Below are 56,276 nucleotides of genomic sequence, written 5' to 3'. Positions count from 1 at the left end.
CTTCGGTAGCCCGGGAAGCGTCCACTATGATGCCACGCCGCCGTCGCCGGTTCCCGTCGGATCACGGCTCAGGAACTGGGGCATGCCCAAGGGGGGCCGGCCGCGAGGATGCGGGCGTGGACCGGGCAGTCGTCGCGGTGGGCGCCGGGCAGGTGGCCGGTGCTCATCAGGAACTCCCCGACGATTTCCGGCCCGGTGAAGCGGAAGGTGCGCCGGAACAGCTTGACCCAGTCGGCGTGCGTCAGCGGATGGTGATGCGCCAACCAGTCCCGGAAGCTGCCATGGCGCCGCTGCAGCTCGAGGACCACGCCGGCGTTGTGGATCACGGCATCGACCTTGAGGCGGTTGCGGATGATGCCGGCGTCGGTCAGCAGGCGCTCGCGATCGGCGTCGCCATAGCCGGCGATCCGCTCGATCGCGAAGCCCTCGAAGGCGTCTCGGAAGGCGTCGCGCTTCTTCAGCACGGTGAGCCAGGAGAGGCCCGCCTGGTTGATCTCCAGGACCAGGCGCTCGAAGAGCAGCCGGTCGTCGGCGACCGGGAAGCCGTATTCGTGGTCGTGGTAGGGGCCGTGAAACGGATGTCCCGGTGCCTGGTCACAGTAGTGGCTCATAGACTCTCTCGCGGGATTGGCAAGGGTTGTCAGGATGCCGACATCGGCGCTTGCGCTCATCACAGGAGACTACACCATGACGTCAAGGTCGTACCCGGTCCTGGCCGGCACCCTGCTCGCCCTGTCCACCTCCTTCGCCTGGGGCGAAGCCCCCCAGGTGGAGATGCACAAGGACCCCAACTGCGGCTGCTGCAGCGCCTGGGCCGAGCACCTGGAGGCGGAAGGCTTCGAGGTGCGCGTGCACGAGACCCGTGACATGCGTGCGGTGAAGCTCGAGCATGGCGTCACCCCGGAGCTGGCGTCCTGCCATACCGCCGTGGTGGACGGCTACGTGATCGAGGGGCATGTGCCCGCCGCCGATATCCGGCGGCTACTCGAGGAGCGTCCCGACGTGGCGGGGCTGGCGGTGCCGGGCATGCCCCACGGCTCGCCGGGCATGGAGACCGGCCGCTTCGACGACTACGCCGTGCTGGGCTGGCACCATGACGATCGCACGCCGACGGTCTTCAGCGACTACGCCCACGACTGAGCTCACGCATCATCATCGAAGAAGGAACCGCCATGCAGTACCTGCACACCATGGTCCGCGTCAGCGACCTCGACGCCTCGCTGCACTTCTACTGCGACCTGCTGGGGCTCAAGGAGGTGCGGCGCAAGGAGAACGAGAAGGGACGCTTCACCCTGGTCTTTCTCGCCGCCCCGGAGGACGAGGCACGCTCCACCGAGCTCCAGGCGCCGGAGCTGGAGCTGACCTGGAACTGGGACCCGGAGGCGTACACCGGAGGCCGCAATTTCGGCCACCTGGCCTATCGGGTCGACGACATCTATGCCCTCTGCGAGAAGCTGCAGGCAGGAGGGGTGACCATCAACCGCCCACCGCGGGATGGCCACATGGCCTTCGTCAGGAGCCCCGACGGCATCTCCGTCGAGTTGCTGCAGAAGGGCGACGCCCTGCCCCCGAAGGAGCCCTGGGTGTCGATGGACAATACCGGCACCTGGTGATCAATCCGGGCGCCAGGCCATGCGCCCGCTGCCGAGGAAGACGAGGGCCACGGCGCCGAACAGGTAGAGCCCCTGCAGCTCCAGGGCCCAGCCGCCGCTGCTGGTGAACTCGGTGAGCTGGTGCATATGGGCCAGGAAGATCGCCACCACCATGTTGGCGGCCATCAGCAGGCCGGCGATCCGGGTCTGCCAGCCGATCAGCGCCATCAGCGGGGCGACGACCTCGCCGAGCAACACGCCATAGGCGAGGAAGCTGGGCAGGCCCTGGCCGGCGAGGGTATCGCCGATCCAGGTCAGGCTGCCGGGATTGAGCAGCTTGGCGACGCCGTGGAGCAGCATCAGGCCGGCCACCGAGAGGCGCAGGATCAGCTTGCCGAGGGCGTCATTGTGAAGGGCATGAAGCATGACGAGGTCCTTGTCGGGCGGCAGGAGAGGGGGAATTGTCTACACGCGCCGGTTGATGCAAGCTTGGCGCCATGAGCCTCAAGGAAGATACCATGATGATCAATCGTTTAGCCAAGTCACTCGCCCTGATGTCGGGCGCCCTCATGCTGGCCGCCTGCAGCAGCCAGCCAGCCCCCGACGTCGGGGGCCGGTCGGCCGAGCTGGAAGGCCCGGTCGTGGGGCCGCGCTGGAACCTGTTGCTGGTGGGCACCGACGAGCGCCTCTCGATGCCCGAGACACCGCACTTCGTGGTCGCGCCGGACGGCAGGGTGAGCGGCAGTGACGGCTGTAACCAGCTGAATGGCCGGGTGCGACTGGACGCCAGCAATCGCATCGAGTTCACCGAGCTCGCCACCACGCGTCGTGCCTGCCCCCAGGCGGAGGACGCCCGGCGCGTCACGGCGATGATGGAGAACGCCTACCGTTACCTGATCGACCACGACCGGTTGGTGTTCTTCGGTCCGGATCAGCGGGTGTTGGGTGGCTTCCAACGCGCCAATTAGCCGCCGGTCACGCCGGCTTTCACCTTCACCAGTCCCGCGGCGATGGCACGGGACAGGTACGGGCCCAGCGGGGTGAGCAGGATCCAGGGGGCGATGACCAGGTTGATGGCCACGGCGGCGAAATAGACGTCGCTGAACCAGTGGGCACCGCTGAGGATGCGCGGGGCGCTGAGCAGCACGGCCGCCAGGAGGCCTGCCAGGGCTACCTTGCGGCCGGCGAAGCGCCACATGAAGGCGGTGAAGAGCAGCAGGTTCACGCCGTGGTCACCGGGGAAGCTCGAGCTGGAGCTGTCCTTGGTGGAGAACCCCACCATCTCGGTCACCAGGTTGGCTCCCTCGTACACCACCGTCGGGCTCGGGTGGGTGTAGGGCACCACCAGCCGGACCCCCTGGGCGATGAACACCGCGGCCAGCAGCATGGTGACGCCGGTGCCACCCCAGCGCAGCAGCCGGTGCCGTGGCTCCGGGTCGCGGCCGATCGCCCACAGGTAGATGCCCAGCAGCACCAGCAGGCTGAACACGTCGAACAGCCGGTGGTTGGTGGCGGCCACGATCGTCACCCAGAGGGTATTGACGTCCTCCAGCCAGGCATTGGTGAGGAAGAAGACGGCGTCGTCGAGCTCATCCCAGAAGGACAGCCCCGGATAGAGCCAGCTCGTGATCAGGGCCGCCCCCAGCAGATTGAAGAGCAGGATGCGGCCGAGCGAGAAGGTCGGCCTGGTCGGCGTCATCATGGAGTTCGTTTCCTCACAGGGCGGCGATCTTGTCGCGCTGTTCGACCAGCAGGTTGCGGGTGGCCTGGAAGTCGGCGAGCTTGCCGCGCTCCTTCTCGACCACCGCTTCCGGCGCCTTGGCGACGAAACTCTCGTTGCCGAGCTTCTTCTCGATGCCGCCGATCAGCTTGTCCTGCTTGTCGATTTCCTTGGCCAGGCGGGCAAGCTCCGCCTCCTTGTCGATCAGGTCGGCCATGGGCACCAACACCTCCATGTCGCCGACCAGTTGGGTGGCCGAGAGCGGGGCCTGGGCCGGGTCATCGAGCCAGTTGGCGCTCTCCAGCTTGGCCAGCTTGGCGAGGAACGGACGATTGGCCTCCAGCCGCTCGCGGTCGGCAGCGCTGCCCTTGGTCAGCAGCACCTCCAGCGGCTTGCCCGGGGCGATATTCATCTCGGCGCGAACGTTGCGCACGGCGACGATCACCCCCTTGAGCCACTCGATGTCGCGGGTCGCCTGCTCGTCGAGCTTGTCTTGCTCCGCCACGGGCCAGGGCTCGCTCATGATCGACTCGGAACCGTCGCCGCTCGCCTTGCCGGCCAGCGGGGCGACGCGCTGCCAGATCTCCTCGGAGATATAGGGCATCATCGGGTGGGCCAGGCGCAGGATCGCCTCGAGCACGCGCACCAGGGTGCGGCGGGTGCCGCGCTTGGCCGCCTCGCTCGCACCGTCGTCCCACAGCACCGGCTTGGAGAGCTCCAGGTACCAGTCGCAGTACTCGTTCCAGACGAACTCGTAGAGCGCCTGGGAGGCGTGGTCGAAGCGGAACTCCTCCATCGCTTTGGTCACCTGGGCCTCGGTCTGCTGCAGGCGCGAGACGATCCAGCGGTCGGCCAGCGATAGCTCGACCTCGCCGCCCTGACCTTCGAGAGAGGCGCCACAATCCTGGCCCTCGGCGTTCATCAGCACGTAGCGCGAGGCGTTCCACAGCTTGTTGCAGAAGTTGCGGTAGCCGTCCAGGCGGCCCATGTCGAACTTGATGTCGCGCCCGGTGGTGGCCTGGGAGAGGAAGGTGAAGCGCAGCGCGTCGGTGCCGTGGGGTTCGATGCCCTCGGGGAACTCGTCGCGGGTGGCCTTGGCGATCGCCTTGGCCTTCTGCGGCTGCATCAGGCTGCCGGTGCGCTTTTCCAGTAGCTCGTCGAGCCGGATGCCGTCGATCAGGTCGATGGGGTCGAGCACGTTGCCCTTGGACTTGGACATCTTCTGGCCCTGGCCGTCGCGCACCAGGCCGTGGACGTAGACCTGCTTGAAGGGCACCTCGCCGGTGAACTTCAGGGTCAGCATGATCATCCGCGCGACCCAGAAGAAGATGATGTCGAAGCCGGTGACCAGCACGCTGGAGGGGTGGAAGGTCGCGAGCTCCGGGGTCTTCTCCGGCCAGCCCAGGGTGCCGAAGGTCCACAGGCCCGAGCTGAACCAGGTGTCGAGCACGTCCTCGTCCTGGGTCAGGGCAACGTCGGCGGCCAGGCCGTGCTTGTCGCGGGCCTCGGCCTCGGTGCGCGCCACGTAGACGTTGCCCTCGCTGTCGTACCAGGCGGGGATGCGGTGGCCCCACCACAGCTGCCGCGAGATGCACCAGTCCTGGAGGTCGCGCATCCACGAGAAGTACATGTTCTCGTAGTTCTTGGGCACGAACTGGATGTCGCCGTTCTCCACCGCCTCGATGGCCGGCTTGGCGAGGCTCTCCACGGCGACGAACCATTGATCCGTGAGCAGCGGCTCGATGACGTCGCCCGAGCGGTCGCCGTAGGGCAGGGTGTTGTTGACGGTCTCGATCCGCTCGAGCAGCCCGGCGGCCTCCATGTCGGCGACGATCTGCTTGCGCGCCTCGAAGCGGTCGAGCCCGGCGTAGGCCTGGGGCAGGCTGGGGTCTATCTCGGGCAGCGGACGGCCCTGGATGTCGTAGGCCTCGGCCCGGGCCAGGATCGCCGCGTCCTGGGTGAAGACGTTGATCAGCGGCAGCCCCTGGCGACGGCCCACCTCGTAGTCGTTGAAGTCGTGGGCCGGGGTGACCTTCACGCAGCCCGAGCCCTTCTCCATATCGGCGTGCTCGTCGGCGACGATGGGAATCCGGCGACCCACCAGCGGCAGTTCGATGAACTTGCCGACCAGCGAGGCGTAGCGCGGGTCCTCGGGGTTGACCGCCACGCCGGTGTCGCCGAGCAGGGTCTCGGGGCGGGTGGTGGCAACGACCAGGTGGTCGAGGCCGGCGTCGGTCTTGACGCCGTCGGCCAGCGGATAGCGGAAGTGCCAGAACTGGCCCTGCTGGTCGCGGTTCTCCACCTCGAGGTCGGAGATCGCGGTGTGCAGCGTCGGGTCCCAGTTGACCAGGCGCTTGCCGCGGTAGATCAGGTCCTCTTCGTAGAGGCGCACGAAGACTTCCTGCACCGCCTGGTAGAAGCCGTCGTCCATGGTGAAGCGCTCGCGGCTCCAGTCGACGCTGGCGCCCATGCGGCGCAGCTGGCGGGTGATATGGCCGCCCGACTCCTGCTTCCACTCCCAGACCTTGTCGATGAACGCCTCGCGCCCCAGGTCGTGGCGGCTCTTGCCCTCCTCGGCGGCGACCTTGCGCTCCACCAGCATCTGCGTGGCGATGCCGGCGTGGTCGGTGCCCACCTGCCACAGGGTGTTGTGGCCCTGCATGCGCCGCCAGCGGATCAGCGTGTCCATGATGGTGTCCTGGAACGCGTGGCCCATGTGCAGGCTGCCGGTGACGTTGGGCGGCGGGATCATGATCGAGTAGGGCTCGCCCTCGCCCGAGGGGGCGAAGCGGCCGTCGGCCTCCCAGCGCTCGTACCAGCGGGATTCGATCTGCTCGGGTTGGTAGGTCTTGTCCATGGGGTCTGGATCCAGAAATGATCACCTCCGGCTAGCTAAGTGGCCGGACGGCAGGAGATGGCGACGAAAAATGGCGGTGATTATAACGCGAGGGGGCGCCTGGCGTCAGCCTCACTGCCCGCGCAGAGAGTGAGCCTCCAGCGTTGGCGGTCCCTTTGGGGTCAGACCCCGGCGGTGTCGAAGCCGCTCTTTATGTGCATGACAGAGGGCTTGCTGGTTCGGCTGGGGTCTGACCCCAAAGGGGCCATGCCGCCGACATATGCAGTGAAAATACCGCAAACGCCGGGCAATGCGGGCGGCCCGGAGGCGCTAACGTTGCTAGCCCTGGCCGCGCAGCTGATGCGCCTTGACCGGATAGCCGCGCTGCTTGTAGGTCTGCCAGCATTCGCGCTTGGCGGTCAGCACCTGCTGGTGCTGGTTGATGATCTCGGCCACCCGTTCGAAGCGCGAGAACCACTCGGGGATGCCGGGGTGCAGGTTGAGCATCGCCTGCACCCCGGCGTCCGGCGCCGGCGGGCCCTCCCAGCCGATGGTGACCGGCACGTCCTGCCCCTGCTCGCTGCCGAGCAGGGTACTGTCCACGAGGGCGTGGGGCAGGTAGGCGTCGGGACGGAAGGTCCACAGCCGGTCGTCGAGGTCCCGGGCCATGGCCTCGTCCTCGGCGTGCAGGTGCAGCCGATAGCCCTTGCCGGCGATGGTCTCGGCCAGCCGGCAGGCGAAGCCGAGACGCGCCTCCAGGGTGGTGTCGGGGAGGATGTAGAAGTCGATGCGGGTCATGCTACAGCTCGTTGCCGTTCTCCACGCTGCGGGCCTCTTCCTCGCGGTCGAGCAGGTACTGGGTGAGCAGGCCGACCGGACGACCGCTGGCCCCCTTCTGCTTGCCGGAGGTCCAGGCGGTGCCGGCGATGTCGAGGTGTGCCCAGGGGAACTTGTCGGCGAAGCGCGAGAGGAAACAGGCGGCGGTGATGGTCCCCGCCGGGCGGCCGCCGATGTTGGCCAGGTCGGCGAAATTGGACTCGAGCTGCTCCTGGTACTCGTCCCACAGCGGCAGGTGCCAGGCGCGGTCCCAGGCGGTCTCGCCGGCGTCGAGCAGGTCCAGTGCCAGGTCGTCGTCGTTGGAGAGCAGGCCGGTGGCGTGATGGCCCAGGGCGATGATCGCGGCGCCGGTGAGGGTGGCGATGTCGACCACGCTGGCCGGTTCGAAGCGCTCGGCGTAGGTCAGGGCGTCACACAGCACCAGCCGGCCCTCGGCGTCGGTGTTGAGCACCTCCACCGAGAGGCCCTTGAGGGTCTTGATGATGTCGCCGGGCTTGGTGGCGCGGCCGTCGGGCATGTTCTCGGCGGCGGCGACGATGGCCACCAGGTTGAGCTTCGGCTTGATGGCGAGTATCGACTTGACGGTGCCGAACACGCTGGCGGCACCGCACATGTCGAACTTCATCTCGTCCATGGCCTCGCCGGGCTTGAGCGAGATGCCGCCGGTGTCGAAGGTGATGCCCTTGCCCACCAGCACATGGGGGGCCTCGTCGGAGCTCTCGGCGCCCTGGTAGCGCATCACGATCAGCCGCGAGGGTTGCTCGCTGCCGCGACCCACGGAGAGCAGGCTGTGGGCCCCCAGGCGTTCGAGCGCCTCCTCGTCGAGGATCTCGACGGCGAGCGCGCCACCGGAGGCCCGGCCCAGGGCCTCGGCCTGCTCGGCCAGGTAGCGCGGGGTGCAGACGTTGCCCGGCAGGTTGCCCAGGGTGCGGGTGTAGGCGACGCCTTCGCCCACCGCCTTGCCGATGCGAGCGCCCTCGCGGGCCGCGTCGGCGTCGCCGTTCTCGCTGACCAGCAGGATGACGCGCTCGAGCCGGGGCGGCGGCGCCGGCTCCGACTTGAACTCGGCGAAGCGGTAGACCGCGCGCTGGGCGGCTTCGGCCACCATGCGGGCCTTCCAGTCGCAGACGCGGTCGGGCAGGGGCACATCGGTGAAGGCCACGGCGGCGTCATCGACCGGCAGGCCGGCGAGGGCGGTGAAGGCGGCATCCAGGGCCTTGCGGAAGGCGCCCTCCCGGCACTTGTCCCGGCTGCCCAGCCCGACCAGCAGCAGGCGTTCGGCGCTCACGCCGGGGGCGAAGGGGATCAACTGCACATTACCCAGCTTGGGGTCGAAATCGCCGCGCTCGATCACCTGGCCGATCAGCCGCTCGCTGGCGTCGTCGAGCTTGGCGGCGGTGGGCAGCAGGTCGCCATCCTTGAACACCGGTACCACGATGCAGGCCGTCTCGGTCTTGACGGGATTGCCCGTCTGAACTGGGAATTCCATGGTGTCTCCACAAGACAAGCGTAGGGGGATTCTGGATAATGCCGGCACTCGGCCGTGTCACGCCAGTGTACCCAAGGCATGGCCCGAATGCATGGAAGGCGGCTGCATGATCATCTTTCGTTACCTGACCCGTGAGATCCTGCTCACCATGGCCGCGGTGGCCGGGGTGCTGCTGCTCGTCATCATGGGGAGTCGCTTCATCCGCTACTTCACCGATGCCGCCGAGGGGGAGATCCCGGTGAGCATTCTCGGCACCCTGATGCTCTTCCATCTGCCGGGCTTTCTCGAGCTGATCCTGCCGCTGGCCTTCTTCCTCGGCATCCTGCTGGCCTATGGCCAGCTCTATCTCAACAGCGAGATCACGGTGCTCGTGGCTTGTGGCACCAGCCCCAACCGGCTGCTGCAGGTGAGCCTGGTGCCGGCCACCCTGGTGGCGGTACTGGTCGGGCTGTGCAGCCTCTGGCTGACGCCGGCGGGTGCCCTGCACAACGCGGTGATGCTCGAGGAGCAGCGCAGTCAACTGGACTTCTCGGCATTGGCACCGGGCCGCTTCCAGGACTTCGGTGGTGGCCGTACCGCCTACATGGAGTCCATGAGTAACGATCAGAGCCTCATGCAGGGCGTCTTCATCAGCGAGCGGCAGCGACGCCGCGACGGCACCCCCGAGAGCACGGTCACCCGCGCCACGAGCGGCTACCAGACGGTCGACCCGGATACCGGCAGCCGCTTCCTGGTGCTGGCCGACGGGGAGCGCTACAGCGTCGACCCGGGGCGTTTCGAGGCCGAGCGTCTGGCGTTCGACACCTATGCGGTACGACTCTCCCAGGCCGATGACATGCGCGAGCTCGACTCGCCGGAGTACGCCAGCACGGCGGCCCTGTTCACCGACGATTCGCTGCGGGCCAAGGCCCAACTACAGTGGCGTCTCGGCCTGCCGCTGATGGTCTTCATCCTCACCCTGCTGGCCATGCCGCTCTCCCGGGTCAATCCCCGCCAGGGGCGCTTCGCCAAGCTGCTGCCGGCGATCTTCCTGCATGTCGCCTACCTGAGCCTGCTGCTGGCGGCGCTGGACGCCATCGGGCGGGGGGCGCTGCCGGCGGCGGTGGGGATGTGGCCGATCCACGGGGCCTTCCTGGCTCTCGGCCTGGCGATGATGGCCCACGCCCAGCGCAAGGGGATCAGCGGATGATTGCCGATCGTTTCGACCGTTACCTGGCCCGCAACGTCCTGGCCGCCATCGTCGTGGTGCAGGTGGTGCTGCTCGGCCTCGACCTGGTGATCACCTACATCAACGACCTGGACGACGTGGAGGGTGGCTACGGTGCCTTCCAGGTGCTGCTCTATCTGCTGATGCGCCTGCCCTGGCGCTTCTACCAGTATGCCCCGGTGGGGGTATTGATCGGCGCCCTGATCGGCCTGGGCAGCATGGCCTCGAGCAACGAGCTCACGGTGATGCGCGCCGCCGGCCGTTCCCTGACCCGCATTCTCTGGGGGGTAATGAAGCCGATCATCCTGGTGGTGGTGGTGGTGCTGTTCATCGCCGAGTATGTCAGTCCGCGCACCGAGCAGTTCGCCAGCGCCTGGCGACTGGAGCAGATGCAGGGGGAGGGCGCGGTACTCACCGAGCGCGGCGGCTGGCAGCGCGAGGGCGACAGCTTCTATCGCTTCGGCGCCATCCGTGCCGACGACACCGTGCTCGACCTGACGCGTTACCGCTTCGAGGACCAGGTGCTACGCGAGGCCACCACCGCCGAACGAGCGGCCTGGCGGGAAGACCGATGGGTACTCGAGCGGGTCGAGGTGACCCGCTTCGAGAACGAACGCACCGAGGTGGAGCACCATGACACCCTGAGCTGGCAGACCAGCCTGACCCCCGAGCAGCTCAGCCGCCTGCTGCGGAGCATCAACAGTCAGGCGCCCAGCGAGCTGTGGGCCTATGCCCGCTACCTCCAGGCCCAGGGGCTTCAGGCCACCGAGCCGCTGCTGTACTTCTGGCAGAAGATATTGATGCCCCTGACCCTGGGGTCGCTGGTGCTGGTGGCGGCGTCCTTCGTGTTCGGCCCGCTGCGCAGCGTGGCCGCCGGCACGCGGGTCTTCTACGGGGTGATTACCGGCCTGACCTTCAAGTACCTGCAGGACCTGCTGGCGCCGGCCTCCACGGTGTTCGGCTTCTCCCCGGCCTGGGCGGTGCTGGCACCGACCCTGATCTGCGCCGGGGTGGGGGCCTATCTGCTGCGACGAACCGGGTGAGGGCATTCCATCCCATGCAACGACGCTTCGGCAATCTCGACGATGTCTGGCCGGCAGGGCTCGCCCGTCGGTTGGGGGCGATGCTCTACGACAGCTTCCTGGTGGCGGCGATCTGGTTGCTGATCACGGCGCTGCACCTGGTCGTCGTGAGGCAGGTGCTGGGCCTGTCGGCCGAGCAGGTCGGGGCCGGCCTGGTGCAGGTGATCAGCCTGCGGCTGCTGTTGCTGGCCGGCGCCTTCGCCTTCTTCGCCTTCTTCTGGGTACGTGGCGGCATGACGCTCGGCATGCAGGCCTGGCGGCTGCGGGTGCAGACCCTCGACGGTCGCTCCATCACCCTGGGCCAGAGCCTGGTGCGCTTCCTGGTGGGCGGCCTGTCACTGGCCGCCTTCGGGTTGGGCTACCTCTGGATCCTCTTCGACGCCGAGCGGCGCAGCTGGTCGGACATCGCCTCCGGGACCCGGGTCGTGGTGCTGCCCAGGCCCCAGCGGCGTCGCTGAGGCAACCTCGTTCTCATCCTTAGGTCGAATGAGAATGAATTTCTTCTTCCTATGCTTGCGATAGGCTATGCGAATCATTTACATTCGTCAGTGTAATCAGAGGCGAGGTGATGTCGATGTACGTGTGTCTTTGCAAGGGCGTGACTGACCACAGGATCCGCCAGGCGGTCGAGGAAGGGGCGCGCAGCTGGCGCGAGGTGCAGCGTGATACCGGCTGCGGCACCCAGTGTGGCAAGTGCGCCTGCGTGGGCAAGACCATCACCCGCGACGCCGTGATGAGCGAGATGGCGAATTCCTCCGCCGACCTGGCCTACGCGGTCTGATTGCTTCCCGGCTTCCCGGCTTCCCGGCTTCCCCGACCTCGCCGCGCGGCGAAACGTCAATCGCTATCATTCTTGTTGATTCTCTCCCAACTCTTTGTCGTCATTGGACTTTTTTGGCGTCGTGTCCAATACTGCTGGTGGTTGCAGCATGCTGGCGTGCATCGGACGATGCGCGCCGCGCTGCCACGCCTCTGACACCTGACCGCGACCACTAGGGAGAGATACGATGAAAGGCGACAAGAAGGTCATCGAGCATCTGAACAAGGCGCTCGGCAATGAGCTGGTGGCCATCAATCAGTATTTCCTGCACGCCAAGATGTACAAGGACTGGGGCCTCAAGGCGCTGGCCAAGTGGGAGTACGACGAGTCCATCGAAGAGATGAATCACGCCGACAAGCTGATCGAGCGCATCCTCTTCCTCGAGGGCATCCCCAATCTCCAGGACCTGGGCAAGCTGCAGATCGGCGAGAATACCCGCGAGATGCTCGAATGCGACCTGAAGCTCGAGCATGCAGGCCGCAAGGACTATATCGAGGCGATCAAGCACTGCGAGAAGGTCCAGGACTACGTCTCCCGCGACCTGCTCCGCGAGATCCTCGCGGACGAAGAGGAGCATATCGATCATATCGAGACCGAACTCGGCCTGATCGACAAGGTCGGCCTCGAGAACTACCTGCAGACCCAGATGCAGTCAGCCGGCGACGAGTAACCGTCGCCCCCGGCGAAGGACATGGATGCCTCCCGCCCCCCCGGCCTGGTCGTCGAGGGCGACCGGCTGCGACTCGAGGGAGACTGGACCACCCCGACCCTGGCCCTGGTTGCCGACCAGGCGCTGGCACTGAGCCGCCAGGGCCCCTGGCGACTCGAGGCCAGGGGCGTGACGCGGCTCGACAGCAATGGTGCCCGGTTGCTGGTATGGCTGGGCGACGACGCCATGCCGGCCGGCCTCGATAGCCGCTGGCAGCCGCTCCTCACCCTGGTACGGAAGGCCCTGCACGACACGCCGGAGCGAGCCCTGCCGCGCCGCGGTTGGCTGGAGGGCTTCGGTCGCCGGGTGTTGCTCTCGCTGGATCAACTGCACCACCTGCTGGCGACCCTCGGCGAGCTGTGCCTGGCCCTGCTCGCGCTGTTGCGTGCTCCCCATCGGCTGCGCTGGCGCGAGACCCTGAACGTGGTGGTGGCCAGCGGCGCCCTGGCGGTGCCGATCATCGCCCTGCTGGCCTTCCTGCTCGGTGGCGTGCTGGCCTACCAGGGCGGCATCCAGCTGCGTACCTTCGGGGCCAATATCTTCATCGTCGAGCTGGTCACCCTGACCCTGTTCCGCGAGTTCGGCCCGCTGATCACCGCGATCATCGTCGCCGGCCGCTCCGGCGCGGCCTTCACCGCCGAACTCGCCACCATGCGCGGCAACCGTGAGATCGACGCCCTGCTGACCCTGGGCATGTCACCGGTGGAGCGGTTGCTGCTGCCCAAGTGGCTGGGGCTGGTGATCGCCATGCCGCTGCTGACCGTGCTGGCCAACGCCGCCGGCCTGGCGGGCGGCGTGCTGGTGGCCGATCTCATGCTGGGGGTGGACTTCGACACCTTCCTCGCGCGGGTCCCCCAGGTGGTGGCCGGCCAACACTTCTGGGTCGGTATCGGCAAGTCGGTGGTGTTCGGCATGGTCATCGCCCTGGTGGGCTGCAGCGAGGGCATGCGCGCCCGTGGCGATGCCGAGAGCATCGGGCGCAACACGACGTCCAGCGTGGTGCAGGCGATCTTCTGGGTGATCGTGCTGGACGCCCTGTTCTCGGTGCTCTTCAACCTGATGGGGTGGTGAGATGGGGCGGCGTGACGAGAGCGTTCCGGTCGAGCTGGCGGGTCTTGAGACCCGTTTCGGCGCCCTGGTGGTGCACCAGGGGCTCGACCTCGAGGTGCGTCGCGGCGAGGCGCTGGGCATCGTCGGCGGCAGCGGCAGTGGCAAGTCGGTGCTGCTCTCGGTGATCAGTCTGCTCAAGGCGCCCCATGCCGGGCGGCTGAAGCTGTTCGGCGAGGAGGTGGACATGGCCATGAGCGAATCGCGGCTGATGCCGCTGCGCCGGCGCCTCGGGGTGATGTTCCAGCAGGGCGCCCTGTTCTCGTCGCTGACGGTGCTCGAGAACGTGATGCTGCCGCTCACCGAGCACACCCGACTACCGGCCCTCTTGATCGAGGAGTTCGCGCGACTGAAGATTGCCCTGGTGGGGCTGCCGCGGGAAGCGGCCCAGCGCTATCCGCGGGAGCTCTCGGGGGGCATGCTCAAGCGAGCCGCGGTGGCCCGGGCCCTGGCGCTGGACCCCGAGCTGCTGCTGCTCGACGAGCCCAGTGCGGGTCTCGACCCGGTCAGCGCAGCCGAACTGGACGCCCTGTTCAATACCCTTCGCCAGGCGCTGGGCCTGACCCTGATCCTGGTGACTCACGACCTGGACTCGCTGTTCACGGTCACCGACCGGGTGGCCTACCTGGGGCAGGGGCGCGTGCTGGAAGTGGCCTCGGCCCGCGACCTGACCGAGAGCCACGAGCCCGAGATCGCCCGCTATTTCGGCAATGCCCGGGCCCAGCGCTTCCGCGCGGATGCCTGATGCCGCCGGGGGGAGGAGAACGCCATGCAGACGAAAGTGAACCCGGCGCTGGTGGGTGCCTTCATGCTCGGGTTGACCGGCCTGCTGGTGGCGATGCTGGTCTGGCTGGCCGGCGAGCGCGACCAGCAGGACCATCTCCCCTATCGGGTCGAGGTGGAGGAGTCGGTGGCCGGTCTTTCCGAGCGGGCCAATGTCTCCTACCGGGGCGTCGAGGTGGGCTACGTCGAGCGCATCGACCTCAGCCGTGACCTGGCGCGGGTCGAACTGATCCTGCGGGTGGCGCCCGACTACCGGTTGCGCGAAGGCACCAGCGCCACCCTGCGTAGCCAGGTGCTCACCGGACGCACCTCGGTGGAGCTGTCCGGCGGCGATGGCCCGATGCTCGACCACGACGGCGACCGGCCGCCGACGATCGCCTACCAGCCGTCGCGGCTCTTCCAGCTCGACCAGGCGCTGGGCGAGGTACTCGACCGGGTCGATGTGATGGCCGAGCGGATGGCCAGCATCAGCGCGCGTATCGACGACCTGCTGGGCGACGAGAACCGCGAGTCGGTGTCCCGGCTGCTGGCCAGCGTCGGCCAGAGCGCCGAACGCCTCGAGCGGCTGCTCGACGACGACAACCTGGAGAGCTTCCAGGCGACGCTGCATAACCTGGAGGTGCTCACCGCCCGGCTCGAGCGCTTCTCGGGCGGCCCCCTGGAGGACCTCGACGGCCTCGGCGATGACACCCGTGAGCTGCTCGCCGGCCTGCGCGAAGCCCTGGGCGAGTTCAGCCAGGGGGCCGGCGAGAGCCTGGCGATGACGGGTGACCAGGTGCGTCGTAGCCTGGGCCGTTTCGATGAGCTGGTGGAGCAACTCGGCGACCTCACGCGTGAGCTGGAGCAGAATCCCCGGCAACTGCTGTTCGGCCCCGATCGCCAGCCGCCCGGTCCCGGCGAGCGCTGATTCGTTCACAGGGAGTGTCCCATGTCATCAAGGAAGCGACCGGATGGCCTTCGGCTACCGCTCCTGCTGCTGCTCGCGCTGCTGGCCGGCTGTGCCGCCCCCGGCAGCCGCGACGCGGTGACGCCGTTGCGCCTGGAGACCCCGGCGGCACCCGAGGAGCGACCGCCACGGTTCGCGGTGCTGAGCGTGGAGACGCCGCGCGTCATGGCCGGCATCAGCGATACGGCGCTGCTCTATATCGAGCAGGATTTCCGGCGCCGCCCCTATGTGCGATCGCGCTGGGGGGCGCCGCTGTCGCGCCAGTTGGGTGACCTGCTGGCGGACCAGCTCTCCCGCAGCGGCATGGTGGCCGTGGTACAGCGGGGGGACGCGGCCGATGTGCGGCTCGAGGTCGAGGTGCTGGAGTGGCTTCACGACTATCGTGGCGAATCCCCCGAGGCACTCGTTGCCCTGCGCACGACGCTGCGCGGCGAGCGGGGCGTGATCGACCAGTGGCGCTGGAGCGAGCGACGCGCCTTCCGGCCGGAGGGGGCGGAACCCGGCCTCGCCGCCCAGCAGGCCCTGCTGGAAGCCTGGCTCGAGGCGTTGCTCGAGCGCCTCGATACCCTCGCCGACGAGGCCCGTTGAGCCCCGCGTGAGCGCACCGCCCGCCCCCCGGGCGGCGGATGATCTACGCTGGTGCAGAGGCTGCGCGCCGCCGCACCGGTGTGGCCCCTGCTGGCGGCCCGGATCGTGAGCCCGGGCCAAGTGCTTCCCGTGTCGATGCCGCTTCGGTCGATCCTGCTGCCGTGGCGACCGGGTTGGCAAGGAAGCTGCATCCACAACAATGACAACCTACGTGGTTACGAGAGGGCTGGATCCATGCGTCGAACTTCCTCCTGCACCGCCTTGCCCGGGGCCGGCCTGCTGGCCGGTGCGCTCTGCCTGTCACTGCTCGGTGCCTCCCTGGCCCAGGCCGACGAGACCCGCATCCGCTTCCAGCTCGACTGGCGCTTCGAGGGGCCCTCGGCGCCCTTCCTGATGGCGGTGGAGCGCGGCTACTTCGCCGAGGAGGGGCTAGACGTGCAGGTGGATTCCGGCAGCGGCTCCGCCGGGGCCATCAACCGGGTCGCCTCCGGCGCCTACGAGATGGGCTTCGGCGACCTCAACGCCCTGGTGGAATTCCTCGCCGAGAACCCGGAGGCGCCCGGCATCCAGGGTGTCTACGTGGTCTACGACGGCACGCCGGCGTCGGTCTTCGCGCGCAAGGACCGCGGCATCGAGTCGCCCTCGGACCTCGCCGGCAAGGCGCTGGCCGCCCCCGCCTTTGACACCGGCTACCGCGCCTGGGGCATCTTCGCCGCCGCCAACGATCTCGACGCCGACGCCGTCGAGTGGCAGAACGTCGACCCGGCCCTGCGCGAGACGCTGCTGGTACGCGGCGACGTGGACGCCATCACCGGCTTCTACTTCACCAGCCTGCTCAACCTGGAGGGGCGCGGGCTGGGCGAGGAGGAGCTCACCATCCTGCCGTTCCCCGACCACGGCGTGCCGCTCTACGGCAACGCCATCGTCGCCAGCGAGGCCTTCTCCGAGGAGCACCCCGAGGCCGTCGAGGGCTTCCTGCGCGCCTTCAACCGGGCGCTGAAGGAGACCCTCGCCGACCCGGAAGGCGCCATCGACTACGTCTACCAGCGAGATGGGCTGATCGACGTGGAACTCGAGACCCGGCGCCTCAGGCTCGCCATCGACAGCGTGATCGATACCGAGGATGCCCGCGCCAATGGTGCCGGCGCCGTGGACGAGGAGCGGCTCGCCAATGCCATTCAACTGGTCGCCGACGCCTACGGGCTGGCCTCGATCCCCGAGCCCGAGCGGGTCTTCACCTCGCGCTTCCTGCCGCCCCGGGAGGAGCGGATGATCTTCCCCGGCCAGGGAGACTAGGCATGGCGGCCCCCTTCGTCGCCTTCGACCAGGTGAGCCTGGCCTATGACGATACCGGCAACGCCATCGAGGAGATCAGCCTGACCATCGAGGAGGGCGAGTTCGTCGCCTTCGTCGGCCCTTCGGGCTGCGGCAAGTCGACCTTCATGAAGCTCTGCACCGGCCTGCATGCGCCGACCGTGGGCAGCGTGCGGGTAGACGGCGCGCCGGTGGGCGGGCCACTGAAGATCTCCGGCATGGCCTTCCAGAACGCCAACCTGCTGCCCTGGCGCACCACGCTCGACAATGTCCTGCTGCCGCTGGAGATCGTCAGGCCGTACCGCAGCCAGTTCCGCCGGCGCCGCGCGGAGTTCGTCGGCTGGGCCCGCGACCTGCTGCGCACCGTGGGGCTCGAGGGCTACGAGGACCAGTTTCCCTGGCAGCTCTCCGGCGGCATGCAGCAGCGCGCCTCGATCTGCCGGGCGCTGATCCATCGCCCACGGCTCTTGATGCTCGACGAGCCCTTCGCCGCCCTGGACGCCTTCACCCGCGAGGAGCTGTGGTGCGTGCTGCGCGACCTCTGGGAGGCCCAGCGCTTCACCGTGGTGCTGGTGACCCACGACCTGCGCGAGGCGGCCTTCCTGGCCGACACCGTCTACGTGATGAGCCGCCGGCCGGGGCGCATCATCGAGCGGCGCGAGATCGACCTGCCGCGTCCGCGGGAGCTGGCGACGACCTACGAGGAACCCTTCACCGGCCTGGTGCAGGCACTGCGCGCGCGGATCGGCGAGATTCGCAGCCGCTGAACGAGGAGGCGACATGGCCATGAGCGAGAAGACCCGCGAGCGCCTCGCGCCCTGGGCGGCGGTGGCGGTCCTGGTGGTGATCTGGGAAGCCACCATACGCCTGCTCGAGGTGCCGGAGTTCATCTTTCCCGGCGCCTGGGCCACCGCCCAGGCGCTGGTGACCTTCGCCGGGCCCATCGGCATGCACTCCTGGCAGACCCTCTGGACCACCATGGCCGGCTTCGGCATCGGCGTGGCGGTGGGGCTGGCGCTGGGCTTCATCATCGGCTCGTCGCGCTTCCTCTACCACGCCTGCTACCCGCTGCTGGTGGGCTTCAACGCCATCCCCAAGGTGGCCTTCGTGCCGATCCTGGTGGTGTGGTTCGGCATCGGCTCGGTGCCGGCGATCCTCACCGCCTTCCTGATCTGCTTCTTCCCCATCGTGGTCAACGTGGCCACCGGCCTGGCGACCCTGGAGCCGGAGCTCGAGGACGTGCTGCGGGTACTCGGCGCACGGCGCCTCGACGTGCTGCTCAAGGTCGGGCTGCCGCGCTCGCTGCCCTACTTCTTCGCCTCGCTGAAGGTGGCCATCACCCTGGCCTTCGTCGGCACCGTGGTCTCCGAGACCGTGGCCTCCAACCAGGGCATCGGCTACCTGATGATGAGCGCCGGCTCGCAGATGCGCATGGCATTGGTGTTCGCCGGGCTGATCGTGATCAGCGCCATGGCCATGGTGATGTACGAGCTGTTCGCGTTGCTGGAGAGGCGCATGACCGGCTGGGCCCACCGCGGGCAGCGCTGATGCCGATCCACGGCATCGTCAAAAGCCGAACCGGGGCGGAAACTGGGACAGCGGGGGCTCCTTGGCCAACCACTCCTCGGCCAGGGCCTCGGCTTCTTCGCGCTGTTCGGCGGTGAGCAATTCGCCGCGGGTCTTGAGCAACCATTCTGCCGCATCATTACTCGTTTCCTCGACCATAGCGAACAGAATCGCCCATCCTTTCACTACATCCTGCTCGACTTGGCATCTTTCTTCGGTATTCGGCTCCAGATAGCACCATCCGATGCTCAGGCGAGCATCTAGAACGCCTTCTTCAGAGGCCTCAACCATCCACTCCCAGGCCTCCTCATGGCGCTCCCGCTGGCTCAGGAGAGCAGACAGGTGGTTCATCGCCGGTGGGTAGCCCCCTTCGGCCGCCCGGCGATACCAGCCTTCGGCTTCCTCTCGCCGCTCTGCCTCATCGGGGTAATCGCCATAGCCGTCATGAATCAGGTGGCCCATCCGGTACTGTGACTCCGCGTGACCGGCCTCGCTGGCACGCTCGAGCCAACTGACGGTCTCCTCCGGCTGGCCCAGGGAGTTGTAGACGTCGAACAATACGCCCATGGCGTCGGAATCCCCGGCCTCCGCCAAGGGAAGGGTCGCCTTCAGGGCCGCCTGTCGCCAGTCGTCGCCCTTGTCGGGGCAGACATCGCCCAGGCGACAGGCGCCTCCCTGGTGCAACCGCAGCATGGCATAGGGCTCGCCGTGTTCGGCGGCACGCCGGTACCACGCCAGCGCCTCGCGGGTCATGCCCATATGGCGCAGTCGGTGGATCTCGCCGAGATAGTACATGGCCTCCGCATCGCCGGCCTCGGCAGCAGGCTCCAAGTAAGGTGGAGCCTGGCTCCGGAGATGAGCGTTGTAGAGGCGCAGGCCCTCATCCTTGGCAGCCTGGGTCTCAGCATCCAGTGCCCAGCCGCTGATCGGGCTGAGCAGCAGGGCAGCGAGTACCAGGGCTTTATATCCAATGATCATCGGGGTTCCTCGTAGATCACGCGCATGCCTCCCTGCCCATCGGGCAGGTATTCGCAGTGGGCATCGGCATGACGGCCCAAACTATTGGCGGCAGCAAGATACTTCTCTCTCGTGGCTCTTGATTGACCACCAGGTAAGCCTGGACTTTCCATAAACCGATCCAATAGGTAACGGTTACGGCAGTAGCCGAGCCCGCGCACCGCATGGGTGCGCTTACCGTGACGGTCGAGCCGCAGCAGGGCCTTTTCGAACAGCCGGCTTCCCGGGTTGGGGCCGGAGGCCGGGCGAACCGACCCGTAGACGCCGCCGAGCACGCCCTCGTGAATCCAGCCCACGCAGTTGGCGATGGCCATCTGCTGCAGGTCGCGCGCCTGGGGTTCGCTAAAGCTTGTCTGCATCCCCAGGCCTCCAAGAGCGCTGTCCGCCGAACTGATCTCGAACGCTCTTGGTGGACTGCTAAGTAGCCAGAGCAGCGCGCCCAAGGCCTCGGGGGTCAGCTGCTGAACCCAGGCACGCAGTTGGCGCTCTTCCTGGCCATCACGGGAGGTCAGCACATAGGCGATCTGACCGGCCCGATCCGTCTGCGCCAGCTCATCCCGCAGTTGCCGCAGCCAGGCGCGCCCCTTGGCCATTACCAGGCCGGCATTGAGCAGGGGCATCATCAGCACATAGCCGAGGTCGCTGAGCTCGTTGAAGGCCTCGTCATCCAGCCAGTCGACACGTTCGAAACCGCTGGCCACCAGGTCGCGGTGCAGCATGGTCAGCCACAGGTCCAGGTGGCGATTGTCGAGCTCCATGGTCATGCCGCCGCCCACCCCGCGCCCGCAGAACAGGGCGGCCTTGGCCCGCAGCACGAACTTGCCATCCCGCAGGCCGAGATGGAAGTCGGCATTCCCGCCCCAGGCCACGCCGTGTTCGCGGTGCCACGCGACCATGCCCAGACTGCGCCACTCTTGCAGCTCGTCCAGCCGGTTACGCCGGGTAAAGGCATCCACCGCCTGGTGCATGGGGGCGCGCATGGCGATGTCCTCGGGCGGCTCCCAGCGTAGCTCGCAGCGATGCTCGATGCCGCCGCGGACCCCCAGGAAGGCATTGAGTTGACCGCCGATACCCAGGCGGTGCACCGGTTCATCGGCGGTGATGTTTGGTTCGCCGTCGAAGGACAGGCGCAGCGCGCCTGACATGGCCAGGCTGGCGCCGGCGAAGCCCTTGGCCACGGTCTCCAGGAGCAGGGCATAGCGCCCCAGGTCCAGCTCGCCGCCATCCTTGAGCGGCAATTTGGCATGCAGCGCCTCGTCCTCTTCGGGCAGGTCCAGTACGTTCAGGGTCAGTTCGCCACGGGCCAGGTGGTAGTCTCCCTTGAGCTTCCATTCGCGGCGCAGGGGACCCTTGGAGCTGGATGCTTCAACGCCGCCTTGTCGGGTCTCCCTCTCGCCTTCCGCAGTGGTGGTGTCGGCCAGGCGTAGCGGTTCGGGGAAGTCGAGGGTGATCAGCGATGACAGCTCTCCCTGGGTCAGCCCGATCAGTCGCAGGGCCTGGGCCTGGGCGCTGGCGTCGAACAGACGCAGGGTATCCCTGGCGGGGCCGGTGAACAGCAGGCGCTGCAGGGTTTCGCCCCAGCGTGACCTGGCGTCGGCGCTGGCCAGGCTGGCGATCTCGTAACCCGCCTCGTCGAGATAGGCATAGAACGCCTCGGGCTGGAACAGGCCCAGGTCGTCGTCGTGCCATTCTCCGCGCCAGTCGATGGGCTCGCAGCCCTTGAGGTCGAGCCAGTGCGAAAGCGCCGTTTCCGGGGCTTCCCACAGGGTCGCCGGGAGCACGCCGTCGGCGTCGAGCAGCGGTGCGATGCGATCACGCACGCCAATGCTCATATAGTCCATCAGCAGATGCAGACTGATATGGCATAACTCGCGCTCACCACCGGCGGAAGTGAATTCACGCAGTGGCCAGTCATTGCGGACGAGCATGTCGAGGCTGCGCTTTTCGTAGCCGAAGGCGTTGCGCTCATCGGCCAGGTCGGCCTGCCAGAACAGCACGCGCCGCGGACGCATGGTTTCCACGGCTTGCCTGGCGCTTTCGTGCAGGGCATCGAGCTGCTCGCTCAGCTCCTGATAACGCTCACGCTCATCGGCGAACAGGAATAGCGGCAGGGCGGTATGGCCCGCGGTGCCGGTCTGCCACTCTTCCAGCTTGGTTTCCACCGCGGCGAGCAGGTCGGCCTGTTCGCGAAGCAGGTCGTTATAGTCATCGAAGTCGCCGACCCCATCCCGCAGGGCGGTACCCGATGCGGAAGGGTTGGCCAGGGCGTATTCCGGCGTGGCGATCCCCAATGCCGCCAGTTGGAGGATGCTTTCCAGGTAGGCAGCATAAAGGGTGCCGCTGCGCAGCTCCGCCATGCGGAGCATCTCGGCGAGATGACACTGCGCACTGGCGGCATTGGGCGTCTGCGTCTCGCAGCTCTCGAGGAACGTCTGGTACTCGGCGAGAACCTCCAGCAGGGTGAAGCGCTGCTCGCGATCGTCATCTGCTTCGTGATCCACGCCCGGCACCAGTTCGTGCCGGCGCATGGCCTCCCGGCGGGTGCGACGGTAGGTCTCCAGGGCCTGCTGGATCTCATTCTCCCAGGGGCCGTAGTAGGCATCGCCGTCAACCACATAGCCCGCGCCACGGGCGGCCCGCCGTCCGGCATTGCGCAGGGCGTTAAGCTCATCCTCGAGGCGCCGTATCTCGTTGGCCTGCTGTTGGCGTTGGTAGCGCAACCGGCGTTGACGGTCGTCGGCTTCGCGCCCGGCGGGGAGAGGCGAAGTCTCGATGGTGGCATCCAGGCCGTTGTGCCAGACCCTCGCCTTGGCCAACTCCCGCTCCAGCTCGAAGTATCGGTCGCGCTCTTCGTCCGAGAGGAAACTGCCGGGGGAGGCCGGCAGGAAGCACTCCATGATGCCGGCCTTCTCGGACAACGTGGCGTTACGCCGTGCGGGATCCTCGAGGCTGGCCCATTGGTAAAGCTCATGGGCCGCCTCGTCGAGATCCTCGGCGACGTCGCGGGTGAGTAGCCAGAATCGCCCGGTGCCGACGAGGTAGAGGATATCGACCCACTCAGGCGCTTGGCAGGCCATGCGCGGCGGTGCGAAGGATTCTCCTCCACCCGGATTTGGGACGAAGGCTGGCCATTCCGTAGCGGTTTGCTGTGACACTGTGACGCCTCCCATGCGTCAGTTCACTTCCGTGTGGCGAGCGAACGCCTGCCGTGACGGCTCGGTATGTTGGGGACCCTATGCAAGTCAGCCGGGAAAAGGAATGGAGGAGGGGAAATTGACGATGGGGCTTACGGTAGTTGTCGGCAATATCCTACATGGAGTGTACCGGTCGTCACCGTCACTCTCTCGTGCCGAGTGGGAACCTGCGCCATGGATGCCTGCTCAGAACGCCTTCTCGAGCTCGAAGCGCGGCACCGGCTCGCCCTGTACCTCGACGGTCTCGGTAAACATCTCCAGCGGCCGCACCCAGAGGCCGTACTCGCCGTAGAGGGCGCGGTAGACCACCAGCGGCTCCTCGGTCTCGCTGTGGTGGGCGACGCCGAGCACCTCGTAGTGGTTGCCCTTGTAGTGGCTGTAGATGCCGGGGACGGGAAGGGGATGGGTCATCTCGGGCTCCAGGGGCTGAGGATCAGGACGCGGGGGCGGCCGCGGCGGCCGATTTCGCCAGCTGGGCCAGCACCCGCGAGGCGGCGACGAAGCCGAAGCTGCCGGTGACGAAGGTGGCGGCACCGAAGCCCGAGGCGCAGTCGAGCCGGGTCGCCTCGCCGTGCCCGGGCTTCTGCAGGCACACCTCGCCGTCGGCACTCGGATAGACCAGCTGCTCGTCAGAGTAGACGCATTCCACCGAGAAGCGCCGCTTCGGATTGCGCGAGAAGCCGAAGTCGCGGCGCAGCCGGGCGCGCACCTTGGCCAGCAGCGGGTCGTGCTCGGTGCGGGCCAGGTCCGCCACCCGGATGCGGGTCGGGTCGGTCTGGCCCCCGGCCGCACCGGTCACGGTGACCGGCAGCTTGCGCCGCTTGCACCAGGCGATCAAGGCGGCCTTGGCGACCACGCTGTCGATGGCGTCGACCACGTGGTCGGCATCCTCGGGAATCCGCTCGGGCAGGTTGGTCGGGGTGACGAAGGCGGTGTCGTCCATCACCTCGATGCCCGGCTGGATCGCCCGGCAACGCTCGGCCAGCACCTCCACCTTGGGGCGGCCGATGGTGCCGTCCAGGGCATGCAGCTGGCGGTTGACGTTGGAGACGCAGACGTCGTCGAGGTCGATCAGCGTCAGCTTGCCGATGCCGGAGCGCGCCAGGGCCTCCACCGTCCAGCTGCCCACGCCGCCCACGCCGACCACCACCACATGGGCGCCGCGGAAGCGCGCGAAGGCGCGGGCGCCGTAGAGCCGGCGAATGCCGCCGAAGCGCAGGGCATGATCGTCCGTGGCGACGTCGCGGGGATCGATGGCGGTGGACGCGAAGGGAAAGTCGGTCATGGCGGTTCGTTTCGGTCGCGGATGGGGGAAGCGAGGTCAGCTCGCGGGTTCGAGGTCGGCGCGGGGCCGGGTCAGGCGCACCCTGTCCGGCGGCAGGTGGCCGGCCCAGCCGAAGCGCCGGAACAGCGCCGTCATGCCGGCATCCAGGGCGCCGCTCAACTCGAGGCGGTGCTCCTCGACGGGATGATCGAAGGCCAGGCCCACGGCGGCGAGCAGCAGGCGGGGACTGTCGAGGCGCTCGGCGAAGAAGCGGTTGTGATTGCCCTTGCCGTGCTTGGCGTCGCCGATGATCGGGTAGCCCCGGTGTGACAGGTGGCGGCGGATCTGGTGGCGCCGGCCGGTGCGCGGTCGTGCCTCCATCAGCGAATAGCGACTGCGCGGGTAACGGTCGACCTGCACCGGCAGCTCCACGCTGTCCAGGCGCCTCACCTCGGTCAACGCCGCGAGCGCCGGCATCTCGGCCTTGGGGCGGCTGCCGTCCTCCTCGCGCAGGGGATAGTCGAGCCACTCGTGCTCGGGGCCGAGGCCGCGCACCACCGCCAGGTAGCGCTTCGCCACCCGGCGTTCGGCAAAGGCCTCGGCCAGCGGTGTGGCGATCTCCGGCGAGAGGGCGAATACCATGATCCCCGAGGTGGGGCGATCCAGCCGGTGGACCGGATAGACCCGCCGGCCGAGCTGGTCACGCAGCCGCTGCAGCAGGAAGGCGCGCTCGCCCCGCGCCAGGGCGGTGCGGTGCACCAGCAGGCCCGCCGGCTTGTGCACGACGACCAGGTGGTCGTCCTGATGAAGGATTGTCAGCGGTGGCGCCATCATGGTTCCGGCCGGTGGAGCGAGGCTGGCCATTGTCGCCGTACCGGGCGACGCTGTCACCCATGGTCGGGCAGCGGGTCGAGCAGGCAGGGGGCATGATGCCGGTAGAACGCCAGCAGTTCGCCGGCCTTGGTGTCCTCATCCCAGCCGGAGGCATAGATCTGGGCGCGGTGGGCCAGTTCGGTGTGCAGCGCCGCGTCCCCCAGCAGCCGGTTCACCTGGGCGGCGAAGTCGTCGAGGGTCTCCTCGGCGATCAAACAGCCTTCGCCTTCCCGAAGCACGTCCCGGGTGCCCATCACCGCCGTTGAAACGACCGGGGTGCCCAGCGCCAGGGCCTCCAGCAGCACCAGCCCCTGGGTCTCTGTCCGTGAGGCGAAAACGAAGGCGTCGGCGGCGCGATAGGCGGCCTGCAAGGGACCATCGCGGCCCAGGTAGCCGAGAAACAGCACCGCCCCAGCCACGCCGGCATCCCGAGCCCGGCGGGCCAGATCGGCCTGGGCCGGGCCCTCGCCGGTGACGATCAGCCGCGTGGTGGGGTGCCGGGCCAGCACCCGGGGCAGCAGGTCGATCAGGAAACCGATGTTCTTCTCATGGGCGGTGCGGCCGACGAACAGCAGTAGCCGAGCATCGGCGGGCAGGTCGTAGCGGGTGCGAAAGTCGTTTTCCTCATGGGAATGACGGAAGCTCTCCAGCGCCAGGCCGGTACCGATCACCGATATCGGCGTCGTCACGCCGTAGTGGGTGAGCGCCTCCTGCATGGCGCGGGACGGTGCCACCAGGGCTTTCACCTGGTGGCACTGGCGTACCGAGAGGCGTCGGGCGGCGAAGCGCAGCCAGCCCCGCGGCAACCAGCGCACGTAGTGGTGCAGGTACTCCTCGAACAGCGTGTGGTAGGTGGCCACCACCGGAATGCCCAGCCGGTCGCCTAGGGCGATGCCGGCATAGTGGGCCACGAAGGGGGTATGGATATGGATCAGGTCGAAGGCGTCGTCGGCGAGCAGTGGAGTGAGGGCCAGCACCTCGCGATAGTGCATCATGCGATCCTCGGGGTCGCCCGGCACCCCGCGCGAGCGGATGCGCAGGACCTCGGGCTCGTCCACCTGGCCCACCGGGTAGTCGGGGCAGATCAGGGTGACCGAGTGGCCGCGGCGCTCCAGGGCGCCGCGAAAGCTGGCGATGGAGGTGGACACCCCGTTGACGCGCGGGAAGTAGACGTCCGAGAGCATCAGGATCTTCATGACCGGGCCCTGGCTGGCAAGGTTCCGCCATCCTGGGGCAGGCGCGTGACGCGGCGGTGACAGTCTCAGGCGGGAGTGGGCTGGGCGCTGTCGCGCTCGGTCAGCGGTGCGAGGGCCAGGATGGCCTGCCGGAGCGTTGCCTTGCGCTCGTGCAGCCGAGTGCGCCAGTGCTGCAGCGCTTGCCGGGATGTTTCCGGTAGTGCCTGGCCCGGTTCCGCGTCGGTGAAGGCGTCGAGCCAGTCGAGTTGGCTGCAGAGATCCTGGAAGTCGCCGAGCCGCTCCTGGTGCACCTTGAGCCCCTCGAGCAGCCGGCGGTGGCGCTCCGGCGACAGCTCCGCCAGGTAGCGGAGGCGCTTCACCCGCTTGCGCAGCTTGTGCAGCGCGGCATCCGGGGAGGCGTCGGTCAGCGAGGTGAGCTGGGCGTCGTGGCGGGCCAGGCGTTCCCGCAACACCCGATCGATCTGCCGCTCCTGCAGGCCCGACAGCGCCTTGGTGAATCCCTTGGAGGCGATGGCGTCTCGCCACGCCAGCATGTCCCGGGCGTAGGCGCGGCGCTGCAGCTGATGGCAGAGCTCCCGGCGGGCCTCCCTGGCGCGCTCGTGGAGCCAGGCGACCAGGGGCGTGAGGGCTGGACCGGCCTCCGGCGACGGCTGGCGGGCCAGGTGTTCCAGGAACACCTCCAGGTCGCGCAGCTCGCTGGTGGCCCGGGCGTGCCGCTTGAGCCCCTTGAGGGCCCGGCCGAGCCTCGGGATCTCGATGATGGCCAGCAGCGTCTCGGCCAGCGCCCGGCTGCGGCGCAGGTTGACCCGGTACTGGTGCAGGAACTCGGGGTCATGCCCGGCGGCCACCCCCGGCTCCAGCGCCCGGATCATGCGGTACTGGTGCTCGAGCTGGTTGATGATGCGATGCCGGGTCCCCAGGTCATCGAGCCGCGGTGGCTCCGGCGCCCTGCCCTGGAAGAGGATGTGGCTCGCTTCCCTGGGCGAGAGAGTGTGGATAATCTCTCCCTGGTGACGGCCCAGCTCTCGCCAGGTGGCGATGGGCAGGGTGATATGTAAGAGGCCGCCGGTGGGTAGGCGCTTCGGCGCCTGGGCGCTCAGCCGCTGGGCGAGCTCCAGCAGGGCCGGATTGTGGCCGATCAGCGTCAGATGATCGGTATCGAGATCGGCGGCTCTGAGCCATCGGCGCAATGGCTTCTCCTCGAAGGTGTAGAGCGCCTCGTGATAGTGGGCCCGGGCGGCCAGGCCGAGTTCGGGCAGGGTGGCATCCAGACCCAACAGCGTCTGGCGCGCGCGCAGGGCGGTGCTGACATGGATCTCGCCGGTGAAGGCGCCCAAGCGCTGCAGCGGCTCCGCCATGGCGGCCACCTGGCGCTGGCCGCGGCCGCTCAGCGGGCGTTCGTGGTCGTCAGTGGCCCGCTTCGCGCGGGCATGTCGGATCAGGTAGAGATGCTTCATGGGCACCTCGCGATCATGGCTCATTCATCCCGATGGTCTACCGACGCTAGCGCGACAAGATGACGGTGTCGTGACCGGCAGGGTGGCATCGACACGCTATGCTGGAAGCTAGCGAGGCGCCCCGTTCCTCCCATGATCCAAGGAGAACGTCCATGTTGGAATTCATTTCCCATCCGGCGGACCATGTCGTGGCGATGAAGGCAGGCGGCATCGTGACGGCGCGGGAGCTGCAGCGCGCCATCGATGCCATCGAGGCCGCCAAGAAGGCGCATCCGATGATCAGCATGGTGGCCGAGATCGACGACCTGCGCTGGATGACGCTGACGGCCTTGATGAAAGATATCGGTTATGGCCTGACCCAGCTCGGCGACCTCCAGCACTACTACCGGGCCGCCGTGATCACCGACAGGGAATGGGTCAAGCATCTCGCCCATCTGGAAGATAGGCTGTTCAGGGCCCTGGAGATTCGCACCTTCCCCAAGCGCGAGCGCTCCGCCGCCATGGCCTGGGCCGGCGAATTGCCCAGGGGCGCCCACGAGGAACCCGAAGAGGACGGCTATCACGGCGCCTGAGCGTTGCCTGCAGTCCGAGCGTGCCATGAGGGGCGCCAACCGCTCCGCGGGCTAGAGGATGCCTCGGGGCGCCGTTACCGGCGCCTGGGTAGATGCCGCTGAAGCTGGTGCTTCCAGTTCCCCCCAGAGTGGCGTCGACAGGCCGCCTCGTTGTCGAACCCCACCCACCTGGCCGCGTCATCCACCCTGAGCCCCGCCTCGAACAGCGCCTGCCGCGACCACTCCCGCCACTGCCCCGGCGAGCGCACTGCCTCGGCCATCGCCTCCGGCGTGTCGAACACCCAGACGATACAGGGCGTCCCGGCCTCGGTATCCACATGGGTCACCCAGGCGAAGCCAGGCACCTCCTGCTTCGCCTGCTCGCACGCCGCGGTCAGCGACCGGATCAACTTGCGCTCCTGATAGTGCCTCGCCACTCGCATCTCCCTCGCTACCGATAACTCATGGGCCACCGCCCCGGGCAACAGAGGATACGGGACTCATCACCCGGCTTCAGCCCGCTGCGCATCCCCAGCCAAGAACCCGATACACGGACCCGCGGCCGCCTGGCCCGGGAACCGACCATCGAGCCCTGGCACGCCCTACCCGAGCACGGCTCCCTCGGCCAACAGAGCCGCACCCGCCGCAGATGTACGACGCGACCTCGCGGGTGGGGCAGCACATCGGCGAGGAGGAGCATTCCAAGCCATGAGGTATGAGAAAACTCAAGATTCGAGAAGGCAAGCCGAAGAAATCTTTAGTAGGCTGAGTGTTACTGGATGTGATCAGGCGGAGTTTCGATGTCGCCATTGGGCGACATTTTCGGCCCGCAGTGGCCAAGGTGGCGGCGTCTAGCGGGACTGCCGGGCGGTAGCGTGCCCGCAGATCGGAAAATCCATACGGGGCGGGGTTCCAGCCAGTAGGACTTCTGTGGGAGGGAGCTTGCGACCGGCAGATATCGACCCGAAACGGATGTTCGGACGAATGTTGCCGGCTCGTTTACCGAATTATGCTACCGAGGTGTACTTAAATCCTGGATTCAAGAATGGTCAGAAGGTTATGCTGGGCCAAGCAGGCTTGTTTGTTGATTTGAACATGCCGGCATGATACGCCAATAATAGAGCGTGAAGTATAATCACTGTTATGCGGTGATTTGTCAATAAAATAGAGGATATTATGACTACAGTTTTTGCGGAAGACGACGTCGAAACAGAATTTGAGAACGAAGAAGATGAAGTTGCTGTTCATTACGACATCGCGAGCTATCCTTCCGACTATACCTTGTCAGGTATCGCTCAAATGTGGAAGGATGGTGATATAGAGATCCCTGATTATCAAAGAGAATTTGTTTGGGGGATAAGGCAGTCATCTTTATTGATTGATTCTTTTCTTACAGGCTTGCCCGTTCCTCCCGTTTTCTTCTATATTGATGAAGAAAATAAAAATCTAGTAATTGATGGGCAGCAAAGAATATTGAGTGTTGTTTTTTATCTTGAGGGATATTTTGGAAAGGAAAGCACTCATGGTAAACGCTTGGTATTTAGACTGTCTGGTTTAGGTGATGGGAATCCATATAATGGTAAAAAATTTGACGAGTTAGATGAGTCAGACCAGAGAAAACTAAAGCAGGCTGTATTGAGAGCCATTAACATACGACAGCTAAATCCCGTAGGAGAGGGTACGAGTGCCTACCATATATTCGAAAGACTAAATACCGGAGGTACGCCGCTAAAACCACAAGAGATAAGAAACTGTGTGTTCAGGGGGGAGTTCAGTCAGTTATTAAAAGAAGCAAATAAAGATAAGAGTTGGCGAAAAATCATAGGAAGGCCTAATCTCGACAAGCATCAGAAAGATGTTGAGCTTTTATTGCGAATTTTCTCCTTGGTGGGTGCTTCGGATAGTTATGAAAAACCCATGAAAGAATTTCTTAATCAAGCCATGAGAAAACATCAGACTGGAGAAACTAAAAAATCAAAGAGTTTTCTTGAAGTTTTTCCTAAAGTTGCAGAGTTGGTCTTAAAAGAACTGGGGGAAAAGCCATTCCATTTAAGGGGGCCTTTGAACGTGTCTGCCCTTGACTCCTTTATGGCTGTATTGATTGAAAATTATAAAAATCTGCCAAAAATAAATATTGGAGAAAGGTTCAGAGAGCTCGTTGAAGATCAAGATTTTATAGATGATGCAACTATAAATACTACAGATACTAAAACCGTTCATAGCAGGCTTTCACGAGTTAAAAGAATAGTATTTGGTGCATAAATGACTTACACCAACCATTTTCAGCATGCGGATGATGTAATCGATCACCTAAATGGTATCGTACCTAACATTCAAGACCCCCTTGTTCGGATCAAGTATGTTGGCTTCGTTTCCGTCGCTGCCGTTACCGTATATGAGTTAGCTTTGAAAGAAATATTTATTAATTTTGCCCGCAATAAGCATAAAGTTCTAGGCAGCTTTACGGAAAATTATTTTGACAGAATAAACGGGCGCATAAAGATCAGAGTGATACAATGTGATTACATAAAAAAATTCGGAGAGAAGTATAACAAAAGGTTTGATCGTAAACTTGATGAAGCAGCAAAAGCCTACTTGTTAGCGAATCGTCGAGATATAAAAAATTCGTATACAAATCTGATTACTTGGCGCAATGATTTTGCGCATGAAGGAAAGCTTAATTCGAACACAACATATGGCGAGGTCGTTCAGGCATATCAGGATGGTAAGGAGGTTATACATTGTCTTGCTGAAACTATGAGACGATGAAATGCATAATTAAGGCGTACACAGGATTCCGGCGCCGTCGCGCCGCCTCCTGTGACGCCGGCGTTAGGAAGTCAGTGGAATCCATTCTATGCCTATGGATTGGTATGAGGCGGAGCAAGAGCAAGCTTATTCAGAGTTTGTTGATTCGCTTGCAGCTGAACTTTATGATGAATATAAAGAACTAGCGATTGAGGAGTTCGTAAGCACAAGGCTTGCATCGTATTACAAAGAGCATAAGCATATTGCTGAACAGGCAATGGCTTTTCTTAAAAAGGCTAGGTCATATCAGGACTCCGATCCAACAGCATCACTTCTGTACTCAGCCACAGCTATGGAAGTTTTACTAAAATCCGTGCTCATAAAACCAATAATTTATGGCTTGGTGCATACCGAATCGCTTGCAGAGATAGTTGCAAGTAACTTGGTTAAGCAAACAGGAGTTGATCGTTTTAAAGAGTTGGTATTCGGCATCCTTGAACACCACGTTGAGTTTGACGGCGGCATTCAAAAATATTGTCGCGATGATAGCGAAAAGCCTCTTTGGAAAGAACGTGAAGACGTTCAAAAGCTGCGAAATTGCGTGCTTCATCAAGCCAACTCCTGTACAGATTTAGAATCGAAGCTTTCGTTTGAAGTCGCATGGACCTTTGTAAATCTTACGAGCTTGCTACTGAGCAACATCGGATTCAAACTTTCAAAGGGTGGGGTAATAGTCCGTGAAGCAGAGTAGCCTAAGTTCTAGCAATCGCAGGCACAGCGACGGCCTTTACGGTGGGCCTTCGGCTCCACTGCAAGCCCGCGCGTGCTGCGGGTGTTAATGCATCAGCACGCTCTAAATGTCCGCTCTTGGCCGATTGTTGATGATTTAACTACGCGGGTGCTAGAGAGATCTAATTAACAAATCGAATCAAACGATGGGTCACAAGGTGTCTGATGTTCAGTCACGAACTTTTCTATGTAACCATGGTGTATATGAGAGATCAAATCTTATTGATGATTTTGATATAGAGGAAGCTCATGAGTACAGAGAATCCCATTAGAAGCCGCACTCGAATTGCCGTTCAATCTGCATTACAAGAAGCGAAAGCGGCAAGCAGTCTGGTGCACCCAGGTTTGATTGGACATATTCGTGAAATTCTTGTAGAGAGGATACTGAGACCAGTTCTAACACCAGAAATCCATTTTGGCACAGGAAAGCTCGTCGATGTTAAAGGTAACCTTTCAAAACAACTGGATGTTATACTCTACTCTCCTGAAATAATGCCGCCTGGCTTATACGACCATCGAACAGGTCTTTTTCCAGCGGAATCATGCCTCTATTCAGTAGAGGTTAAATCTAAGCTGAATAAATGCGGAATTGAAGAAGCAGTCAAAGGGGCTGAAAGCATCAGAAATCTTTCTTATTTATCCACGGAATATTTTTTCGGAACAGGTTATCAACAAGCTGAAACGCCATTGCCAATTTGTGCTCTATTCGCATTCGATAGCGACATGTCAGGCCCTGAAGAAAAGGAGTTTGAACGGTTTAAAGAAGTTAATGCTGGACCAACATGCGATCCACTTATCAAGGTGTTATGTATCGTAGGAAGAGGTTACTGGTGTCATTCTGATAATGGTTGGTTGCATTTCCCTGCAACTGGCGGCATCGACGAGGTTTTGCACTATATGGCCGGGACTAGCAATACAATACCAAAGTTTCTTGCCGCGAAAGGACGACCAAAGTTCGGGAATTATCTGAGTCAGGAAAGTGGAGGTGTGCCGAGACGTGTACGCGTATAAAAATGACTCTGCGGCCGATAACCAACCCGCATTACAGGTTTTTCGCGCCTGAGTTTGTCGGTTACATATATCACTGACTGCTGAAGTTTCGCTCTTGGCCGAGTGAGGAATTTTAGTCAATGCTGATGTGATGGCTGAGGCAGATGACGACCCTAAGCGGTCGTGCCAAATTTCAAACGGCATGACCATGCTACTACAATGTGGGCATTTTTATTATTTTTGATAGCAAGCAATCCCAAGTGAGCACGGAGGTTATTAATAATGAATTTAGGCATAATCATTGGGGTTAGTGAATACAAGAATGCATCTGACTTGCCAGGCTGCGTGAATGACGTTCAAGCAATAAATCAATTGCTTGAAATGTCAGATAAGTGTGACGATGTATTGCTCATTACCGAAAGTGGCTCTACACGTAGCAAACCCCTAAAGTCAAAACTTTCCGCTTTTGTCGACAAGTATTCCGTTGAGGATGTCGAGGAGCTGATCTTCTATTTCACTGGTCATGGCCTATTTGAAGACGACGAATTTTATTACGTCCTTACAGACTATGAAAGCTCTAAAAAGAATCAGACATGCTTGAGCAATGGAGAGCTTGATAATCTACTAAGGAATTTGTCGGCCAATCTCACGATCAAGATTGTTGATGCTTGCCAGTCAGGGACTCGGCATGTTAAAGATCCAGAGTCCTTCCAGAAGTATTTGGATAGATCAGAAAAAAGTTTCAATAACTGTTATTTTTATTATTCTTCACAAAACGATCAAAGCTCTTATCAAAGCAACGAAATAAGTGATTTTACAGCAGCTTTTTTGGCAGCATTCATCGATCGAAATGACCAAGAAATTAGATACAAAGATATTTTAGATAGCCTAGCAGATACATTCTCTTCGAATGCAAAGCAAACACCATTTTTCGTAATGCAAGGCAGCTACACAGAGGTTTTTGGTTTTATATCGAGTGATATATCTAGCGCAATACGCGATATTATAACCTCAGAAGTCATGGCTGAGTCAAAGCAGTTCAATGACCCGAAATCACTATTGCAGCTCATTGAAGAGGAGTCCGTGGATTACTGCAGTGAAGATGAAGCGATTGAATGTGTGAAGCTTTTACGCAAAATCGCCACTACTTTCCAATTTGAAGATCAGATATGCCAGCTATACGAGTGCAAGGTAGAGCTTCAGAGTGATTCGGGGATACCGATTTACACCGATTATCTAGGGAAATACCTATCTAAGAACGAGACCAACTATTTTGCAAGAATTGAAAAGGAGGCCAGAAACAGAGAAGTTCCGAGAAGCGCGGCTTTAGCTGGTTTTATAGCAGCAACTTCAATACTAGGCGAAGACATTCCAATGAAAACAGAGAGCTACATGGCAATTACTGGGGCTAGCTCAACTGTAGAGTTGCCATTTGATCATATATTTATGCGGTTGGAATCAAGATACCCCAACATAGACGATACCGGATGTCTTATTTTCCCTTTCCTTTCACAAACAAAAATAGCAATCCTAGCTTCCTTTTTTAGGTACAAGTCTAGGGAGTGGGGTGTAAAGCAGATAGTCCAGTCGTCATGTGAGTGGTCTGGTTATGAAGTGTACATAAAAGACAAGACTGAAGTTGAAAAAAATATTCGTGAGCTGCTAGATGGGTATGCCGAATATACATTGCATCCAATACTAGATAAGTTTGACTACAATGATGAAAGGGTCTCTTAACAAATTCATGTGTAGAAATCTAATGTCGTTATTAACATTGTTTTTTATTCCTGCGATTACGACGTTTCGTTAGCGCATGATAAGTCCCCGCACGTGCTGATAGAGAAGGTTTAGTCTATGCTGATGTAAAATGTTTGGCAGCTTCCGGCCGAAGCTGTGTGAAAACGTTAGGGGAATTCCGTGGCGGTCAAAAAATTAATCAAACATCGTACTCTCTGATTAATTCTGGAGTAGAGTGAGATGGTGAAGACTCTCCACATTTCGCGTACAAACGCCATCTTCAGGATAGCCAAGAGTTTTCACACAGCCTGGGGCCAGAGCAGACATTCCGGGAGATGCTGTTGGCACGTTCATCCAATCATAGAATAGGAAGTCGAATCACTGTACAAAGGAGGATCTGTGCCAGGAAGGAATAGAACAATTGGCTCCGTCAAGGCGGAGCTGATCACCAAATCCAGGGCTGCTGCCTTATCGGCGGTAAAAATCTTCAATGATCCTCTCATTAAGTTCAAGTCAGAAACCTACATCGTTCTGATGATAATCGCTTGGACTTATCTCATGCATGCCTACTATCGCTCCCAAGGAATTGAATATCGTTATCATCGCAAAGGGCTAAAAAGAAAGACCTTCGACAAAACGAAAAAGGGAGCGTACAAGCACTGGGAGCTGGAACGTTGCCTGAATTGCGAGCAATCCCCAATAGACAAAGATACCGCAAATAATCTTCACTTCCTTATCGGCCTTCGCCACGAAATTGAGCATCAGATGACTCGCTCTCTCGATTCCTACTTAAGTGGTCGTTATCAGGCATGTGCACTGAACTTCAATGATTACATCAAAAAATTGTTTGGTGAAAAGCATGGATTGGATGAGCATCTCACCTACAGCTTGCAATTTGTTCAGATTGCACAAGAGCAAATTCAAGGTGGAGCACCACAAGCTCAGATACCAGGAAATATAAGAGCATACATTGCGGAATTTGATGGCATATTAGACCACGATGATTACAACAGTTCAAAATATTCGTATCGACTGCTGTTTAAGAAGAAGATGGTGAACAGGCCTGGTCAAGCTGATAGTGTCATAGAATTCATCAAACCTGATTCGGAACTTGCTAAAGCAATTGATAAAGAATATTGGGTAAAAAAAGAGGTGGAGCGTCCGAAGTATCGGCCGTCAGAGGTTGCACAACTTGTCAGGGAAGCAGGATTTCCCAAGTTCCGTGTCCAGCCCGAGCACGTCAATTTCTGGAAAAGCGAGGACGCAAAGAATCCTGGCAAAGGATACGGCGTTGAGGTTTCAGGTACTTGGTTTTGGTACGAAAGTTGGGTGGAGCGATGCATAAAACTTTGTGAAGCCGGCGGCGACCGTTACAGGTGAGGGATTTTTCAACAACTCGCGGCACTCGGACGCACTATAGTGCGCCGGTGCGCTCCGTGTTAGAAGAGGAGAGAACAATGAGAATGGGTTTGTTAGTCGCTGTATCAGCCGTCGCCACTCTAGTGGGATGCGCCACGTCCAAAGAGGTATATCTCGCTGACGGATCTAAAGGCCACAGCATTAGCTGCGATGGCGCCGTTCAAAACTTTGGTAGTTGCCTTGAGAAAGCGGGAGAACTCTGCGGGACACAAGGGTATGTGGTTTTAAACCAATCCGGCGAAGCGGTTCCCTTCTCTACTGCATCAGGCGGTTATACCGCTACATCGCTGGCGGCATCTGGTGGGTTTCAAGCGCAATCCGGCGCAATCATTACGCGTAGCATCTTCGTTAAGTGCAAATGACCCCTTGCAAGCAGCGCTTCGCTTGCTTACATCCGGCCCATCACATTAACCGTTAGGTAATGGAGAGATTCAGTGCTGAGTGAAGGTGATAGATTGGAGTTGATTGCACAAGCAGCTCGATACTGCAAAAGAGTTCGCGATATGGGAATGCCCAGGTCCTGTTACGCCAAAGCGATTCGTGAGCCCATATTTTTCTTGTGGGAAAAGAAAGCCAGAATGAATAAATATGCTTTAAGCAGGTTTCGATCAAACGCTGCGAAAAATATTCCAAACAATGGCGGTGGGCTTATCTATGATCATGCCATTCCTTTCAGGTACACACTTGAACGAATTCTAAATCTCGAATCCATTGACGCTGAATCTGTTCGGGTGTGTCTGGCTCAATATCTGGTCACCTGCACTCTCACTAGAATGGAAAATTCGCTTCTCAATAAGTCCGGATTGGCTTATAGAATGCCCGAAGATTGGGATGGAGTCGATCCGCTTTGTCGATACAAGGTGGTTGGCATTGAAGTTTACGAACAGAATTTAACCCCTAAGATTATCTAACACATATGAGTCTCAAGCGGACGTCGACTTTGCCGCCGCCGCTTAGCTTCCCCGTCATATCAGGATGCGCTGAAGGCCAGCTTCTGGCCGGATGGAGAGCTTTAGCCTACTCTGACGGAATGGCTAGGGCAGTTGACGACCGAGGCTGTGTGAAAACGCTTGGAGCGTCTCGGGCCGGTCATAAATTGATCAAAAATGGTGCTCTCTCGCGCATTCTGAGGCAGTTGCAAGGCAAATTCTCTCCAGATTTCGCGTACAAGCACCTTCTTCAGGAGAGCCGAGGAGTTTTCACACAGCCTGGACCCAAAGCCGACATGGCGGTAAATGCTGCTGGCACGCTCATCGGTGTTATGCAGTCGGCACAATGATTGGTGTTGAACAAATGCTGAACAGTTAGAGTAACAAGTTAACTCACAAGGAGAATAAACATGAGCTTGCAAAATGAAATAGATCAAACAATTCAAGCTTTAAATAATCTGGGAGTCGCTCTGAAAAACAATGAGATGCTGGATGAAGAGGCAAGAGAGTTTTGCATACGATTACTTAGGTTCAATATTGAGCAGGCAGGAGGTTTCTATGCTGCAGCTGGTGTGCCTTCGTCAGTTCCCAGAGGAGGATCTCAAAGTTCGAATAGCAATACAAAGTGCCCCCATTGCAATAATGATATTTATGTGAAAAAGACTCCATAGCTAGGGGTGGGCGGAAAATGGACTGGAGTGTCGTAGGGTCAGGCCTGGCTGGCTCATTAATTGGTGCAGGAGTTGCATTAATATCGGTTATAATTTCTCACACTTTAAATGCAAAAAAGGATGAAGAAGATCGAGAGAAGGAATTATTTAATTACAAGCAGGCGCTCCATGATGAATTAGACGTGTTTTGGAAGGCTTACAAGGAAGGCATTGGTGACAAGCTATCTGCGGCGGAGGATAATTATGCCCTCACTGATTTTTATCCGGAGATTAGCACTCCTTTTGTGATCTACGAAGGAAACGTAGATATGCTAGGCAGAATTAAAGATCATGAATTGAGAAAACTTATCGTTAATGTCTACAGCAGTATCAAGACTTTGCTTGGTCAACTTTCTCTCCATAATGAACTGCTTGTGAAACATGAAAATGCCTACTGGGAAAAGGAAGGAACCACAGATCCCAGTTTGGAAAAGCGATTCCAAAACATCGATCAAAGCATCAGTGCTAGTACTAGACTTTTGGTTTCTAGAAACAAAGAAATTAAAGAAGCATTAGATGCTTTGTTAAGAGAATTTAATAAGCATGGAGTGTTGTCCAATTAGCTCTAATAAGTCAAAGCACTCGGGCCTCGCTGTGCTCGGCCGGTGTTTGAAACGTTAGGCAATAAACAACTACTAAATCAATGAACCATCAGGAGGATACTCGATGAAATACTTGCCCCCCGGCCGGATTGATGACTTCGCCCGCTCCTCTATCGCAAACCATCTCGAGGAGGCCTGGCATGAACGAGTCAAGGAACAGATCGATCAATATCGCGATCTCGCACGTTTCCTCGATCCTTTGGATGCAGACGACACTGCGGCACGCGAGGTCATTCCGTGGACCGGATTTCCTCGGATTTACGACGCGTGGCTCAATATCGACAAAAACCCGGATCTGGTGGAACGTGCCCGACGGATGAATCGCGCCCACCGCTCGGCAGAAATCCTGAATGGCTTCACGTATGTGAAATTTGGTGACCGCTTCTTCCAGGTTCCGGCGGACCCCACCAACGGCTGGATGCTCATCCCGGAGATCGACGGTGAGCCCTCCTTCCAAGACGCCTTCTCCTTGGTAGAACGTCCCCAGGACGAGTACCTGGAATGGTTTGTCGTGCGCGACCCGGTCACCAATCGGATCACGCGCATCGACTTCACAGCGGAAGCACCGGAGTACTGGGAGACCCTCGCCGAGGGAGATCCAGATCTTGCCCAGGAGCTCTACTCCGAGCTCTTGGGCTTTAATGTCCCCAAGGAGGATCTGTTCTTCCAACACGACGTGCTATGCCCGGAGCTTGTGCGGGTCAGCGGTCGACTCCAGATCGTCGGCCACGTTCGCCTCACGGGTTATGAGGCGGGTCAGTACAACCGCTGGAACAAGTGGAACACGGAGCGTGGTGCCGTACACCTTACCCAACGCAACAACACGTTGTTTGCCGAGATCAACCTTGCCGCCCGCGCCACGCAGCGATTCGCCATCCGCCCTGATCTGGGCGCTAACGTCGATCGTTTCGCCCTCACGGCTTGCGGCGGTTACGGCGCCTTGAACAGGAACTCGGATCCTACGATCGGCCAGTCGGTCAACACCCTGGCCCTCAGCGGGTTTCAGGTCATGGTCTCCAATCCGATCGGCCTGTACATCGGAAATATCGACGTCAGTGGCTTCCGCGATCCCGATGGCAACGCGGTGGAACGCGATGAAATCCTCACGGTCCATCGCGGCACCTTCGAGGACGAAGACGGGCTCGCACGCGTCCTGCGCTTCTCCGTCCATCCCCCGGCTGGCGCGGACTACGGTCTCGAGTCCTGCGCCATTGACCGCCACCCCCTGTCAACCGGTGGACCGGTTGCCCGCCAGACCACCGTGGTCATCCACGGAATCGCAACGCCGGCGAGTGGAGACAACCCACTGGCCGAATGTGCTGCCAGGGCGTGTGCACACCCGACAAAAGACCCGCAGTACTTCCTCGCGATCGATCCCGACGCCGACTGCCCGGCCAACGACGACGAACGCTGGATGGAGGCTCCGGTCACCCTGGCGCCCGACGAGTCCCGGATGACCGCGGTTAGAGGCGCTCCGAGGACCTCCGGCGAGAGGATGGGCTGATGGAGCCGTTGCTGGATGCCACAGATATTCAGGGACATGTGTTCCCGGGGTTCGGGACTAGCCATTCCGTAGTAATCGCTTTACAGCTCCGGGCGCCGGCAGAGGGACGTGCGGCGTTGGGCCACCTGCTGCCCGAAGTGACCACGATGGCTGACAGCCTTCACCTGAAAGGCTCGCGGCGGGAGGCCGCGGTCGCAGGCCTTCCACGCCCAATGCAGCAAATCCCGTTGCTAGCTCTCTCCATCGCAGCAACGGCCCTGCGCGCTTGGGGCCATGACACCAGCGGGTTTGACCTCAGCTTTCACATGGGAATGCGCGCTGATGCGGCTTCGCTTGGCGACCCTATTGGACAAGACTCCATACCGGTAGATTGGACGTTTGAGACTTCGGAGGACGACCGGGTCGATGTGCTGCTTATCGCCGGGCACTCGGAACGCGTGCCCTTGGAGCAGGCCGTCGAGCGCTGGCTGTCGATGCTCGCGCCCCACTGGACACCCGTGCTCATCGAGTACGGGCGCCGGCGCGCCGGCGACAAGGAGTTCTTCGGCTTCAAGGATGGCATCTCACAGCCTGCGATGCGCGGCGTCACTCCAGGCGGCGAGTTCGTCAGCCGGCGAGTGATCGCTGCCGAGGATCCAAGGTCTGAGCTTTTCGCCAAACCGGGCCAATTGCTCATCTGGCCCGGCTCCTTCCTCTTCGGCTACCCCTGTCAGACGTCCAGCCTCACGCAGCCCGGAGCAAAGATGCCGCCGCCTGTCCCATGGATGCGCAACGGCTCCTACCTCGTGTTTCGCCGGCTCCTGCAGAACGTCCGCGTGTTCCGCGAAGCGGTGACCAAGATGGAGCAGCACCTCATGGAGCAAGGCGAGAACGTCCCCGAGGGGTGGGTATCCGCCCATCTCGTGGGACGCTGGCCCGACGGCACACCGCTTACGGCTTCGCCCGAGAACGCCGACCCGGACATTAGCGACGATCAAAACCGCATCAACAACTTCCGGTTCTTCGCCTCCCTGAGCCCGACGCCGCTGGCAGGAGGCGGGGATCCCCCGGAGACCATCCCCGCAGTCCCTCCCGACCCGTTGGGGTTCGGTTGTCCTCGTGCCTCGCATATCCGGCAGGTCAACCCTCGCGATGGTATCTCCGAGATCGGGCAGGAACACCATTCCGGCAAGCTCATGCTGCGTCGTGGTATTGCGTTCGGCCCCGAAGAAGAGGAAATGTCAGACGCGGACCGCGGCCTGCTTTTTCTTTCCTATCAGACATCGATCGTCGAGCAGTTCAAGTTCGTGCAGGTCAATTGGGCCAACGCTACACAGCGCCCCACCGGGGACGGAGCCGATCCGATCATCGGTCAGAATGGGACACTCGACAATGAGCGCCGCATCCAGCTTTTCTCGCCCAGCCGGCGCCAGCAACGGTGCCCGCTCGATGGACGCTGGGTTGTCGCGACGGGCGGTGGCTACTTCGTTGTGCCTAGTATCGGTGGTTTAAGACATCTGCTACATGTCGACGAAGAGTCGCCTAGTTGATCCTTGGAAGTTATTGGCTATGCCGAGCACAATAAATGAGATCATTTGCTCGTAGGATATCCTTCAAACCAATTGGACGTTAATAGGATCAAATGATGTGGGACTGGAGATACCCTGTTGACGACATGCGGAAAGAAGTTAGGAAAGCCCGAAGCAATGGGGACAGCCTTGTTGCAATCGACAGCATTGACAATCTTCTGGACGAACTAACCAGCTTGTATAGCCGCCTAGAAGCCGAAGAGAGCAGGTCGCCTGAGGATGGATCTAGAGAATTGAGTGAGTTTATTGAAGACCAGAAAGCCGTAATCTCTGGGACTTATGAGCATGCCAAACAATATGCGAACGTGATTATTCTTGGCGGCTATGCCGGTCTGTTTGCTGTATGGAATTTCACTAGAGACTCCCTAGAGAAGTGGCAGGTTCTATCCGTCGGGCTCTGTGCTCTGATTTCGTTACTGATCTGTATTACTTTCGAGATTTACGGTTCGTGGCTTCGCGCAACCCAGGTTAATAATCAGGTGTTGGAACTGGAAAGGCTCAGAAGCTTCATCAGTTTCCTGCCGACTATGGCAAATCTGAAATGGCCAGAATTCAGCGCTTCATGAAACTGTGGCCGTACATCTTCTTTACTTCTGTGGGTTTCGCGCTGATAGCAGCACTGATACTACTCTATTCTTTTGTTGATGGTCTCATTGCTGGCCTCTATTAACAATCCGCGTAAGGCGGACGACTTTCAGCCGCCGCTTAGTTTAGCGTTATGTGAAGAAATAAGATGGGAGGAGCCATGTGAATTTTTCTAGATTTGACGTCATCAAGGCCCTTTTCATTGCTACAGTGGCTTCTGGTGTTTTATTTGGTTGTGATACTCAAAGTGATTCGATGAGTTCTAGTAATGTTTCCGGTTCAGAGGATATGACCAAGCAGGAGGCCATCTCACATCCACGAGAAGGCTACTCAATATCCGCCTCAACTCAGCTAGATAACAATAAACTTCTGCTGGAGTTTGCTACAAACATACCAGGCACAATTGAGATAATGGCTGGTATCAGTATATCTAATCAGGCTCCAGATGACGTTTGGATTGGAAAAATCAACGTGTTAGATTAGCGAATGGGACTGGGAAGATTACATTCGATGTAAGCGATCTTCCGTCTGGTTAATACGAGGTTGAGGCAACTTTTTATCCTCGCTTGGGCTTTCAGGATGAAGTGTCAAAATTGTCCGGGGTAGACGAAAATATAGAGTATAAACACCCAATTTCCCTGAAGGGTTCCGGCGAGCCAGCGGAAGTGAAGGCACAGCGCAATGAGGATCAAAAGTGGGTTATAGAGAATATTATCGTTGGCTCAGAGTGGGAGCCTGAATTTTGGAAGAGTCGCTTTGGTCAATGGGAAGAATTTCCTGTCACAACACGGAACCCAGACATCATTTCCAACTATAACTTTGAATCCTTGGATATGACAATAATCGTAAACACCTTAAAGATTAAGTAGTTACTTGGAGAATGGCGCAGGATGGCCTATGAGTGCTTGTACATAGCAAGGCTAATTCAGCCGACGCAAAAAGCCGCGCGGCTGATTATCGACGTTATATCAGCTCGCGCTGAACGTCCGCTGTTGGCCGGTTTCTGTCTGCCAGTAATTTCTTTATTAGCCTGTGCTTCCCTATTGACGGTTCCTCAAAGAATCTTTCCCTCAAATAGATGGCTCATCTATTGAATGCCGCTACAGCGGCTCCTGCAAGGTGTTTCGGCCAGGATGATGCGACGAATTTTGCCATTCTGCCCTCTTCAATCGCGCAGAAAATCTGCGCTCCCACAACCCCAAGTTGCAGACTATTCTGGCCGAGTAAGTAACCTTAGCCTATGCTGATGGGTGTTTAAGGTAGTTGACGACCCAGAGCGGCCATGCCGGCAAAGGCAGCATGCGTGGTGATTGGTGTTATTTGGCTGAGCTATACTTAATGTTTGCTAACTTCAGTAGGTTAGGAGACAGACCAGCGCGCGGTATAACATTGTTGAACGCGCATGCGCGTTCAAGTCAGTTGCAAGCACGCCGTCTCATACCTGTTGGGCCTCATCCTACAGGCGAAGAGGGAGATAACCGTGGAACCGTCTGAGCGGAAAGATGTGTGGGCCGCCGGCGACCTCTATGAACCCTATGTGGGGCGCTGGAGCCGACAGGTGGCCAAGGCGTTTTTGGACTGGCTAGCGGTGCCAGAAAAACAGGCCTGGCTGGATGTCGGATGTGGAACCGGTGCCTTGACCCAGACCATCATCGAGACTGGAAATCCAAGCTCGGTCATCGGCATCGATTCTTCGCCCGGCTACACCGAGTACGCGAAGGCGCGCATCGCGAGTCCATACGTGCGCTTCGAGGTCGGGGACGCCCAGTCACTCCCCATTGATACAGCGAGTCTGGACGCCGCCGTTTCAGGCCTTGTCTTGAACTTCGTGCCACGGCCGCCCCAGGCAGTTGCGGAAATGGCTCGGGTTGTGCGTCCGGGTTCGGTCGTTGCGGCGTATGTCTGGGATTACGCTGGGAAAATGGAGCTGATGCGTTACTTCTGGAATGCGGCAGTTGCCTTGGATGCTTCGGCAATCGACCTCGATGAAGGCCGTCGTTTTCCGATCTGCCAACCGACACCGCTTACCGAACTGTTCGCGCAGGCCGGATTGAGCGAAGTCGAGGTATGTCCGATCGATGTCGCCACCGACTTCCGCGATTTCGACGATTATTGGTCCCCATTTCTCGGAGGACAAGGGCCGGCGCCTGGCTACGCAGTGTCGTTGAGCGACGATCGTCGCGCGGTGCTCCGGGAGCGGATTCGATCCGAACTCCCGCTTTCGAAGGATGGGTCTATCCACCTCATTGCCCGTGCATGGGCCGTTCGAGGACGTAAGCCATAGCGGCGGCCCAACCAGGTGCTCCATTCGACGTCGCCGCTGACGCGGCAACGCGCCTGAGCTTGGACGTTAAATCAGGATTTTCTGAACGTTCAATTCTGGCCGTATAGAGAACTTTAGGCGCGCATGATGGAAGGGCTGGTCACCTGGCGGTGGTCACTTCAGATCCACCGGCCCCTCACCCGCCAGGCGTGATCGCGTCGTCGACCCGCACCCGGACATAGGAACCTGGCGCCTCCTCGATGGGGGGGAAGCGCTCGCCACCGGGCTCGCGAGCGGGGACCTGGCCTCCGGCGTGGCGCTTGATCCAGTGGCGCCATTCCGGCCACCAGGAGCCCGGATGGTGGGTCGCCGAGGCCAGCCAGCGCTCGGGATCTTTCGGCAGGTGGCCATAGGTCCGGTAGCCATACTTCGGCGAGCCGGCCGGGTTGATGACCCCCGCGATATGGCCGGAGCCGCCGAGCAGGAAGCGGGGACGCCGGCCGAGCAGGTGCGCGCCGCGGTAACAGGACTGCCAGGGGGCGATGTGATCCTTTTCGGTCGCCACGAAGAACGTCGGGATGCGCACCTTGCCCAGATCGATGGCTTCCCCCGCCAGGGAGATGCCCCCGGGTTCGGCGAGGCGGTTCTCCAGGTACATGTTGCGCAGGTAGAAGCTCTGCATGCGCCGCGGCATGCGGGTGGAGTCGGAATTCCAGTAGAGCAGGTCGAAGGCCTGGGGCTCGCGGCCGAGCAGGTAGTTGTTGATCACGAAGCCCCAGATCAGATCGGCGGACTGCAGCAGGTTGAAGGCGTTGGAGAGATGCGTGCCCTCCAGGTAACCGCGCTGCTCCATGTGCTGCTCCATGTAGCGGATCTGCTCCTCGTCGATGAACACCTCCAGCGGCCCCACCTCGCTGAAGTCGAGCAGGGTGGTGAAGAAGGTGGCGCTGTGCACCCGCTCATCGCCCCGGGCGGCCTGATGCGCCAGGGTGCTGGCCAGCAGGGTGCCGCCGATGCAGTAGCCGATGGTGTTGAGCGTCTCCTCGCCGGTGACCTCCGCCACCACCTCCATGGCCTTGAGGGTGCCCCGGGTGAGGTAGTCGTCGAAGGCCACCTCGGCATAACGTTCGTCCGGATTGACCCAGGCGATGACGAAGACCGTCATGCCCTGTTCGACGGCCCAGCGGATGAAGGAGCGCTGCGGGGTCAGGTCGAGGATGTAGAACTTGTTGATCCAGGGCGGGACGATCAGCAGCGGCCGGCGGTCGACCGTCTCGGTGGCCGGCGCGTACTGGATGAGCTGCATCAGCTCATTCTGGTAGATGACCTTGCCCGGGGTCACCGCGATGTTCTTGCCCAGCTCCAGCCCGGTCGAATCGCTCTGCTTGATGCGCAGCAACCCCTCGCCCCGCGCCAGGTCCTCCATCAGGTTGGCCATGCCCTGCAGCAGGTTGGCGCCGCCGGTGTGCACCGTGGCCTCGATCACCTCCGGATTGCTGGTGGCGAAGTTGCTGGGGGCGAGGGCGTCCATCAGCTGTCGGGCATAGAACTCGACCTTCACCCGCTCGTCGCGGTCCAGGTCCTCGGTGACCTCATGCACCCCCTTCAACCACTGCTCGGCGGTCAGCTGGTAGGCCTGGCGCAGCATGTCGAAGAAGAGGTTTTCCTCCCAGCCCTTGCCCTTGAAGCGCCTGTCCCGCGGGGCGGGCTCGAGGGCCGGTGACGGCGCCTCGCCGAACAGGCGCTGTGTGGTGTTCTGCCACAGCGTCGTGTAGCCCTGCCACAGCTGCTGCTGGACCTCCAGGGCGCGTTGCGGATGGAGCAGGAACTGCTGGCCCAGACTGGTCAGCGCCTTGGCCGCGACCGCCGGGTCGGGCAGGGTGAAGAAATCCCCGCGCGTCTGACGCTCGAGCCAGCCCTGCCAGGCCAGGGACGACCCGGCCGACAATCGCTCGAGGGCCTCGGCATAGCGCCGTGCCAGCTCGTCGGGTTGATCGCCTGGCTTCGCTGACGACGGTTTCGGGTCATTCATGGCCTTGCCCCTTGGTGAGTGCGACTCGATGGCGGCGTCGTCCGATCCATGGCCGGAGGCAGGTCGACGCACCAGGGCTGATGCGCTGACCTATCTGCCGCCACCTATCGTTTCAGTATCGTAGGGGCTGGGGGAGACGCAACCGTAGCGCCGTCATCCAGCTAGGCTTGTGGTGAAGGGACCAGGAGTCTTCCAGGAGGCGAACGTGGACGAAGACCTGAGCAGGATGACGCGCGAGGAGCTGCTGGCCGAGGTCAGGACGCTGCGGCAGGCGATCCGCGAGCATCGCGACTGCAGCGGGCACGACCTCTGCTGGCATCATCCGGCACTCTGGAGCCTGTTGCCCGAGCAGACGGACCCGGTGCCGGTGGTACCGGAATGGCCGGCGTTCATGCGGGGCTGCATCAAGTATCGTCAATCCCTGGACGAGCAGGCGCCCGACGCCCCGCGCTCTGACGAGCCCTATCAGGAGTGATCGCCAGGGAGGGACGTCATCCACACTCGCCAGTCGGGAGGCGGTCGCCATGCTCGGTGCCGCCGGCGATCACCGCCTTCCTGGAGGCCTCGAGCGTCGAGGCGGCGATCCGCAATGCGGTCTCCCTGGGCGGCGACGCCGACACCCAGGCCTGCATGGCGGGGGGCATGGCCGAGGCCTTCCATGGTGGCCTGCCCGAGGAGTTGCGCCGCGAGACCCTCGCCAGGCTGACGCCCGACCTGCGCGCGGTGGCGGAGGCCTTCGAGGCCCGCTTTCTCCTGACCTGAGGGTGACCGCACCTCTGGGGCGTCGATAAAGCGGGGAGTGGCGGGACGGCGGGAACCCCCTCGTCGCCTGTTGCGTCCCTGTGGACGCCGGGGCTCCCGGCGCATCGCAACCGGACCCGAGAACGCAGGGGGATGTCATGATCATTGCACGCTGGTATTGCCAGGCCCGCTTCGGGCACAAGCAGGAACTGATCGAGAAGACCCGGGAGTGGTGGTCGACCATCGGCCGCGAGATCGGCCAGACCGACTACACCATCACCACCGGGAGTGTGGGCGTCGCCGAGTCGGTGATCGCCGTGGACCTGCGGGTGGCGGACATGGCCACGCTGAATGCCCAGTGGGACAAGCTCGCCGAGCGCGCCGATCACCGCGAGTGGGGCAAGGCGATCGAGTCCCTGGTGGTGAGCGGCTCCACCCGTTGGGAGATCTATCGCGTGGTGGAGTGAGTCTCGCCGAGGAGCTCGCTGGCCGCCCACTGGAGGGTATCGATCAGGGCGGTTGTCGAGCCCCATCCTGATGGTGGTGATCAAGCGGTGGACTGGATGGCCAGCCGCCGTACCTCCACATGGGAGAGCCAGGGCAGGTCGCGGGCGCTGGCCTCCAGCTTGGTCACCACGGCCTGGCTCTCCAGGGGAGCCAGCTCGTCCAGGCAGGCCACCACCGTCACCGCGCCATCCAGGTAGTGCAGGTCCAGCATCTCGATCATCGGCCAGCACTCCAGGTGCGACCAGCGCATCGCCAGTTCGCGTTCGACGTCGGGACGCAGCGGCAGCCCGGGGAAGCGACTGGGGTCCCCCTCGCCGGCATCGTCCTCCGGGTCGATATGGAAGGTCAGGTCGGTGAGGGCGGGGTAGGCGCGGCGCAGCCGCCGGCTCACCTCGTTGCCGATCTCGTGGCCCTCCGAGACGCTGATCCGCGGGCCCACCACCACGTGCAGGTCGAGCATGGCGCGCCCCGCCGACTGTCGGGTGCGCAGATCGTGGACCCCTATCACCCCCGGGACGTCCAGCGCCACCCGGTGCATCCTGGCCTGTTCCTCCATGGGCAGGGCGGTATCGACCAGTTCGCGCCCGGATTCCCAGAGCAGGTCCCAGCCGACCTTGCCGACCAGCAGGCTGACGATCACCGCCGCGACCGCATCCAGCCAGCCGACGCCGAGCTGGGCCGCGACCAGCGCCACCAGCACCACGGCGGTGGAGAGCACGTCGGAGCGGGAGTGCCAGGCGTTGGCTTCCAGCAGGCGGGACTTCACCCGCTTGGCGACCCGCATGGTGACATGGAAGAGCGCCTCCTTGGCGAGCAGCGCCACCAGGGCCAGCAGCATGGCCCAGAGGCCCGGCGGGGAGATCATCGTCGCCGAGAACAGGCGGTGCAGGCTCGACCAGGCGATGCCGCCGGCGACGAAGATCAGCACGCTGCCGAGCAAGAGGGTGGCGAGGGTCTCGATGCGACCGTGGCCGTAGTGGTGGTCCTCGTCCGGCCCCTGGCGGCCGTAGTGGGTAGCGGCCAGCACCAGGCCGTCGGTGACCAGGTCGGAAAAGGAGTGAATGCCGTCGGCAACCAGGGCCGCCGAGCCCACCAGGGCACCGACGATCACCTTGGCCAGGCCCAGCAGGCCGTCCAGCCAGGCAGCCAGGTAAGTGACGCGTTGGGCATCACGGTAGTCGTCTGGGTGTGACGTCGCCATGTCGACCCTCGTCGAATCAGCCTCGTTTCGGCAGGGCCCCGATTCTACCGCAGTCGAGCTGCCGGCATCAGGGGGCGCCGGCGCCGAGAGTCGAGCAACGGCGATGGGCCCGGTCGAGACGGCGGGAGCGCGCGGCCGGTGTGTCACGGCACTACCGCCCGCCCCACCATGGTCGGCTCGCCAAAGTCGCCGGAATCCGCGATGCTGGTCACTTCATGCTGCCCGGAGTCCGCCATGAAGCTCTCGCCCGCCTACCGCCTCGCCGCCACCGTGCTGCACGGGTTCGACGAATATCGTTCGCGCTTCAAGCAGATCACCGCGGATGCCAGCCGGCGCTTCCGCGATGCCGCCTGGCGCGAGGCCCAGCAAGCCTCGGCGGATCGCATCAACCTCTACGACGAGAAGGTCGAGGAGACCCTGGTGCGCCTGCAGCGGACCTTCGAGGAGGAGGTGCTGACCCACTGCGATTGCTGGCGCGAGGCGCGTGGCCACTACGCCGAGCTGATCAGCCAGCGGCTCGACTACGAGCTGGCCGAGACCTACTTCAATTCGCTGTTCTGCTCGATCTTCCACCACCGGCACATCCGCAATGACTGGATGTTCGTCTACAGTTCCCGCGAGGCCGCCGCCCACCATTCCGGTCTCACCCTGACGCGCCGCCGATCCGTGGAGGGGGACTGGGCCAGGGCGCTGCGCTGGGCAATGGCCGAGGCGCCGCTCGAGACCCCTTTCGAGAATCTCGAGCGCGATGTCCGCCTGGGGGCGGACTTCCTCTCCAGCCATCTGCCGGCGGCGATTCTCGACGCCGTCGATGCCGAGGTCGAGATGCTCAAGAGCGTCTTCTACCGCAACAAGGGGGCCTACCTGGTGGGGCGCATCCGCGGCGGCGGAGAACAGGTGCCGCTGGTCCTGCCGATCCTGCATGGCGAGCGGCAGGAGGCCAGCGAGGGCGTGCACCTGGACACGGTGATCATCGAGCCCGAGGAGGTGTCGATCATCTTCTCCTTCACCCGCGCCTACTTCCAGGTCGAGGTGCAGGTGCCCGGCGAATTCGTCGACTTCCTGCAGGAGCTGATGCCCGACAAGCCCGAGGGCGAACTCTACTCGGCCATCGGCTTCTACAAGCATGGCAAGACCGAGTTCTTCCGTGGCCTGAACCGTCAGGTGGCCAAGCGCGCGGACAAGTTCATCATCGCCCCCGGGGTGCGTGGCATGGTGATGGCGGTGTTCGTGCTGCCGTCCTATCGCACGGTGTTCAAGATCATCAAGGACCGTTTCGACCCCTCCAAGGAGATGAGCCGCGACAACGTGCGCGACAAGTACCACCTGGTCAAGCGCCACGATCGGGTGGGGCGCATGGCCGATACCCAGGAGTTCTCCAACTTCATCGCGCGGGCCGACCATTTCGCCCCCGAGTGCCTGGACCATCTGCTGGAGGTCGCGCCCTCGACCGTCTACCTCAAGGACGACAAGGTGATCATCAAGCACTGCTACACCGAGCGCATGATGACGCCGCTCAATCTCTACCTGGAGCAGTGCGACGAAGCCGAGATCCACGCGGTGCTCAAGGACTACGGCAACGCCATCAAGCAGATGGCGGCGGCCAACATCTTTCCCGGCGACATGCTGCTGAAGAACTTCGGCGTGACCCGTCACGGCCGGGTGATCTTCTACGACTACGACGAGATCTGCTACCTCACCGAGTGCAACTTCCGCCACATCCCCGAACCGATGTATCCGGAGCAGGAGCTCTCCAGCGAGCCCTGGTACTCGGTGGGACCCAATGATATTTTCCCCGAGGAATTCGGCCCCTTCCTGTTCGCCGATATCCGCCTGCGCAAGCTCTGCTACGAGCTGCACCCGGAGCTGTTCGACGCCGATTACTGGAAAGGGCTGCAGCAGGCCATTCGCGACGGGCGGGTGATCGACGTCTATCCGTACCGCAACAAGCAGCGTTTCGCCGGCAGCGACGGCAATGGCCTGGTCTACTGAGCGGCAACCATGAGCGAATGATGGCGAGCCAGTTCACACGCGAGCACGACCGACCCCATCTGGTGGTACTCACCGGTGCCGGCATCAGCGCCGAGAGCGGCATCCAGACCTTCCGTGCCGGCGACGGTCTCTGGGCCGACCACCCCATCGAGGAGGTCGCCACCCCCGAGGCCTGGCGGCGCGACCCGCAGCGCGTGCTGCGCTTCTACGACCAGCGCCGCGACCAGGTGCGCCGGGCCCGGCCCAACGCCGCCCACAAGGCCCTGGCGGCGCTGGAGCAGCAGGGCTTCCGGGTCAGCATCGTCACCCAGAACATCGACGACCTCCACGAGCGGGCCGGTTCGCGCCACGTGCTGCACCTGCACGGCGAGATTCTCAAGGCGCGTTCCAGCGTCGATCCACGCATGCGCTACCCGCTGCCCCGTGGCGGCATCGCCCTGGGCGACCTGTGCGACAAGGGCAGCCAGCTGCGTCCGGACGTGGTGTGGTTCGGCGAGGCGGTGCCGCATTTTCCGGAGGCCTGCGAGATCGTCGCCGAGGCGGACCTGCTGCTGGTGGTGGGCACCTCGCTGGCGGTGATGCCGGCCGCCTCGCTGCTCGACCATGCCGCCCTCGACGCCCCCTGCGTGCTGGTCGACCCCGAGGCCGAGGTCCTGGCGGCCCCCGGGGTGACCAGGCTCAGCCGGCTCGCCGGCGAGGGCGTGCCGGCGCTGGTGCGGCACTGGACGCGGGCGGGGCGACTGTGGGTGCCGGAGACCCTGCTGGAGTGATGCCCGGGGGAGGATGGTAGAATGTCCGCCCCTCTTGCCACGATCCCCGAGCCATGCTGGACGATACCCGCCACGACGCCGTCATCGACCATGACCCCGCCACCGGTCATTCCCGCCCGCCGCGGCGCGAGTTCAAGGCGCGCGGCAGCTTCGTCGCGCGCTGCCCGGGCTGTCACCTGCCCGAGCTCAACTGCCTCTGCCCCTACCGGGTCACCGCCGTGAGCGAGGCCCGGGTGTGGCTGCTGACCCACGCCATGGAGCACCACAAGCCGACCAATACCGGGCGGTTGATCCGCGACGTGCTGCCCGATACTGAGGTGTTCACCTGGTATCGCACCGTGCCGGACGAGCGGCTGCTGGCACTGCTCGACGACCCGCGCTATTGCCCCTTCGTGATCTTCCCCGACGACCAGCCGGACTATGCCGACCGGGTGGTGGGGATGGCGGCCGTGTCCCGCGTCAAGCAGGAGGAAAGGATCCCGGTCTTTATCCTGCTCGACGGTACCTGGCGCCAGGCCCGACGCATCTTCCGCAAGAGTCCCTATCTCGACGACCTGCCGGTGCTGCCCCTGGCCACCGCCCGCCAGACCCGCTACCGGCTGCGCAAGCCGGCCTCGGCAGCGCACCTCTGTACCGCCGAGGTGGCCGCCGAGCTGCTGCGGCAGAGCGGCGATGCCGCGGCTGCCGATACCCTCGACGACTATTTCGACGCCTTCAACGACAGCTATGCCGCCAGCCGGCGCTTCGAGAAGCTCGAGGCGCCGACGGCGGCGATGCGGCGGTTGCTCGAGCGCCAGGCCCGATAGGAATCAGGCGGCGCCGCTGCCGAACAGCGCCCCGGCGATGCGGAAGCCGGCGATCCAGGTGCCGGCGGCGGAGCCGATGGTGGCGGTCAGGAAGACCAGCAGGGTGCGCGAGACGCGGTTGCGCCACCAGCCCTTGAGCTCGGTGACGTCGTGGCGCAGGGTCGAGAAGTCCCGCACCTTGGGCTTGCGCATCCAGAGCTCCACCCCGGCGGCGACGAAGCCGGCGCCGATGGTGGGGTTGAGCGAGGTGAGGGGAGCCGCGACCACCGTGGCGGCCACCGTGACCGGATGAGCCAGGGCCACCAGGGTGGCGAGCCCCGAGAGCACGCCGTTGATCAGGAACCACTCGCCGACCAGTTGCCAGCCCAGGCCGGTGTTGCGCGAGAACCCGATGGCGAAACCGGTCAACACCAGGACGGTGATCAGCCAGGGCAGGGCCCGCCACACCCGCGAGGGGGGCGGCGTCGCCTCGAGTTGCTCTCGCTCCCGTGAGGCCTCGGCGGGCAGCGGCGCTTCCAGCTGCTCGGCCATGCCCTTCATGTGGCCGGCGCCGATCACCACCAGCACGTTGCGGTAGCGACCCGGCGGTGCGTCCTCCGCCAGGCGCAGTACCATGTAGCGATCCCGCTCGGTGATCAGCGGGAGGTAGAGGGACTCGGACTCGGCGGCGAACTCGCTGAAGGTGGACTCCAGCACGTCGCCCTCCTTGAGCCGCTCGATCTCCTCGGCCGAGACCTCCTGGCGCGACATCACGCTGCCGAGCAGCCCCGAGAACAACCCGAAGCGCTGCCACCAGGGGACATTGTGGTAGATGCGCTTGAGGGTGACGCCGACGTCGCGATCGATCAGCAGCAGCGGCAGGTCGGCGCGTCGGGTCTCCTCCAGGGCGGCGCGCATCTCGGCCCCCGGCTCGATCCCCGACTGTTCGGCGACCCGTTGCTGGAAGGCGCCGAGTGCCAGGCTGGCGGCCACCATGCCGGCCTTGCCCTGACGGAAGATCTCGAACAGGTCCTGGCCGGCCAGGGCATCCGGGTTGTCGAGGCTCTGGTGGCGTGAGCCGCACAGCTCGATGGCCACGGCATCGAACTCGCCGGAGCGAACCAGCTCGCGCACGTCGGCGGCGCTCTCGGCGGAGACATGGGCGGTACCCAGCAGGGTATAGCGGGTCTCGCCCACCTCGACGACCCGGCGCGGGCCGCTGATGGCGTCATCCCGGCGGGGGGCGATCACGGAGTCCTGGGAGTCGGTCATGGACGCTCGGTGTGTAGGAGTGAAGGTTTGATTATCCACGAAGCCGGGCGGTGGGCCAAACCACCTAGCGCCGCCAGAAGGCCGGGGTAAACAGCACCAGCACGGTGAAGATCTCCAGGCGGCCGAGCAGCATGGCCATGACCAGGATCCACTTGGCGAGCACCGGCAGGTCGCCGTAATTCGATGAGGCCTCGCCCAGGGCCGGGCCCAGGTTGTTGAGGGCCGAGGCCACCGTCGACCAGGCGGTGACCTGATCGACGCCGGTGGCCATCACCCCCACCAGCATCAGGAAGAACAGCATCACGTAGACCGAGAAGAAGCCCCATACCGCCTGGGCGATGCCGTCGGGCACGCTCACCCTGCCCACCTTCACCGCGATCACCGCACTCGGGTGGATCAGGCGCATCACCTCGCGCATGCCCTGCTTGAGGATCAGGATGATACGGATCACCTTCATGCCGCCGCCGGTGGAGCCGGAGCAGCCGCCGACGAAGGCGGCGACGAACAGCAGGAAGGGCAGGGCGCCGGGCCAGGCCGAGAAGTCGGCCACCCCGAAGCCGGCGGTGGTCGCCACCGAGACCACCTGGAACAGGCCGTGGCGCAGGCCGCGCTGGGTATCGTAGGTGGCGGTCAGCCACAGCGTGATCACGGTGATCACGGTCAGCCCGGCCAGGAACAGCAGCAGGAAGCGTGCCTCGGGGTCCTGCAGGTAGTGGCGCAGGCGCTTCTCGCGCCAGGCGGCGAAGTGCAGGCTGAAGCTCATCGCCGAGACGATCATGAAGCCCACGCAGATCAGCTCGATGGTGGCGCTGTCGAAGTGGCCGATGCTGGCGTCGTAGGTGGAGAAGCCGCCGATGGCGACGGTGGAGAAGCTGTGGCCCAGGGCGTCGAACCAGTTCATGCCGGCGGCCAGGTAGGCGAGGAAGCAGGTGAGGGTCAGGGAGGCGTAGATGTACCACAGCGCCTTGGCGGTCTCGGTGATGCGCGGGGTGAGCTTGGAGTCCTTCAGCGGGCCGGGGATCTCGGTACGGTAGAGCGCCATGCCGCCGACCCCCAGGGTCGGCAGGATGGCGACGGCCAGTACCACGATCCCCATGCCGCCCAGCCACTGCAGCTGCTGCCGATAATAGAGCATCGACTCGGGCAGGAAGTCGATGCCGGTGATCACCGTGGCCCCGGTGGTGGTGAGCCCCGAGAAGGACTCGAACACCGCGTCGGTGACCGACAGCGCCGAGGCATCGGCCAGCATCAGCGGCAGCGAGCCGAACAGCCCCAGCACGCTCCAGAACAGCGCGGCGATCAGGAAGCCGTCGCGGGTGCGCAGCTCCTTGCGCGCGCGACGGTTGGGCAGGTACATCACCGCCCCGGTCAGCACCGTGATGGCGATGGCGATGGCGAAGGCCTCCCACAGGCCGTCCTGGAACAGCAGCGAGATCAGGATCGGCGGCATCATGGTCAGGCTGAACAGCATCAGCAGCAGGCCGAGGATGCGCAGGATCATGCGCAGGCTCATCGGGCGACTCTCCTTGCGTCACGGGGCCTGGCGGGCACCAGCGGGTGGGGCTCTCTCGGAAAGCGGGGTGACTCCATCGGGAAGTGCCGTGGCTCCATCAGAAGAAGGTCAGGCCGACCTGGAACAGCCGCTCCACGTCGCGCAGGCGGCGCTTGTCGATCACGAACAGGATCACGTGGTCGCCGGACTCTACCACCACGTCGTCGTGGGCGATCAGCACCTCCTTGCCGCGCACGATGGCGCCGATGGTGGTGCCTCGCGGCAGATCGATCTCGCCGATCGCCCGCCCCACCACCTTCGACGACTGGGTGTCGCCGTGGGCGATCGCCTCGATCGCCTCGGCGGCGCCGCGCCGCAGCGAGTGCACGTTGACGATGTCGCCGCGCCGCACGTGGGTCAGCAGGCTGCCGATGGTCGCCTGCTGCGGCGAGATGGCGATGTCGATCTCGCCGCCCTGCACCAGGTCGACGTAGGCGGCGTTGTTGATCAGCGTCAGCACCTTCTTGGCGCCCATGCGCTTGGCCAGCATCGACGACATGATGTTGACCTCGTCGTCGTTGGTCAGCGCGCAGAAGATGTCGCAGTCCTCGATGTTCTCCTCCTCCAGCAGCCGCTTGCTGGTGGCGCTGCCGTGCAGCACCACGGTGCGGTCGAGGCGTTCGGAGAGCTGGGTGCAGCGCTCGAGGCCGTGCTCGATGATCTTGACCTGGTGGCTGTGCTCGAGGTGCTCGGCGAGGCGCTCGCCGATGTTGCCGCCGCCGGCGATCATCACCCGGCGGAAGTCGCGGTCGAGGCGCCGCAGCTCGCTCATCACCGCGCGGATGTCGCGCCGGGCGGCGATGAAGAACACCTCGTCGTCGGCCTCGATCACCGTATCGCCGCGCGGGATGATCGGCCGGTTGCGGCGGTAGATGGCGGCCACCCGGGTGTCGACGCTGGGCATGTGGCGGCGCAGGAAGCCGAGATCCTGGCCGACCAGCGGGCCGCCGTAGACCGCCTTCACCGCGACCAGCTGGGCCAGGCCGCCGGCGAACTCCAGCACCTGCAGCGCGCCGGGGTGCTCGATCAGCCGGCGGATGTGGTCGGTGACCACCTGCTCGGGGCTGATCAGCACGTCGATCGGCACCGCCTCGTGGGCGAACAGCCCCTTGCGGGTCAGGTAGGCGGTGGCGCGCACCCGGGCGATCTTGGTCGGGGTGCGGAACAGGGTGTGGGCGACCTGGCAGGCGATCATGTTGACCTCGTCCTGGCTGGTCACCGCGATCAGCATGTCGGCGTCCTCGCAGCCGGCCTGGCGCAGCACCATGGGGTAGGAGCCGGGGCCGACCACGGTGCGGATGTCGAGCCGGGTGTGCAGCTCGCGCAGCCGTTCGCCGTCGGTGTCCACCACGGTGATGTCGTTCTCCTCGCGGGCCAGGTGTTCGGCCAGGGTGCCGCCGACCTGGCCGGCGCCGAGAATGATGATCTTCAT

55 protein-coding genes are annotated in these 56,276 nt (G+C 62.7%); 36 read left to right on the top strand and 19 right to left on the bottom strand.

The features are described from left to right. Window positions 1-68 precede the first annotated feature (68 nt). Window positions 69-611, bottom strand: coding sequence for a DNA-3-methyladenine glycosylase I (locus C1H66_RS11810; RefSeq protein ID WP_102628083.1), 543 nt, complete (start codon window positions 609-611; stop codon window positions 69-71). A gap of 76 nt (window positions 612-687) precedes the next feature. On the opposite strand from C1H66_RS11810, the gene C1H66_RS11805 reads away from it, so the two are divergent. Then, window positions 688-1,140: a DUF411 domain-containing protein gene (locus C1H66_RS11805; RefSeq protein WP_102628082.1), complete on the top strand. Its 453-nt coding sequence runs from the start codon at window positions 688-690 to the stop codon at window positions 1,138-1,140. 32 nt (window positions 1,141-1,172) lie between these two features. Continuing rightward, entirely contained in the window at window positions 1,173-1,613 is a 441-nt protein-coding gene (locus C1H66_RS11800; RefSeq protein WP_102628081.1) for a VOC family protein, read from the top strand. Here the strand turns inward: C1H66_RS11800 and C1H66_RS11795 are convergent, their stop codons facing one another. Beyond that, window positions 1,614-2,018: a DoxX family protein gene (locus C1H66_RS11795; protein WP_102628080.1), complete on the bottom strand. Its 405-nt coding sequence runs from the start codon at window positions 2,016-2,018 to the stop codon at window positions 1,614-1,616. Between the two features lie 95 nt (window positions 2,019-2,113). Here C1H66_RS11795 and C1H66_RS11790 point away from each other — a divergent pair, with 95 nt between their 5' ends. Further along, window positions 2,114-2,560 carry an META domain-containing protein gene (locus C1H66_RS11790; RefSeq protein ID WP_102628093.1) on the top strand — a complete coding sequence of 149 codons (447 nt, stop codon included), beginning with the start codon at window positions 2,114-2,116 and terminating at the stop codon, window positions 2,558-2,560. Here C1H66_RS11790 and C1H66_RS11785 read toward each other — a convergent pair. The 4 genes from C1H66_RS11785 to C1H66_RS11770 all read right to left on the bottom strand — a co-directional run bounded on the left by C1H66_RS11785 (window position 2,557) and on the right by C1H66_RS11770 (window position 8,474). Further along, window positions 2,557-3,294 carry a phosphatase PAP2 family protein gene (locus C1H66_RS11785; RefSeq protein ID WP_102628079.1) on the bottom strand — a complete coding sequence of 246 codons (738 nt, stop codon included), beginning with the start codon at window positions 3,292-3,294 and terminating at the stop codon, window positions 2,557-2,559. The genes C1H66_RS11790 and C1H66_RS11785 overlap by 4 nt on opposite strands. A 13-nt stretch (window positions 3,295-3,307) precedes the next feature. Then, window positions 3,308-6,169 carry a valine--tRNA ligase gene (locus C1H66_RS11780; protein WP_102628078.1) on the bottom strand — a complete coding sequence of 954 codons (2,862 nt, stop codon included), beginning with the start codon at window positions 6,167-6,169 and terminating at the stop codon, window positions 3,308-3,310. Window positions 6,170-6,487: 318 nt separating this feature from the next. Continuing rightward, the gene (locus tag C1H66_RS11775; protein ID WP_102628077.1) at window positions 6,488-6,946 is read right to left on the bottom strand and encodes a DNA polymerase III subunit chi; all 459 of its coding nucleotides are present in this window, start codon (window positions 6,944-6,946) and stop codon (window positions 6,488-6,490) included. 1 nt (window position 6,947) lies between these two features. After that, entirely contained in the window at window positions 6,948-8,474 is a 1,527-nt protein-coding gene (locus C1H66_RS11770; protein ID WP_102628076.1) for a leucyl aminopeptidase, read from the bottom strand. Between the two features lie 106 nt (window positions 8,475-8,580). On the opposite strand from C1H66_RS11770, the gene lptF reads away from it, so the two are divergent. The 12 genes from lptF to C1H66_RS11710 all read left to right on the top strand — a co-directional run bounded on the left by lptF (window position 8,581) and on the right by C1H66_RS11710 (window position 18,578). Beyond that, a complete protein-coding gene (gene lptF, locus C1H66_RS11765) occupies window positions 8,581-9,663 on the top strand; it encodes an LPS export ABC transporter permease LptF (protein WP_102628075.1) in 1,083 nt (360 codons plus the stop codon). Next, on the top strand, window positions 9,660-10,724 hold the full coding sequence (gene lptG, locus C1H66_RS11760) for an LPS export ABC transporter permease LptG (RefSeq protein ID WP_102628074.1): 1,065 nt from the start codon (window positions 9,660-9,662) through the stop codon (window positions 10,722-10,724). Before lptF ends, lptG begins: the two co-directional genes overlap by 4 nt. 14 nt (window positions 10,725-10,738) lie before the next feature. Continuing rightward, the gene (locus C1H66_RS11755) at window positions 10,739-11,221 is read left to right on the top strand and encodes an RDD family protein (protein WP_102628073.1); all 483 of its coding nucleotides are present in this window, start codon (window positions 10,739-10,741) and stop codon (window positions 11,219-11,221) included. A gap of 116 nt (window positions 11,222-11,337) precedes the next feature. After that, a complete protein-coding gene (locus C1H66_RS11750; protein WP_102628072.1) occupies window positions 11,338-11,544 on the top strand; it encodes a (2Fe-2S)-binding protein in 207 nt (68 codons plus the stop codon). 226 nt (window positions 11,545-11,770) lie between these two features. Next, entirely contained in the window at window positions 11,771-12,253 is a 483-nt protein-coding gene (bfr, locus tag C1H66_RS11745; protein ID WP_102628071.1) for a bacterioferritin, read from the top strand. A gap of 21 nt (window positions 12,254-12,274) precedes the next feature. Beyond that, window positions 12,275-13,363 carry an ABC transporter permease gene (locus C1H66_RS11740; protein WP_102628070.1) on the top strand — a complete coding sequence of 363 codons (1,089 nt, stop codon included), beginning with the start codon at window positions 12,275-12,277 and terminating at the stop codon, window positions 13,361-13,363. A gap of 1 nt (window position 13,364) precedes the next feature. Further along, window positions 13,365-14,144 (top strand): ABC transporter ATP-binding protein, encoded by a 780-nt coding sequence (locus C1H66_RS11735; RefSeq protein ID WP_102628069.1) that lies wholly within the window; start codon window positions 13,365-13,367, stop codon window positions 14,142-14,144. A gap of 24 nt (window positions 14,145-14,168) precedes the next feature. Next, window positions 14,169-15,089 carry an MlaD family protein gene (locus C1H66_RS11730; protein ID WP_102628068.1) on the top strand — a complete coding sequence of 307 codons (921 nt, stop codon included), beginning with the start codon at window positions 14,169-14,171 and terminating at the stop codon, window positions 15,087-15,089. A gap of 21 nt (window positions 15,090-15,110) precedes the next feature. After that, the gene (locus tag C1H66_RS11725; RefSeq protein ID WP_102628067.1) at window positions 15,111-15,716 is read left to right on the top strand and encodes an ABC-type transport auxiliary lipoprotein family protein; all 606 of its coding nucleotides are present in this window, start codon (window positions 15,111-15,113) and stop codon (window positions 15,714-15,716) included. Window positions 15,717-15,950: 234 nt separating this feature from the next. Beyond that, window positions 15,951-17,012, top strand: a complete 1,062-nt coding sequence (locus tag C1H66_RS11720) for an ABC transporter substrate-binding protein (protein ID WP_102628066.1) — start codon at window positions 15,951-15,953, stop codon at window positions 17,010-17,012. 2 nt (window positions 17,013-17,014) lie between these two features. Beyond that, entirely contained in the window at window positions 17,015-17,797 is a 783-nt protein-coding gene (locus C1H66_RS11715; RefSeq protein WP_102628065.1) for an ABC transporter ATP-binding protein, read from the top strand. 19 nt (window positions 17,798-17,816) lie between these two features. Beyond that, the gene (locus C1H66_RS11710; RefSeq protein WP_102628092.1) at window positions 17,817-18,578 is read left to right on the top strand and encodes an ABC transporter permease; all 762 of its coding nucleotides are present in this window, start codon (window positions 17,817-17,819) and stop codon (window positions 18,576-18,578) included. A gap of 18 nt (window positions 18,579-18,596) precedes the next feature. Here C1H66_RS11710 and C1H66_RS11705 read toward each other — a convergent pair whose 3' ends face one another. The 7 genes from C1H66_RS11705 to C1H66_RS11675 form a co-directional block, all read right to left on the bottom strand. Further along, complete coding sequence (locus tag C1H66_RS11705) at window positions 18,597-19,574, bottom strand: tetratricopeptide repeat protein (protein ID WP_102628064.1); 978 nt, start codon at window positions 19,572-19,574, stop codon at window positions 18,597-18,599. Further along, complete coding sequence (locus C1H66_RS11700) at window positions 19,571-22,690, bottom strand: hypothetical protein (protein WP_102628063.1); 3,120 nt, start codon at window positions 22,688-22,690, stop codon at window positions 19,571-19,573. Before C1H66_RS11700 ends, C1H66_RS11705 begins: the two co-directional genes overlap by 4 nt. 303 nt (window positions 22,691-22,993) lie before the next feature. Beyond that, window positions 22,994-23,218, bottom strand: a complete 225-nt coding sequence (locus tag C1H66_RS11695; RefSeq protein WP_102628062.1) for a DUF1653 domain-containing protein — start codon at window positions 23,216-23,218, stop codon at window positions 22,994-22,996. 22 nt (window positions 23,219-23,240) lie between these two features. Then, window positions 23,241-24,092, bottom strand: coding sequence for a tRNA cyclic N6-threonylcarbamoyladenosine(37) synthase TcdA (gene tcdA / locus C1H66_RS11690; protein WP_102628061.1), 852 nt, complete (start codon window positions 24,090-24,092; stop codon window positions 23,241-23,243). Window positions 24,093-24,128: 36 nt separating this feature from the next. Next, a complete protein-coding gene (locus C1H66_RS11685) occupies window positions 24,129-24,902 on the bottom strand; it encodes a pseudouridine synthase (protein WP_102628060.1) in 774 nt (257 codons plus the stop codon). Window positions 24,903-24,958: 56 nt separating this feature from the next. After that, window positions 24,959-26,140 (bottom strand): glycosyltransferase, encoded by a 1,182-nt coding sequence (locus tag C1H66_RS11680; protein ID WP_102628059.1) that lies wholly within the window; start codon window positions 26,138-26,140, stop codon window positions 24,959-24,961. A gap of 65 nt (window positions 26,141-26,205) precedes the next feature. Continuing rightward, a complete protein-coding gene (locus C1H66_RS11675) occupies window positions 26,206-27,597 on the bottom strand; it encodes a CHAD domain-containing protein (RefSeq protein WP_170064141.1) in 1,392 nt (463 codons plus the stop codon). A 152-nt stretch (window positions 27,598-27,749) separates the two neighbouring features. Here C1H66_RS11675 and C1H66_RS11670 point away from each other — a divergent pair, with 152 nt between their 5' ends. Continuing rightward, complete coding sequence (locus C1H66_RS11670; protein WP_102628057.1) at window positions 27,750-28,169, top strand: SpoIIAA family protein; 420 nt, start codon at window positions 27,750-27,752, stop codon at window positions 28,167-28,169. A 74-nt stretch (window positions 28,170-28,243) separates the two neighbouring features. Here C1H66_RS11670 and C1H66_RS11665 read toward each other — a convergent pair whose 3' ends face one another. Next, window positions 28,244-28,585, bottom strand: coding sequence for a hypothetical protein (locus C1H66_RS11665; RefSeq protein WP_102628056.1), 342 nt, complete (start codon window positions 28,583-28,585; stop codon window positions 28,244-28,246). Window positions 28,586-29,324: 739 nt separating this feature from the next. On the opposite strand from C1H66_RS11665, the gene C1H66_RS11660 reads away from it, so the two are divergent. From C1H66_RS11660 to C1H66_RS11610, 14 genes are all read left to right on the top strand, one after another. Continuing rightward, window positions 29,325-30,410: a DUF262 domain-containing protein gene (locus C1H66_RS11660; RefSeq protein WP_102628055.1), complete on the top strand. Its 1,086-nt coding sequence runs from the start codon at window positions 29,325-29,327 to the stop codon at window positions 30,408-30,410. After that, entirely contained in the window at window positions 30,411-30,917 is a 507-nt protein-coding gene (locus C1H66_RS11655) for a HEPN domain-containing protein (RefSeq protein WP_102628054.1), read from the top strand. Between the two features lie 88 nt (window positions 30,918-31,005). Further along, entirely contained in the window at window positions 31,006-31,647 is a 642-nt protein-coding gene (locus C1H66_RS22635; RefSeq protein WP_146010721.1) for a hypothetical protein, read from the top strand. A 287-nt stretch (window positions 31,648-31,934) separates the two neighbouring features. Continuing rightward, a complete protein-coding gene (locus C1H66_RS22630; RefSeq protein ID WP_146010720.1) occupies window positions 31,935-32,696 on the top strand; it encodes a DUF6602 domain-containing protein in 762 nt (253 codons plus the stop codon). Window positions 32,697-32,957: 261 nt separating this feature from the next. After that, window positions 32,958-34,412 (top strand): caspase family protein, encoded by a 1,455-nt coding sequence (locus C1H66_RS11640; protein ID WP_102628051.1) that lies wholly within the window; start codon window positions 32,958-32,960, stop codon window positions 34,410-34,412. Between the two features lie 399 nt (window positions 34,413-34,811). Further along, window positions 34,812-35,792, top strand: a complete 981-nt coding sequence (locus C1H66_RS11635; protein WP_102628050.1) for a DUF3644 domain-containing protein — start codon at window positions 34,812-34,814, stop codon at window positions 35,790-35,792. 473 nt (window positions 35,793-36,265) lie between these two features. Then, on the top strand, window positions 36,266-36,742 hold the full coding sequence (locus C1H66_RS22625; protein WP_146010719.1) for a hypothetical protein: 477 nt from the start codon (window positions 36,266-36,268) through the stop codon (window positions 36,740-36,742). A gap of 428 nt (window positions 36,743-37,170) precedes the next feature. After that, entirely contained in the window at window positions 37,171-37,431 is a 261-nt protein-coding gene (locus tag C1H66_RS22620) for a hypothetical protein (protein ID WP_146010718.1), read from the top strand. A gap of 17 nt (window positions 37,432-37,448) precedes the next feature. Further along, on the top strand, window positions 37,449-38,033 hold the full coding sequence (locus C1H66_RS22615; protein ID WP_146010717.1) for a hypothetical protein: 585 nt from the start codon (window positions 37,449-37,451) through the stop codon (window positions 38,031-38,033). A gap of 103 nt (window positions 38,034-38,136) precedes the next feature. Continuing rightward, window positions 38,137-39,576: a hypothetical protein gene (locus C1H66_RS11625; protein WP_102628048.1), complete on the top strand. Its 1,440-nt coding sequence runs from the start codon at window positions 38,137-38,139 to the stop codon at window positions 39,574-39,576. Beyond that, window positions 39,576-41,105: a Dyp-type peroxidase gene (locus tag C1H66_RS11620; RefSeq protein WP_102628047.1), complete on the top strand. Its 1,530-nt coding sequence runs from the start codon at window positions 39,576-39,578 to the stop codon at window positions 41,103-41,105. Before C1H66_RS11625 ends, C1H66_RS11620 begins: the two co-directional genes overlap by 1 nt. 95 nt (window positions 41,106-41,200) lie before the next feature. Further along, on the top strand, window positions 41,201-41,710 hold the full coding sequence (locus C1H66_RS11615) for a hypothetical protein (RefSeq protein WP_102628046.1): 510 nt from the start codon (window positions 41,201-41,203) through the stop codon (window positions 41,708-41,710). 181 nt (window positions 41,711-41,891) lie between these two features. After that, window positions 41,892-42,212 carry a hypothetical protein gene (locus C1H66_RS22610; protein ID WP_146010716.1) on the top strand — a complete coding sequence of 107 codons (321 nt, stop codon included), beginning with the start codon at window positions 41,892-41,894 and terminating at the stop codon, window positions 42,210-42,212. 997 nt (window positions 42,213-43,209) lie between these two features. Continuing rightward, window positions 43,210-44,013, top strand: a complete 804-nt coding sequence (locus C1H66_RS11610; protein ID WP_205738656.1) for a class I SAM-dependent methyltransferase — start codon at window positions 43,210-43,212, stop codon at window positions 44,011-44,013. 175 nt (window positions 44,014-44,188) lie between these two features. Here the strand turns inward: C1H66_RS11610 and C1H66_RS11605 are convergent, their stop codons facing one another. Further along, window positions 44,189-46,024 (bottom strand): PHA/PHB synthase family protein, encoded by a 1,836-nt coding sequence (locus C1H66_RS11605; RefSeq protein WP_102628044.1) that lies wholly within the window; start codon window positions 46,022-46,024, stop codon window positions 44,189-44,191. A 205-nt stretch (window positions 46,025-46,229) separates the two neighbouring features. Between C1H66_RS11605 and C1H66_RS11600 the strand changes: the two genes are divergently transcribed. The 3 genes from C1H66_RS11600 (at window position 46,230) to C1H66_RS11590 (ending at window position 47,232) form a co-directional block, all read left to right on the top strand. Continuing rightward, on the top strand, window positions 46,230-46,499 hold the full coding sequence (locus tag C1H66_RS11600) for a hypothetical protein (protein WP_102628043.1): 270 nt from the start codon (window positions 46,230-46,232) through the stop codon (window positions 46,497-46,499). Window positions 46,500-46,555: 56 nt separating this feature from the next. Next, entirely contained in the window at window positions 46,556-46,786 is a 231-nt protein-coding gene (locus C1H66_RS11595; protein ID WP_205738655.1) for an ADP-ribosylglycohydrolase family protein, read from the top strand. A gap of 137 nt (window positions 46,787-46,923) precedes the next feature. Beyond that, window positions 46,924-47,232 (top strand): hypothetical protein, encoded by a 309-nt coding sequence (locus C1H66_RS11590; RefSeq protein WP_102628041.1) that lies wholly within the window; start codon window positions 46,924-46,926, stop codon window positions 47,230-47,232. An 80-nt stretch (window positions 47,233-47,312) separates the two neighbouring features. Here C1H66_RS11590 and C1H66_RS11585 read toward each other — a convergent pair whose 3' ends face one another. Next, a complete protein-coding gene (locus C1H66_RS11585) occupies window positions 47,313-48,473 on the bottom strand; it encodes a cation diffusion facilitator family transporter (RefSeq protein WP_102628040.1) in 1,161 nt (386 codons plus the stop codon). A gap of 234 nt (window positions 48,474-48,707) precedes the next feature. Between C1H66_RS11585 and aceK the strand changes: the two genes are divergently transcribed. Genes aceK through C1H66_RS11570 form a run of 3 tightly spaced genes read left to right on the top strand, consistent with a single transcriptional unit; the run spans window position 48,708 to window position 52,041 of the window. Continuing rightward, window positions 48,708-50,465 (top strand): bifunctional isocitrate dehydrogenase kinase/phosphatase, encoded by a 1,758-nt coding sequence (aceK, locus tag C1H66_RS11580; protein ID WP_102628039.1) that lies wholly within the window; start codon window positions 48,708-48,710, stop codon window positions 50,463-50,465. Between the two features lie 20 nt (window positions 50,466-50,485). After that, a complete protein-coding gene (locus tag C1H66_RS11575; RefSeq protein ID WP_102628038.1) occupies window positions 50,486-51,235 on the top strand; it encodes an SIR2 family NAD-dependent protein deacylase in 750 nt (249 codons plus the stop codon). A gap of 53 nt (window positions 51,236-51,288) precedes the next feature. Further along, window positions 51,289-52,041 (top strand): tRNA-uridine aminocarboxypropyltransferase, encoded by a 753-nt coding sequence (locus C1H66_RS11570; RefSeq protein ID WP_102628037.1) that lies wholly within the window; start codon window positions 51,289-51,291, stop codon window positions 52,039-52,041. A gap of 3 nt (window positions 52,042-52,044) precedes the next feature. Here C1H66_RS11570 and C1H66_RS11565 read toward each other — a convergent pair whose 3' ends face one another. The 3 genes from C1H66_RS11565 to trkA form a co-directional block, all read right to left on the bottom strand. Continuing rightward, window positions 52,045-53,292, bottom strand: a complete 1,248-nt coding sequence (locus tag C1H66_RS11565) for a TraB/GumN family protein (RefSeq protein ID WP_102628036.1) — start codon at window positions 53,290-53,292, stop codon at window positions 52,045-52,047. Between the two features lie 64 nt (window positions 53,293-53,356). Then, window positions 53,357-54,805 carry a TrkH family potassium uptake protein gene (locus C1H66_RS11560; protein ID WP_102628035.1) on the bottom strand — a complete coding sequence of 483 codons (1,449 nt, stop codon included), beginning with the start codon at window positions 54,803-54,805 and terminating at the stop codon, window positions 53,357-53,359. A gap of 97 nt (window positions 54,806-54,902) precedes the next feature. Next, window positions 54,903-56,276: a Trk system potassium transporter TrkA gene (trkA, locus tag C1H66_RS11555; protein WP_102626472.1), complete on the bottom strand. Its 1,374-nt coding sequence runs from the start codon at window positions 56,274-56,276 to the stop codon at window positions 54,903-54,905.

The organism is Halomonas heilongjiangensis (genome assembly GCF_002879645.1).
Classification (GTDB): Bacteria; Pseudomonadota; Gammaproteobacteria; order Pseudomonadales; family Halomonadaceae; genus Halomonas; species Halomonas heilongjiangensis.
This window is presented reverse-complemented; position numbering and strand designations above follow the sequence as displayed.

What these genes read in the sequence shown, in the direction of transcription:
- C1H66_RS11800 (WP_102628081.1), top strand. Translation starts at nt 1,173, where the DNA reads ATGCAGTACCTGCACACCATGGTCCGCGTCAGCGACCTCGACGCCTCG.
- C1H66_RS11565 (WP_102628036.1), bottom strand. Translation starts at nt 53,292, where the DNA reads ATGACCGACTCCCAGGACTCCGTGATCGCCCCCCGCCGGGATGACGCC.
- trkA (WP_102626472.1), bottom strand. Translation starts at nt 56,276, where the DNA reads ATGAAGATCATCATTCTCGGCGCCGGCCAGGTCGGCGGCACCCTGGCC.
- C1H66_RS22635 (WP_146010721.1), top strand. Translation starts at nt 31,006, where the DNA reads ATGCCTATGGATTGGTATGAGGCGGAGCAAGAGCAAGCTTATTCAGAG.
- C1H66_RS11695 (WP_102628062.1), bottom strand. Translation starts at nt 23,218, where the DNA reads ATGACCCATCCCCTTCCCGTCCCCGGCATCTACAGCCACTACAAGGGC.
- C1H66_RS11740 (WP_102628070.1), top strand. Translation starts at nt 12,275, where the DNA reads ATGGATGCCTCCCGCCCCCCCGGCCTGGTCGTCGAGGGCGACCGGCTG.
- C1H66_RS11720 (WP_102628066.1), top strand. Translation starts at nt 15,951, where the DNA reads ATGCGTCGAACTTCCTCCTGCACCGCCTTGCCCGGGGCCGGCCTGCTG.
- C1H66_RS11605 (WP_102628044.1), bottom strand. Translation starts at nt 46,024, where the DNA reads ATGAATGACCCGAAACCGTCGTCAGCGAAGCCAGGCGATCAACCCGAC.
- C1H66_RS11660 (WP_102628055.1), top strand. Translation starts at nt 29,325, where the DNA reads ATGACTACAGTTTTTGCGGAAGACGACGTCGAAACAGAATTTGAGAAC.
- C1H66_RS11670 (WP_102628057.1), top strand. Translation starts at nt 27,750, where the DNA reads ATGTTGGAATTCATTTCCCATCCGGCGGACCATGTCGTGGCGATGAAG.
- C1H66_RS11685 (WP_102628060.1), bottom strand. Translation starts at nt 24,902, where the DNA reads ATGGCGCCACCGCTGACAATCCTTCATCAGGACGACCACCTGGTCGTC.
- C1H66_RS11805 (WP_102628082.1), top strand. Translation starts at nt 688, where the DNA reads ATGACGTCAAGGTCGTACCCGGTCCTGGCCGGCACCCTGCTCGCCCTG.
- C1H66_RS11655 (WP_102628054.1), top strand. Translation starts at nt 30,411, where the DNA reads ATGACTTACACCAACCATTTTCAGCATGCGGATGATGTAATCGATCAC.
- C1H66_RS11730 (WP_102628068.1), top strand. Translation starts at nt 14,169, where the DNA reads ATGCAGACGAAAGTGAACCCGGCGCTGGTGGGTGCCTTCATGCTCGGG.
- C1H66_RS11780 (WP_102628078.1), bottom strand. Translation starts at nt 6,169, where the DNA reads ATGGACAAGACCTACCAACCCGAGCAGATCGAATCCCGCTGGTACGAG.
- C1H66_RS11785 (WP_102628079.1), bottom strand. Translation starts at nt 3,294, where the DNA reads ATGATGACGCCGACCAGGCCGACCTTCTCGCTCGGCCGCATCCTGCTC.
- C1H66_RS11705 (WP_102628064.1), bottom strand. Translation starts at nt 19,574, where the DNA reads ATGATCATTGGATATAAAGCCCTGGTACTCGCTGCCCTGCTGCTCAGC.
- C1H66_RS22630 (WP_146010720.1), top strand. Translation starts at nt 31,935, where the DNA reads ATGAGTACAGAGAATCCCATTAGAAGCCGCACTCGAATTGCCGTTCAA.
- C1H66_RS11585 (WP_102628040.1), bottom strand. Translation starts at nt 48,473, where the DNA reads ATGGCGACGTCACACCCAGACGACTACCGTGATGCCCAACGCGTCACT.
- C1H66_RS11725 (WP_102628067.1), top strand. Translation starts at nt 15,111, where the DNA reads ATGTCATCAAGGAAGCGACCGGATGGCCTTCGGCTACCGCTCCTGCTG.
- C1H66_RS11755 (WP_102628073.1), top strand. Translation starts at nt 10,739, where the DNA reads ATGCAACGACGCTTCGGCAATCTCGACGATGTCTGGCCGGCAGGGCTC.
- C1H66_RS11640 (WP_102628051.1), top strand. Translation starts at nt 32,958, where the DNA reads ATGAATTTAGGCATAATCATTGGGGTTAGTGAATACAAGAATGCATCT.
- C1H66_RS22620 (WP_146010718.1), top strand. Translation starts at nt 37,171, where the DNA reads ATGAGCTTGCAAAATGAAATAGATCAAACAATTCAAGCTTTAAATAAT.
- lptG (WP_102628074.1), top strand. Translation starts at nt 9,660, where the DNA reads ATGATTGCCGATCGTTTCGACCGTTACCTGGCCCGCAACGTCCTGGCC.
- C1H66_RS11590 (WP_102628041.1), top strand. Translation starts at nt 46,924, where the DNA reads ATGATCATTGCACGCTGGTATTGCCAGGCCCGCTTCGGGCACAAGCAG.
- C1H66_RS22615 (WP_146010717.1), top strand. Translation starts at nt 37,449, where the DNA reads ATGGACTGGAGTGTCGTAGGGTCAGGCCTGGCTGGCTCATTAATTGGT.
- aceK (WP_102628039.1), top strand. Translation starts at nt 48,708, where the DNA reads ATGAAGCTCTCGCCCGCCTACCGCCTCGCCGCCACCGTGCTGCACGGG.
- C1H66_RS11795 (WP_102628080.1), bottom strand. Translation starts at nt 2,018, where the DNA reads ATGCTTCATGCCCTTCACAATGACGCCCTCGGCAAGCTGATCCTGCGC.
- C1H66_RS11700 (WP_102628063.1), bottom strand. Translation starts at nt 22,690, where the DNA reads ATGGCCTGCCAAGCGCCTGAGTGGGTCGATATCCTCTACCTCGTCGGC.
- C1H66_RS11810 (WP_102628083.1), bottom strand. Translation starts at nt 611, where the DNA reads ATGAGCCACTACTGTGACCAGGCACCGGGACATCCGTTTCACGGCCCC.
- C1H66_RS11675 (WP_170064141.1), bottom strand. Translation starts at nt 27,597, where the DNA reads ATGAAGCATCTCTACCTGATCCGACATGCCCGCGCGAAGCGGGCCACT.
- bfr (WP_102628071.1), top strand. Translation starts at nt 11,771, where the DNA reads ATGAAAGGCGACAAGAAGGTCATCGAGCATCTGAACAAGGCGCTCGGC.
- C1H66_RS11625 (WP_102628048.1), top strand. Translation starts at nt 38,137, where the DNA reads ATGAAATACTTGCCCCCCGGCCGGATTGATGACTTCGCCCGCTCCTCT.
- C1H66_RS11775 (WP_102628077.1), bottom strand. Translation starts at nt 6,946, where the DNA reads ATGACCCGCATCGACTTCTACATCCTCCCCGACACCACCCTGGAGGCG.
- C1H66_RS11790 (WP_102628093.1), top strand. Translation starts at nt 2,114, where the DNA reads ATGATCAATCGTTTAGCCAAGTCACTCGCCCTGATGTCGGGCGCCCTC.
- C1H66_RS11750 (WP_102628072.1), top strand. Translation starts at nt 11,338, where the DNA reads ATGTACGTGTGTCTTTGCAAGGGCGTGACTGACCACAGGATCCGCCAG.
- C1H66_RS11570 (WP_102628037.1), top strand. Translation starts at nt 51,289, where the DNA reads ATGCTGGACGATACCCGCCACGACGCCGTCATCGACCATGACCCCGCC.
- C1H66_RS11680 (WP_102628059.1), bottom strand. Translation starts at nt 26,140, where the DNA reads ATGAAGATCCTGATGCTCTCGGACGTCTACTTCCCGCGCGTCAACGGG.
- C1H66_RS11770 (WP_102628076.1), bottom strand. Translation starts at nt 8,474, where the DNA reads ATGGAATTCCCAGTTCAGACGGGCAATCCCGTCAAGACCGAGACGGCC.
- C1H66_RS11560 (WP_102628035.1), bottom strand. Translation starts at nt 54,805, where the DNA reads ATGAGCCTGCGCATGATCCTGCGCATCCTCGGCCTGCTGCTGATGCTG.
- C1H66_RS11715 (WP_102628065.1), top strand. Translation starts at nt 17,015, where the DNA reads ATGGCGGCCCCCTTCGTCGCCTTCGACCAGGTGAGCCTGGCCTATGAC.
- lptF (WP_102628075.1), top strand. Translation starts at nt 8,581, where the DNA reads ATGATCATCTTTCGTTACCTGACCCGTGAGATCCTGCTCACCATGGCC.
- C1H66_RS11575 (WP_102628038.1), top strand. Translation starts at nt 50,486, where the DNA reads ATGGCGAGCCAGTTCACACGCGAGCACGACCGACCCCATCTGGTGGTA.
- C1H66_RS11615 (WP_102628046.1), top strand. Translation starts at nt 41,201, where the DNA reads ATGTGGGACTGGAGATACCCTGTTGACGACATGCGGAAAGAAGTTAGG.
- C1H66_RS11735 (WP_102628069.1), top strand. Translation starts at nt 13,365, where the DNA reads ATGGGGCGGCGTGACGAGAGCGTTCCGGTCGAGCTGGCGGGTCTTGAG.
- C1H66_RS11710 (WP_102628092.1), top strand. Translation starts at nt 17,817, where the DNA reads ATGAGCGAGAAGACCCGCGAGCGCCTCGCGCCCTGGGCGGCGGTGGCG.
- C1H66_RS11620 (WP_102628047.1), top strand. Translation starts at nt 39,576, where the DNA reads ATGGAGCCGTTGCTGGATGCCACAGATATTCAGGGACATGTGTTCCCG.
- tcdA (WP_102628061.1), bottom strand. Translation starts at nt 24,092, where the DNA reads ATGACCGACTTTCCCTTCGCGTCCACCGCCATCGATCCCCGCGACGTC.